General features: G+C 45.4%; 38 protein-coding genes and 1 pseudogene (1 of these 39 only partly in view). 14 read left to right on the top strand and 25 right to left on the bottom strand.

Going from position 1 to position 48,165, the window contains the following annotated elements:
- From HPS54_RS05890 to HPS54_RS05850, 9 genes and pseudogenes are all read left to right on the top strand, one after another.
- A pseudogene (locus tag HPS54_RS05890) lies at positions 1-112 on the top strand (IS982 family transposase); the annotation flags it as partial.
- Between the two features lie 129 nt (positions 113-241).
- The gene (locus HPS54_RS05885; protein ID WP_172344533.1) at positions 242-475 is read left to right on the top strand and encodes a hypothetical protein; all 234 of its coding nucleotides are present in this window, start codon (positions 242-244) and stop codon (positions 473-475) included.
- A gap of 58 nt (positions 476-533) precedes the next feature.
- Positions 534-1,199 carry a hypothetical protein gene (locus HPS54_RS05880; protein ID WP_172344532.1) on the top strand — a complete coding sequence of 222 codons (666 nt, stop codon included), beginning with the start codon at positions 534-536 and terminating at the stop codon, positions 1,197-1,199.
- Between the two features lie 62 nt (positions 1,200-1,261).
- Positions 1,262-1,852, top strand: a complete 591-nt coding sequence (locus HPS54_RS05875) for a hypothetical protein (protein WP_172344531.1) — start codon at positions 1,262-1,264, stop codon at positions 1,850-1,852.
- Positions 1,853-1,857: 5 nt separating this feature from the next.
- Positions 1,858-3,252: a sel1 repeat family protein gene (locus HPS54_RS05870; RefSeq protein WP_172344530.1), complete on the top strand. Its 1,395-nt coding sequence runs from the start codon at positions 1,858-1,860 to the stop codon at positions 3,250-3,252.
- 7 nt (positions 3,253-3,259) lie between these two features.
- Positions 3,260-4,216, top strand: coding sequence for a hypothetical protein (locus HPS54_RS05865; RefSeq protein WP_172344529.1), 957 nt, complete (start codon positions 3,260-3,262; stop codon positions 4,214-4,216).
- Between the two features lie 7 nt (positions 4,217-4,223).
- The gene (locus tag HPS54_RS05860) at positions 4,224-4,652 is read left to right on the top strand and encodes a hypothetical protein (RefSeq protein WP_172344528.1); all 429 of its coding nucleotides are present in this window, start codon (positions 4,224-4,226) and stop codon (positions 4,650-4,652) included.
- A gap of 164 nt (positions 4,653-4,816) precedes the next feature.
- Positions 4,817-5,248 carry a hypothetical protein gene (locus HPS54_RS05855; protein WP_172344527.1) on the top strand — a complete coding sequence of 144 codons (432 nt, stop codon included), beginning with the start codon at positions 4,817-4,819 and terminating at the stop codon, positions 5,246-5,248.
- A complete protein-coding gene (locus tag HPS54_RS05850; RefSeq protein ID WP_172344526.1) occupies positions 5,245-5,688 on the top strand; it encodes a hypothetical protein in 444 nt (147 codons plus the stop codon). Before HPS54_RS05855 ends, HPS54_RS05850 begins: the two co-directional genes overlap by 4 nt.
- A 234-nt stretch (positions 5,689-5,922) precedes the next feature.
- Here the strand turns inward: HPS54_RS05850 and HPS54_RS05845 are convergent, their stop codons facing one another.
- The 14 genes from HPS54_RS05845 to HPS54_RS05780 all read right to left on the bottom strand — a co-directional run bounded on the left by HPS54_RS05845 (position 5,923) and on the right by HPS54_RS05780 (position 21,655).
- Positions 5,923-6,621: an SIMPL domain-containing protein gene (locus HPS54_RS05845; RefSeq protein WP_172344542.1), complete on the bottom strand. Its 699-nt coding sequence runs from the start codon at positions 6,619-6,621 to the stop codon at positions 5,923-5,925.
- Positions 6,622-6,890: 269 nt separating this feature from the next.
- A complete protein-coding gene (locus tag HPS54_RS05840; protein ID WP_172344525.1) occupies positions 6,891-8,972 on the bottom strand; it encodes an outer membrane beta-barrel family protein in 2,082 nt (693 codons plus the stop codon).
- Positions 8,973-9,105: 133 nt separating this feature from the next.
- A complete protein-coding gene (locus HPS54_RS05835; protein WP_172344524.1) occupies positions 9,106-10,110 on the bottom strand; it encodes a hypothetical protein in 1,005 nt (334 codons plus the stop codon).
- 21 nt (positions 10,111-10,131) lie between these two features.
- A complete protein-coding gene (locus HPS54_RS05830; protein WP_172344523.1) occupies positions 10,132-10,506 on the bottom strand; it encodes a DUF5024 domain-containing protein in 375 nt (124 codons plus the stop codon).
- Positions 10,507-10,519: 13 nt separating this feature from the next.
- Positions 10,520-11,047 (bottom strand): hypothetical protein, encoded by a 528-nt coding sequence (locus HPS54_RS05825; protein WP_172344522.1) that lies wholly within the window; start codon positions 11,045-11,047, stop codon positions 10,520-10,522.
- A complete protein-coding gene (locus tag HPS54_RS05820) occupies positions 11,044-11,523 on the bottom strand; it encodes an RNA polymerase sigma factor (RefSeq protein ID WP_172344521.1) in 480 nt (159 codons plus the stop codon). Before HPS54_RS05820 ends, HPS54_RS05825 begins: the two co-directional genes overlap by 4 nt.
- A 25-nt stretch (positions 11,524-11,548) precedes the next feature.
- On the bottom strand, positions 11,549-12,532 hold the full coding sequence (locus HPS54_RS05815) for a GIN domain-containing protein (RefSeq protein WP_172344520.1): 984 nt from the start codon (positions 12,530-12,532) through the stop codon (positions 11,549-11,551).
- An 882-nt stretch (positions 12,533-13,414) separates the two neighbouring features.
- Positions 13,415-13,777, bottom strand: a complete 363-nt coding sequence (locus HPS54_RS05810; RefSeq protein WP_172344519.1) for a helix-turn-helix domain-containing protein — start codon at positions 13,775-13,777, stop codon at positions 13,415-13,417.
- 11 nt (positions 13,778-13,788) lie between these two features.
- Entirely contained in the window at positions 13,789-14,088 is a 300-nt protein-coding gene (locus HPS54_RS05805; RefSeq protein WP_172344518.1) for a type II toxin-antitoxin system HigB family toxin, read from the bottom strand.
- 419 nt (positions 14,089-14,507) lie between these two features.
- Positions 14,508-15,917 carry a chromosomal replication initiator protein DnaA gene (gene dnaA / locus HPS54_RS05800; RefSeq protein WP_172344517.1) on the bottom strand — a complete coding sequence of 470 codons (1,410 nt, stop codon included), beginning with the start codon at positions 15,915-15,917 and terminating at the stop codon, positions 14,508-14,510.
- A 549-nt stretch (positions 15,918-16,466) separates the two neighbouring features.
- A complete protein-coding gene (locus HPS54_RS05795) occupies positions 16,467-17,369 on the bottom strand; it encodes an MlaD family protein (RefSeq protein WP_172344516.1) in 903 nt (300 codons plus the stop codon).
- A 6-nt stretch (positions 17,370-17,375) separates the two neighbouring features.
- On the bottom strand, positions 17,376-18,614 hold the full coding sequence (locus HPS54_RS05790; protein ID WP_172344515.1) for an N-acetylmuramoyl-L-alanine amidase family protein: 1,239 nt from the start codon (positions 18,612-18,614) through the stop codon (positions 17,376-17,378).
- Positions 18,615-18,711: 97 nt separating this feature from the next.
- On the bottom strand, positions 18,712-19,080 hold the full coding sequence (gene folB, locus HPS54_RS05785; protein ID WP_172344514.1) for a dihydroneopterin aldolase: 369 nt from the start codon (positions 19,078-19,080) through the stop codon (positions 18,712-18,714).
- Positions 19,081-19,093: 13 nt separating this feature from the next.
- A complete protein-coding gene (locus tag HPS54_RS05780; protein ID WP_172344513.1) occupies positions 19,094-21,655 on the bottom strand; it encodes an adenosylcobalamin-dependent ribonucleoside-diphosphate reductase in 2,562 nt (853 codons plus the stop codon).
- 593 nt (positions 21,656-22,248) lie between these two features.
- Here HPS54_RS05780 and HPS54_RS05775 point away from each other — a divergent pair.
- Entirely contained in the window at positions 22,249-22,989 is a 741-nt protein-coding gene (locus HPS54_RS05775; RefSeq protein ID WP_172344512.1) for a nitroreductase family protein, read from the top strand.
- A 136-nt stretch (positions 22,990-23,125) separates the two neighbouring features.
- On the opposite strand, the gene HPS54_RS05770 is transcribed toward HPS54_RS05775, so the two are convergent.
- From HPS54_RS05770 to HPS54_RS05740, 7 genes are all read right to left on the bottom strand, one after another.
- Positions 23,126-23,311, bottom strand: a complete 186-nt coding sequence (locus HPS54_RS05770) for a hypothetical protein (protein WP_172344511.1) — start codon at positions 23,309-23,311, stop codon at positions 23,126-23,128.
- A gap of 14 nt (positions 23,312-23,325) precedes the next feature.
- Positions 23,326-25,497, bottom strand: coding sequence for a hypothetical protein (locus tag HPS54_RS05765; protein ID WP_172344510.1), 2,172 nt, complete (start codon positions 25,495-25,497; stop codon positions 23,326-23,328).
- Between the two features lie 473 nt (positions 25,498-25,970).
- A complete protein-coding gene (locus HPS54_RS05760; RefSeq protein WP_172344509.1) occupies positions 25,971-27,251 on the bottom strand; it encodes an ATP-binding protein in 1,281 nt (426 codons plus the stop codon).
- A gap of 411 nt (positions 27,252-27,662) precedes the next feature.
- Positions 27,663-29,114 (bottom strand): MFS transporter, encoded by a 1,452-nt coding sequence (locus HPS54_RS05755; RefSeq protein ID WP_172344508.1) that lies wholly within the window; start codon positions 29,112-29,114, stop codon positions 27,663-27,665.
- Positions 29,115-29,344: 230 nt separating this feature from the next.
- Positions 29,345-31,816, bottom strand: coding sequence for a bifunctional UDP-N-acetylmuramoyl-tripeptide:D-alanyl-D-alanine ligase/alanine racemase (locus HPS54_RS05750; protein ID WP_172344507.1), 2,472 nt, complete (start codon positions 31,814-31,816; stop codon positions 29,345-29,347).
- A gap of 757 nt (positions 31,817-32,573) precedes the next feature.
- Positions 32,574-33,926, bottom strand: a complete 1,353-nt coding sequence (locus HPS54_RS05745; RefSeq protein ID WP_253951947.1) for a glycoside hydrolase family 28 protein — start codon at positions 33,924-33,926, stop codon at positions 32,574-32,576.
- 49 nt (positions 33,927-33,975) lie between these two features.
- Positions 33,976-38,349 (bottom strand): hybrid sensor histidine kinase/response regulator transcription factor, encoded by a 4,374-nt coding sequence (locus HPS54_RS05740; protein ID WP_172344505.1) that lies wholly within the window; start codon positions 38,347-38,349, stop codon positions 33,976-33,978.
- A gap of 6 nt (positions 38,350-38,355) precedes the next feature.
- Between HPS54_RS05740 and HPS54_RS05735 the strand changes: the two genes are divergently transcribed.
- Entirely contained in the window at positions 38,356-38,661 is a 306-nt protein-coding gene (locus HPS54_RS05735; protein WP_172344504.1) for a hypothetical protein, read from the top strand.
- Positions 38,662-38,724: 63 nt separating this feature from the next.
- On the opposite strand, the gene clpB is transcribed toward HPS54_RS05735, so the two are convergent.
- Entirely contained in the window at positions 38,725-41,313 is a 2,589-nt protein-coding gene (gene clpB / locus HPS54_RS05730) for an ATP-dependent chaperone ClpB (protein ID WP_172344503.1), read from the bottom strand.
- A 174-nt stretch (positions 41,314-41,487) separates the two neighbouring features.
- Here clpB and tsaA point away from each other — a divergent pair, with 174 nt between their 5' ends.
- The gene (gene tsaA, locus HPS54_RS05725; protein ID WP_172344502.1) at positions 41,488-42,174 is read left to right on the top strand and encodes a tRNA (N6-threonylcarbamoyladenosine(37)-N6)-methyltransferase TrmO; all 687 of its coding nucleotides are present in this window, start codon (positions 41,488-41,490) and stop codon (positions 42,172-42,174) included.
- 100 nt (positions 42,175-42,274) lie between these two features.
- On the opposite strand, the gene HPS54_RS05720 is transcribed toward tsaA, so the two are convergent.
- Genes HPS54_RS05720 through bcp form a run of 3 tightly spaced genes read right to left on the bottom strand, consistent with a single transcriptional unit; the run spans position 42,275 to position 43,636 of the window.
- Positions 42,275-42,721 (bottom strand): PepSY-like domain-containing protein, encoded by a 447-nt coding sequence (locus tag HPS54_RS05720; RefSeq protein ID WP_253951945.1) that lies wholly within the window; start codon positions 42,719-42,721, stop codon positions 42,275-42,277.
- 52 nt (positions 42,722-42,773) lie between these two features.
- Entirely contained in the window at positions 42,774-43,184 is a 411-nt protein-coding gene (locus HPS54_RS05715; RefSeq protein ID WP_172344501.1) for a secondary thiamine-phosphate synthase enzyme YjbQ, read from the bottom strand.
- On the bottom strand, positions 43,181-43,636 hold the full coding sequence (gene bcp / locus HPS54_RS05710; protein ID WP_172344500.1) for a thioredoxin-dependent thiol peroxidase: 456 nt from the start codon (positions 43,634-43,636) through the stop codon (positions 43,181-43,183). Before bcp ends, HPS54_RS05715 begins: the two co-directional genes overlap by 4 nt.
- Before the next feature lie 280 nt (positions 43,637-43,916).
- Between bcp and HPS54_RS05705 the strand changes: the two genes are divergently transcribed.
- Positions 43,917-45,101: an iron-containing alcohol dehydrogenase gene (locus HPS54_RS05705; RefSeq protein ID WP_172344499.1), complete on the top strand. Its 1,185-nt coding sequence runs from the start codon at positions 43,917-43,919 to the stop codon at positions 45,099-45,101.
- Positions 45,102-45,534: 433 nt separating this feature from the next.
- Positions 45,535-48,165 carry the 5' portion of an alpha-2-macroglobulin family protein gene (locus HPS54_RS05700; RefSeq protein WP_172344498.1) on the top strand. It continues 2,955 nt past the right edge of the window, so 2,631 of the gene's 5,586 nt are visible here — the first part of the coding sequence; its start codon is at positions 45,535-45,537; its stop codon lies beyond the right edge, outside the window.

The following is a 48,165-nucleotide window of genomic DNA, read 5'->3' as shown; positions in this document are numbered from 1 at the left end:
GAATGGTTTGTTTGCCAGAATCATTGGCAAAATTAGTGCACTTACCATTCTGCAATACGTAAACTTCATTAACGACAAGCCCATTGGCAGAATTAAGTATGCATTAAATTAATTCCGCCAACAGGTAATAACTTGTAATACCGAATTTAGAGATGAAGTCATTAATTATGCTACAGAAACAGCCAATACGATAAAATCAGCCCAAACAAACAATTCGGACATTGAGAGTTTTCAAGACAATATGATAATAAATTTAAGAAAGCGCAATATTTCAGAAGAAGACCTTCAGATTTACAAAGATATTGCCATGAAAATAGCCCTGACATGTGATGGACTTACAAATGACGAAAAGAAAGAATATGCAGATGACATCAATATGGAAATCACAAAATCAAATATACCAGAGGAAATGAAAGAAACGGTGTCTTCTACAACAAATATTTTGATTAATAGTTCCATTTTTAATGACAACTAACTATATAATTTCAATAATACGTGTCTGCTATTGTATAAAGTCATTGTTGTTCATAACTATGATTTTTGTCGGCGGTATATCGTTGTTTCACGGCAAGGGCTATGTAGGACACATAGCCCTTGCCGTTGTGGCTTTACTATTCGTTATCCCGAGCATAACAAGCATTATAAAGGACAAGAACAAGGTATACAACGAAGACACAATATTAAATGCTATGGGTATCAGTTTTGTGGCATTACGCTACTATACCGGAGAAATAACGACATTAGTGGATATTGCCGCCATTTTCTTCTTTTATATGGATTTTATTATACACATTATATTAAGAATATCCGGACATATAAACTTTCCGATGGGCAGGACACGCAAACCGGACAGCATGATACTTATGCAAATACAGACTATTTTAACAATAATACTGATAGTCATACCACCATTGTTGACAGTAGCAAGAATATCAGTGATGAGAAATGCCATATATATGGCTGTCGTTGCATTTCCCCTATACAGATTATATTGTCTGTTTATATCCGGTAACCAAGAAAGTCAGACTATAACCACAGCTGGTATGGACTGTGCAATATTAATGCTCATATACCAAAACTCGGCGGCATTGTTCGGACAAGGATACTTATTTACCTCTGCATCTTTATCGGCTTTAATAATGACAACCGTCTGTGGAATTGATATTATAAGACACATATATGGATGGCTAAAAGATTAAAAGATTACAATGTAACTTTATTAATAATTATAATTTTAAATACTAACAAACATTTAACGACCATGAAAAGAAAACTGTTTTTATTTGCATTTGCCATTTCCATATTAGCGGCAAATGCAGAAACACCGATCGGTAACGATGCGGTCGACAAGAAAATGGATGAAATTACAAGAATTATTTCACTTGGTGCTGTGCAGAAGTCCATTTTAAGGAAGGCATATATCCAATACAGGTCTGTCTACGACTCTGCATGTTATAAAGTGACAGATATCAAGGCATCGGTGGAACTGATATACAGGACTAAAAAACAATTCCATGAGACTATGATGAAGGTCTTGACGGAAAGTCAGATAATAAGATATGTGAATGTGGCGTATGCCCCGGAGATAGAGGCAAAAACAAACTACAAAATGTCATTGCTTGAAGAAAACGGAGAATATACGGACAGTGAGTTGGAAAGCATGAGAAAAGGGATATACAGGTATCTGATGCTTGAAAAGGTTGTTTATTTCCGCGACAAATACGACTATGCCAAGCAGAAGAACAACATTAGCCGGCTAAAGAAACTGCAACCGGCAGCACTCAAGGAGAGTAACAATATTGAGAAGCAAAAGGGAATGGGTAGACTTGTATCCGGAAAAATCAAATGGTAAACATCATGAAAAAGATAATCATATTATTTTTTCTTGCTTTGGGCAGCATCGTTGCCCTTGCACAGACAAGCGGTAAGGACACGGTCAGCGCAGACAGGCTGTTGAGAAAAGCAGTACGCTACAGGATTGGAATAAACTGCGATGTCGACACTAAAAAGGCTGCGAACATATATAAGCATCTTGTGAAAAGGGGCAACACAAAGGCAATGTACGAACTGGGAAAGATGTATCTGAGCGGTGATGGTGTGGAAAAGAACTATAAGGCGGCATACGCTTTGTTCTCAAAGGCGGCACATGACGGATATGCAAGAGCTTTCGGCAAGATGGCGCTGATGCATCATAAGGGGCTTGGCAGACCTGCCAACGTAAGGAATGCTTATATGCTTTACAGAAAAGCGGCAGACGCAGGTGTCGTGCAGGGATATTACGGCGTTGGATATATGCTCTACAAAGGACTTGGAGTAAGACAGGACTATGCCAAAGCTGTGGAATATTTGAAGAAAGGCGCAGACAAGAACCACGCCGGATGCAGTTTTCTGCTCGGAACATACTATGCAGATGGATATAACGGCAGTCCCGACTACGACAAGGCTGCGGAGTTTTTCAACAAGGCATCCAAGGCAGGGCACGGCTGGACCATAGACATTACCAAACTCGGCGTGCTCGACTCGCTGAAACAGCGTTTTTCACGTTCTGCCGATCATTGGACTGACGTTAAGAATAAAATCATATCTTCAACGAAGATGAGGTCTATCGACAATAATACCGAATTGGAACCCCTTGAAGGCAAATGGATAGGACGTGTTTATACATACGACTGGTCTAAAACCAGAATTTTAAGCCAAAGAGATGTACGTATTGACTTTGAGCCTGCCGGTGATAGCGTTGCCGTGAAGTGGTATGAGAACGACTCGCTCATAACGGTCTTTTCTCCGACTAAAACGGCAAAGGGATGGAAAGAGCATTGGCTCAAGGAACACCACAGGGGGAACAAGTTTGTGATAACCGATGCAAGGTTCGAGAAAGACAGTCAACGGCTGTTTGCTTATTTCAGACAATTTAATCCGGAAAACAGCGAGTTCCGCAAGCCCGTACTTGCCGTATTGACAAAACAGGGTTGCAATGATACAGACAACAATGCCGGAGGCTTTGTGCTAAAACAGGCAGGTTTCAATTCCGGTGGAACATTGAATATGACTGTTACGGCGGATATTCCGCAGACGGTAAGCATCAGTCTGTGCTCTGTTTTCGGTACGGTTGTGAAAAATATCGGTGACGTGACATTATCAGAAGGAGACAACAGTCTCAGCTTCAATGTGCCGTTGACAAGGGGAATATATGTAGTGAAAGTGTCGGGCAATGGTTGCACACGTTCAAAAACAGTAACTTTTAAACAATAAAGAGACCATGAGACACTATATATTAAGTTTTTTTCTTATATTTGCTTTTGTCACAGTGCCGTCATATGCTTACGCCTGTTGGGACGATGACTATGATGACTATTATGGTTATGACGACGACGATGATGACTATTATGACGATTATTATTATGACTGGGGAGAGGATGATGATGACGATGGCTATGATGACGATTATGGCAACGATGGCTATGACGATGATTACGACTATGGTTACGGCAATAGCGACGAACCTATTAACGGTGGTACTCTTGTCGGAGTTGAGGTTACTCCTGATTATGACTGGGGACTTGACGAAGACTGGTGGAGGACTGATTATGGAAATGATGACTGCGGGAACGGGAATGATGATGGAGATGATTCTTCTGACGAGGTTGGTATTGGTGGCATTCATGACAACAACAACAGCACGACTGATGTCATCGTTCCGCCGTTATTGCCACGCGAAGTGCACAAGCCTGAAAGTAACGAGAAACTCTTCAACCAGGACCTACCGATAAGGTATCCAAGGCAGACATGCAACTGGAATTGTTTCACTACAACAATTGCAATATGCAATGCTTTGATGACAGGAGATTTTAATTTTGAGTCTTATGCTACATATATACAAGCTATAGAGGAATTGTTCTCTATTATGTTCAATAGGGAAATATGTGTTCGCGGAATTAATCCTTCTGAGGTGGATCGGTTTCTCACGGACGGTTGTGGGTTAATTTATGATTATATTAATGAAAGCAATATTACATCTTGTATTGATAATGGTGATCTTGTAATGGTAACAATCGGCAGCGGGAGTCATGAGATAGCAATAGTCGGATATTATGATGATGGTTACGGTATTGATGCTTACCAATGTGTTAACCCTGCAAACGGTCAATATGAGACTCATTATGGATATGAATTCAACAAAGATTTAATAATAAAGTATTATAAAAACAATAAATAACAAAGTTATGAGAACAATATTTATTTTCTTGCTATTCTTGTCCGGTATTACAGGAAGCAAGGCACAGACATTTAGTATAAACAGCCTTATCGGTACTAAATGGGCACAGATAAAAGACTATGAGGCAAATAGTAAAACAACTATAGAATTTAATGATACGGCTATGGTTGAGACTGTAACATTCTTATATGGTACGAAAAATACACATCGCTTTGTTAGACCTTACTATCTTTCAAAAGAAGTTCCGACATCGTTCGATAAAAGTTTGGTTGGTAAGACAAAAACGGGGATACATTTGGTCTTATTATACAAATTTGGTGAAATGGATTATATGACAATAAAAAAAATAACATCGGATATTCTAATGCTTCATCACAGAAAAACCAATAACATTGGAGGTTATGAACACACATTTGTGTATAAAAGAATAAAATAGCTATAAAGGATTATGTGAGTTCCGGATAATGGAATACGGAACTCACATATTGCGTTTTTCTGATTTTGGTTTACTGTCTGGGTTAATCAAAATCAGAAAACACAGATGACAGCTATAAAACTTTCTATGGACATGAATATGATAAGGACTTAACCAACAAGGCAATGAGAACAATATTTATTTTCCTGTTATTCCTGTCAAGTATTATAGGAAGCAAGGCACAGACATTCAGTATAAACAGCCTTATCGGGACTAAATGGGAACAGATAGAAGAGAATGATGCATATACTAAAACAATTATTGAATTTAATGATACGGCAATGATTGAGACTGTAAAATTCTTCGTTACAAAAAATACATGTCATGTTTCAAGACCTTACTATCTTTCAAAAGAAGTTCCGGTGTCGTTCAACAGAAACCTGGTTGGCAAGAAAACGACAGGAAGTTATTTGGTTATGTTATATAAGTTCAATAGAATGGACTATATGACAATAAAAAAAATAACATCGGATACTCTTTTGTTGTTTCACAGACAAACAAATGCTATTGGAGGCTATGCACACACATTTGTGTATAAAAGAATAAAAAGCACATGAAAAGATTTATAATTTTATTATTCGGTATTGTATCATCAATAATGATAAACGCACAAGTAGAAGTCAGCACATCACAGTTGGCAGGGATAAAGTGGAAGAGAAACTCACCACTTGCTAAAGGGGACTCTATAACAATGGTATTTACAGAGACTGAGTTTACAGACACGATTTATTACAGTCTTCTTGATAAAACGTCCTATCGTGCATTGAATTATTATATAACAGACGAACTCCCGTCATACAACACGTTCCACATGGACTATGTTGGCAAGGAACGGAAAGGGCGATATATTGTTTTATACTATCCAAAGGTAAATGATGTTGATTATTACACTGTAACATCTTTTACCGATGACGAACTGGTGCTTTTCCATAAGGCAAGACCGGAAAGCATGCCGAGCATAGATGTGTATGTCAGATATGAACGGATAAAGGAATAATGACCTTGTAATACATGGGAACTCTTATTTGACGCTTTATGTGAGTTCCCAATAATTGAATACGTTAATATCATATTGTGTTTTTCTGATTTTGGTTTACTGTCTGTGTTAATCAAAATCAGAAAAGTACAGATAACATATATAAGACTTGCTGTAGATATGACACAGCTCCTTTGACACACGACACGTCTACTTGCCCCTGTTGCAACCGTTGTCGTTAATTCCCAAATATCATCAGTCTTTCAACGAGTAAGTGACCGTTGTCACCACTCTCAGTTTCTTTATATACGGTGTGTTGGAGTCTCTGTCGGAGATAGAGAACTGTCCTTGGTCCGCAGTCATTATCTTATCCGGGCGACTGTTGCTGTTCTCTGCAAACTGTTGTGCCGTTTTCTCCGCATTGCGTATCGCTTCTTCCATCATCTTCGGCTTTATCTTCTGGAACGAAACATACTCGTATTCCACCCTGCCGGCATATCCGTCGACCACGGCAATACCCTGCCGCAACAGTTCTCCCTGCCGCGCGATGATAGAGCGAACGCGCTTGACGTTGCGCGACGTGACGGTTATCGTGGACGTAATGTTATAACGGTATTTGTGCCTGTCCGATCCATATTGCTCGGCATTGAGGTCTATCACCACCGGTGCGCCCACGCTTATTTCGCTCTCCGAGATGCCGTTCTGCCTAAGAAATGTCTTCACCTTTCCCGTTGTCTCGCTAATTCTGTCATACAACAGAGGCAGATTGTCGCCCAGTTCCTTTGTCTGTATGGGCCATGTCACTTTGTCTGCCTCAACTTCTCTTTCTGAAAGTCCCTTCACCGTCACTCTCCTGTCCTTATTTACAAAGTCGTTCATGCCGCTCTTTATACACATGCCCAGCCCTATAATGCCTATAGCAATGATAGCCGCTTCTTTCATTCTGTTCATAATAATAAGTTATTGGTTTGTACCGGTAAATTTAATACAAGTAATGACAGCATGTACATGTACACATAATTATTTATGCAATATTAACGCAAACAAACGTCACAGGTAATTATCCGGCTGTTTGCCTGATTACAATTCAATTCTTTGTAGGGCTGCACCCCGGTGCAGCCGCTCAACAGCATGCTTACAATCGGTATTTCGGCTGCACCGGGGTGCAGCCCTACGTTGATAATGAATACGTTATACATGTGACAATAACCGAATAGTTTTCGTCACAGCCTTTTCATTTCATCCTCGGCAGCCGCTTCGCCCTTATATTTGCTCTTGTGTGGTCGGAAACTGTATGAGACCGAGAGCAGGATACCGCGCCGGTCGTAGGTCTGTTTCTTGTCTACAAACACTCCGAAGGTGTTCATTGTCCAGTCGTGGCATGCTGTATTGAAGACATCCGTTGCCGACAGTTTCACTATAAGCGACTTCTTCATGAACTGTTTGCTTACCGCTACGTTCATTGTAAATGCCGTCGATCCGAAGCGGTTGGTGTGCATGTCGCCTCGCGTCTGTCCGCTGACGCCTGCCGTTATCAGGAAATTGTGCGGAAGAGATACGGCGTTGTCCGCATAATATGACAATATAGGTTTGCCGTAACGTGTGCCTGCCATGTCGAGCCATTGACGGTACATGCCAAGTGTTACACCGGGTTTCCAATGTTTTACGGTCTTGCCCCACATCAGATAAAGGCTGAATGCGGACACGTCGGTATTGACGGGATGAAGCATAAGCATGAGATTTCTCTGCGGGTGCAACTGTTTTACAAAGGCATACGTATCAGTGCTGCGTATGAAATCAGCCTGCAACATAAAGTCATAAAACGTTCCCGAAAGAAATATATGGTGCATGCGCTCGTCGCGAAGTCCCGTGTTGCCGCCTTCCACCTCGTGGCGTCCCACATAGTTCAGACTGCCTGTAAGCTGCGAATACGGCGGCTTTACCGTCGATGTCTTATAACCCAGGCTTATCTGCGAACGGTTGTTTATCCGGTATCCGAGCGAGATGTCGGGCGTAACGACATTATCCCTGCGGCTTATGCCGTTGTCGCGGACACCGTTCTTGCAGAAGATGTAGTCCGTAAACTCATACCGCGCGCCCACAGACAGTGACAGTCTGCCTGCCGTTCTGCTCCATTGGGCAAACAGGGCGGCAGCTGTCTGCCGTGCATCGCTTGTATATGATGGTATGTATTGCGCTATTTCGGCGTTCAACATTTCATAGTCGAGGGCTGAATGAGTGTACGACGATTGTGCACCTGCCGTGAAACTGCCCTTGAACAGTGCGAAATCCACATACAATCTGCCTGCCCACAGCGTGTTTCTTCTGTTCTCCGACGAGCCTACGGCGGCTGTCACCGAATGCGGATATGCCGTGCAGACATACGAAGACGATGACGAACGCCTGAAGTTTCCGTCAAAATGCAGATGATATTTACCGCCGAAGGTATTGTCGAAGTATGCCGACACAAGATGATTTACCGCCGATGTGCGGCGGTTTATGTGCCTGTCTTCATCATTCTCGCCGTCCATCCATTCCGTTCCGTCGTTTGCCTGATTGCCGTGTTCGGGGGTTATGCGGTAATATGCGCCGAACGACAGGGTTTTTCCCGAATGGTTAAACCCCGCCTTTGCCGTGCATACGTTTGTCGTATGACCGTTGTTTTGCGTGCTTCCTATCCGTACCGGCTTGTTCTCATGCAGGAAACTGTTTACCGTACTGCCCTTTATAAGATTTGCGGAGTGGTTGAAAGATAACGAAAGAAACACTTCTTCCGCTCCCGAGTGATATCCCGTGGCGACATGTTCCACGCCGTTCCAACGCCGTTTTCTCTCCGCCTCTGCCTCTGCAGTGGCAGACAAACCCTTTATAAACCTTTTCTTCGTTACGATCTTCAGCACTGCTCCGACGTTGCTTTCGTACAAAGCACCCGGAGCCATAAGCAGCTCTACCCGTTTCATGTCTTCTGATCTGAGCTGCCGAAGCTCGTCTTCATCGTGCAAAGGTCGCCCGTCTATGAATATTTTCACATTGCTTCTGCCCGTAATCTCCACGCTTTTGTCATTTACGGTTATCATGGGCAGCTGTGCAAGAACGTCGAGAGCATTGCCGGCATCTCTCAGTACAGAACCGGCAATCGTAGACACAAGCGTGCTTCCTTCCGGTCGTGTAACAGGCATCTCGGATGTTATCACCACTTCGGGCAGCTGTCTTGCGGCAGAGTCGGCAGGCTGTACGTCCTGCGCCGTCAATGTAACGGTAATCGGAAAGGCTGCGACAAGCAGCATTATGGTTCTCTTTTTCATACAGTAACTTTTTCCTGCAAAGTTACTGACAAATACAACGAAAGTCCAAATCGGCGTTCTGACATGCCGTTTTGTAAATGCTTATGTGCCAATACGTTGGATTAAGCACAACAAAGAAAATATGACACGAGGGTTAACGTTGGTAAAAAACAGCCTCAAACTCGTCGGCATGAGGCAGCGCCCTTGCCTTTATCCTGCTTTTTATACGCGATTTGCGCTTGTAAACCACCTCTATCGTCTTGCCGAGCAGCAGGCTTATCGTGCGGTTCGACATGCCGCAGGCAAGATATACGGTCATACGGTAGTCCTCGGGGGCAATGTCGGGATATTCCTCCTTAAGCTTTTCCAGCAGATTGTCACGGCAACTGTTTACGGTGTTCTCCATTTCGGCAAACATATCCTTGTCGTCCTGCAGCGAACTTATCTCAACTTTCACCTTTTCTGTTATAGCCTTGCGCTCCGTTTTCGTGCCCTGCGACTCGTAGTATGTGTCACACAGGCTGTCGATAAGGGCAAAGCGCCTCTTCAACAGTCCGTGCAGTGTGTTTTCCATCTGCAATATATTCGAGCGGCTGTCATGCAGAACGCATTTCAGCCCTGAGGCTTCTGCAATGAGCATCTCGCTGTGCGCCCTCTCAAGTCGCAGTCTGTAGCGCAGCCATGCTATGATGCCCACAGCCGTAATCACGGCTATAAGCCCGATAAGTGCGTATTGTTCTTTCCGCGCGCGCTCCTTGAAGAGATAGAACTCTTTTTCTTTCTGCATGTAAAGAGCCGTGACAAGCATGTCGCCGTCCTGCCTGCCCGAACATACGGCATGTCTCAGTGCCCTTGCCCTTTGCAGTTCGTTGTTGCAACCGTGGTTGCCGTAATAGTCGAGCGCGATGTTTATAATCGTGTCCGTAGGGGCGCAAAGCCTGTTTGCCGCCATTGCCTCGCTGTAAAGCAATGCCCACCGTGCCATTGTGGCACTGTCGCGAAACTCGGATATGTCCATTGCATTGAGCTTTTCGAACGCCTCGGTAGGACTCCCTTTCATGATATGCTGCACCTCGTCAAGCTCTTTCGCCTGACGGGAGCCGCCGACGGAGCATCCTACGACTACAAATGTCATGACTATGTAAAGCAGATTGCGCATTGTTCCTTGGCTGTTGCCCGTCTATTTTATTATTATGGTAACGCTGCCGTCCCTGTTTCTCCTGTATTCAAGCATGTATATGCGGGTTTTGTGCCTGTTGCCGGTGATAAGCATGTACGAGTTAGAGTCGTTGTTGCTGTTCACTATATACTGCCCGGTGCCGCTTTCGCTCTCAAAAGCCGACCTGAACTTGGGTACGTCATTGTTTGTGATGCTCAGCATCTTCACCACTTTCTTCACCTTGCGCGTTGCAGGGTCTCTTTCTACAACCGACGTAAAGCTGGTGTTGCCTGTGCTTGAACACGTCTCGACCAGTGCGTCGATTTTGTTTTGTGCCGTCATGGCGGCGCTGTTGCATAAAAGCAATGATATAAAAACAAATAATCTGTTCTTCATGCCGGTAATAATTTTACTCATTCAACAATCGGTATATGCGCTCACGTTCATTGTTATCGGGAATGTTGCCGAGCACATTCGCCTCAGCTTTCCTTATCGTGGCATCCATGTCCGCCCGTCTTTCTATTGCCGAGGCTGTACAAAGGGTCTTTTCTATGTCGCCCTTTATCTCGCTAAGGTCGTCTATGCGCTCGCCGTTCACTATGATATAGCTGCCGCCGTATATCCTTGTGAGATGCCTTTCATGGCTTATGTCTTTTATCAGGAAAAAGCCGAAGGCGGCAACGGCGGCTGCCATGACGCCGACAACGGCGCGCCCGGTTCTTGCCATGAGCGGCTTTTTCCTTACGGATGTGTCGGTGTCGGGAATGCCCGTCGAACGGAAAGAGCAGAACAGTTCGCGATATTGCACGAACTCCGCCGACACATTGTCCGACCCGAAATACTCGTAAAGCGCCTGTTCCTCTGCTATGGAGGTTGCCCCGTCAAAGAATTTCTCTATCAAAGTCCTTATCATCATGTCGTTCATATCACTCTTCATACTTTGTCTCCTTTCATGAATTTATCTCTTACCGCCTGCCTTGCACGGCTCAGCACCTTCCTTATGTTCACTTCGCTCATACCTGTGATGTCTGCAATCTCCCTCATTTCCATGCCCTGCATGTGCCTCAGCCTCAGGATAACCTGCTGTGTGTCGGGCAGACGGTCCACTATCTCCATCATACGTGCCATGCGCACGGTGTCGGCATCGCCTTGTACAGGTTCTTCAATGCACATGTTCTCTATGCTGCAGTGCTGTCTGTGCCTGCGCAGGTGGTCTATACAGGCATTGCGTATGAGCACCGTTGCCAGCGGACCGGCAGGCTTCTTCAGTGCAGGGCACATGCTCCACATCTTGAGCATGGTATCCTGTACTATGTCTTCCGCCACGTCGGTGTTGCCTACATACCGCATGGCGGACGCCATTGCCGTGTTTCTTATCTTCGCGGCTTCTGCCTTAAACTCGTCCGCTGTCATATATCATCACGTTTCAGGCAGACTGTCAGAAGTTGTTCAGCTTACGGGTGTCTATCTCGTATATGCCGTTTCCCGTCACAACTGTCTTGTCGGCGGTGCCGGATATGCTCAGGTTGCACTGTCCGTTGTTGCCTGCGGTCAGTTTTTCGCAGTCTACGCTCAGACTTATACGTCCTATTCCCGTGTTCTTCACGTTCATCTCTTCTCCATTGAACGTGGTCGTGATGTCTGCCTGTCCGCTGTTTGACAGTTTGAAAGATACGCCTTCCACGGTGGCATTGCAGTCCAATACTCCTATATTTGACACTTCCATGCCCGAAGAGTTTATTTTTCCGCTCATTTTCTGCTGCCCTTTGTTGGTCACGACAAGCCTGCCGCACCTCATTTTGTCCGCCGAAGTCTCCAGTATACCGGTGTTGTCCAGCCTTACACTTGCGGCATCTATGTCTGCAAACATCATGTTTTCGCTTTGCCCGGTGTTGTTTACGGCGAATGTTCCGCTGCACTTAAGCTGTCCGAACACGGCGTTTATATATCCCGAGTTTTCTATCGTCAGGTTGTCGGTCTTTATATCTCCTGTGTTTATTTTCAGCATCCCCCTGTTCTTTATGCTTGTTATCTTTGGTGCATATATGACATATTCCGAGTTGCTGTCGCATATCCGAGGATGTTTTTTCAACATCAGCACACCGTTGTCAACACTCACTTCCGCCTCTCTCCGTGCATAAGCGTTTCCGCGTATCTCCACCCGGCATGTGCTTCCCTGCCGCAATGTGATACGGGCGGAGCCGGTGTTGTATATCGCATTGAACTCTTTCACCGGGATAAGTCTTGTACCTTGCTCCTCGTCATGCTTGTTCACAAACGTTATTGTCGTTTGAGGCTTTCCACCGTATATATATGTAACGGTTCTTTTATTACCTGTTCCGACTTTATTTGTGCCGGAACACGACGGCGCGACAAGCAGCATGAGCATAGCCGCCGACAGTATAAAGCATCTTTTTTCCATATCAATGAGTGTTTATGTCTTCATCTTTCTATACGCAAAGATAATGTTTTTGTGACACAACGGCAAGACATTTTTTTATTGGCGGCGGCATTTCCGCCCCTGCATGCGGATATGTATGCCCTAAAGCACAGTGTCACCGAAAACGCCGTTATGCTTTCTTTCTGTCTTTTTATATCCCCTTATTTTGGCGGTACTTGCAAAATAAAAATCGTTTTGCCGTAAATATGCCGTGTATTTGTGTGCAACCGTAATATGCTGTGTGTCAGTTTGATATGTAGGGTGTGGAACAAATGTGCAACAAAATGTGGCGTTTCCAATGCGTAAGTATGCCACTTTGGGGTCGTAAGGCATATCTTTTAGGGTGCAAAATGCCGCATTTCGCACCCTAAAATGCGCTGTTTTACACCCTAAAATGGCATACTTTGCACCTTAATTGCACCATTGTCATGGTGCAAAGAGCGCCTCCGGAGTGTTTTTAACATCTAGAATGAGAAAAAAGAGTGACGGTTTTTGTTTTACAGATTGTCGGTATTTATACGCTAAGACCTTACAATCTGTCATTAGAAGATGCGGTGCAAAATAAGGAAATCATAATATATCCTATTCAATGTAGGGACATTTTTCTTGTAAATGTCCGCACGCATCGAAGAGGCGTTCATGTCTGAATTTAAAGTTTTCAATACAAATGCCTTGTTGTTCCCTCTGTTTTATCCCGTATTGATGTAAAGAACGCCACTGTAAAACCGACAGACATATACAAGACGTGTTGTTGAACGAAGTGAAAAAATATGTCCCTACTCGTGGATGATTGCTTATTTTGACACACCCTTCGGGGTGGTTTGTAATATAAAAGGGAATACGAATTCGTCGAATTCACATTAATTAGAACCCCAACATTGCGGCTGGAGGTATATTCAGCACCTGACATAGTAATCTCGCAATTTTGAGTGTAGGCTCTGAACGACCGGAAATATAATCATTCACACGCGATGGACTTATTCCAATCTCACCGGCAAGTTGCTTTTGACTCATTCCTTTCTCTTCAAGAGATACTTCTATCAATTCCGCAACAGTAGGCTTTTCTATCGGATAATGTTCTTTTTCGTATGTTATCACAATGTCGGACATAACAGTGAGTTCCACCGCATTCTTATCGTTAGAAGGCGTATTGTCATCAACCAATGGCAACAGTTCTTCCACTCTCGCCAAAGCAAATTCATACTGTTCTTTCGTAACTTTATTCATACTTCTATCTCTTAAATGGTTGAACAATCTATCTTATCGTAATCTTTATGAGTACCCACCCAACGGATAAATATGTAACCTATCGTAAACTTGACAACTACCACAAGCCGATAATTGTTGCCTCTGATATTGAATACATAGTGTTGGTTACCTACATAATCAACAGAAAGGAAATCCACTTTAATGTCTGACAGGTTCTTCCATTCAGCTTTTTCCGCTATATCATACCAACGTTCTAGGGCAATACGTGAATCTTCATAACCTTTCGTCTCGTAGAACTCTTTCAATTTCTTATGTGATACAATTCTCATATCTCTTTTATTTGATACAAAAGTATAAATTAATTTTGAATTATAGAACTTTTCCAATAAATATATTCTACAATATAGAATTTAACAATAAGCGCAAAACTAAATAGACTCCGCTCAATAGTACGATAAGAACATAAAGCAATAAATTACTCATTTCAATATATCCGCCATGCTTTTCGTACCATAATCAGTGTGCGAAGAGTGCTTCCGTTATTCCGCGTTGATGCAAAAACGCTTCTGTAAGGCTTACGGACATATACAAGGATATGTCCCTACCGATGGGAAGCCGGCTTAAAGTCATTGTCTGTTATTCCGAACTAACGTATAAAAAGAAACCACAACAAACGGTGACGGTGTGGCAAAATAAAAAGACAAAGGGATGACTTCTGCCATTTTCCTTTGTCTTATTGCTCTTCAATCTATCTCTTAAGTTTGAACGAATTCTCTATGCTCGTTATCTCATCGCTGAACGAAACATCAACTTTAATTCTCTTTTCCACCTGCGAACAGCTGTGTATCACGGTGGAATGATCCCTGCCGCCGACCAGCTTGCCTATTCTCGACGCCGGCATGTTGGTGTATTTCTGTGCAAGATACATCGACACCTGGCGTGCCACGACATATTCGTGCTTGCGGCTTCTGCCTGTGACCGAGGTGGTGGACACGTTGAAATGCACGCACACCTTGTCCATTATGTCGTCCATGGTCAGCGGTGTATCGTCTATTTTCACGGCACGTTTTATCACGCGCTCCGCCAGTTTCATGTCTATGTTGCTGTTATAGACAATCGAATATGCCATGAGTGAGTTTATTACTCCTTCCAGATCGCGCACGCTTCCGTTGGCTGTCTGTGCGATAAATCTCACTACCTCTGCCGGAATGCTAAGCCCGTCGCGCTTTATCTTACAGTTCAGGATGTCCTCACACAACTGTACGTTGGGCTTTTCCAGCTCTGCTATCAGTCCGCAACTGAAGCGTGTGAGCAGGCGTTCGTTCATTCCTTTCAGATCAACCGGCGGACGGTCGCATGCCAGTATGATGCGTTTGCCGTTAAGAAAAAGGTGGTTGAATATATGGAAGAACGTGTCCTGTGTCTTCGTTGCCGACACCCACTCCTGTATGTCATCTACTATCAGCATGTCTATTGTCTGATAGAAGTTGATGAAATCGTTCGTGGTGTTGTTGAGAACCGCATTGGTGTATTGCACCTGAAACAGTCTTGCGCTTACATAAAGCACCCGTTTCTGCGGATAGAGTTCCTTTGTCCTTACGCCGATGGCATTGATAAGGTGGGTCTTTCCGCATCCTGACGGACCGTAGATGAACATCGGGTTGAACTGTGTGGTGTTGGGATGTTCAGCAATGGACAATCCTACAGAGCGCGGAAGCTTGTTGCTGGCACCTTCTATATAGTTGGCAAAGGTGTTGCGCGTGTTCAGTTGCGAGTCTATCTGCTGCGGTCTTGCGGCGTCGAGCACCGTCGGCGACTGGTTGCCGCGTGTCTTCTGCCGTGTCTTTTCTATGTCAGCCTTCGGCTCACCTTCTATCACCTGCGTGATATTATGGGTCTTGTCCGTCACAACACGGTATGTAAGACGTATCCCGTCACCGAAAGTATGTCTGAGAACCTTGCCCAAAAGGTCAACATAGTTCTCTTCCAAGTACTCGTATACAAACGGACTTGGAACCTGAACCAATAAAGTACGTGTCGACTCGTTGAACGATTCGAACGCTATTGGTCTGAACCACGTGTTGAACTGTTGTTCCGAGACATTCTCCTTTATCAACAAAAGGCTTTTGTCCCAGAGCATTTTAGGATTGTTACTCATTTAAAGACTAAGCTGATTTATAAAAAACGGTGCTTGTTTATTCCGCGTTTGCAAATTTCGCAAAAATAATCGGAATATGCAAACTGTGCCATATCGCCGTATTTATGCCGTTTTACGTAAAACGCTTTATGTGTATAAATTAAGTGTTATCAGCACCATTCTTAAAAGGAATAGCCGTTAAATGTAGATAAACACTTGTAAAACAAGCCGTTAATTAAAAAGTCATAAAAAGCGACACTGTGTGCATGCTTTGTTGCACCAACATCATAAAAGGCATATAAATAAACGGTTTACGGGAATACACAGCCTGCAAAAGCAAAAGAAACGATATTTAGATTGATTTTATATAAATAGGCAAGCGGTGCTATATATTATATCGGGGTAGGGAAGGAGGGGGCATACGGCTATGCCCAAATAAATAACAACCCGTTTGTAGGGACATATTCTTGTATTTGTCCGCCTGTAACAGCCTTAAAATCAGTGAATATATAACGGACAAATACAAGAATATGTCCCTACAAACGGGTGAAAACTTTTTGACACATCCATCTATTTATCCTTTTTCCCGAACACAGAGAAGTGTACATAGCGCTTGGGATGGTTGCGCAGGTCTATCATCAGCGAATCGGCATCGCGCATGGTGGCGTTCAGATTGTTATACAATGACGGGTCGCGCATGAGCAATCCGAGCGAACCTTCGTTGCTGTTAAGTCTTGAAGTGAACTCCTCTACATTTGAAAGTGTGGCGTCTACCTTTGCCATTGTGCCCTCTACATCGACCGTATTCAGACGGGCGGTAAGCTTTTCCGTGTTGTCAAGAACGTTGTCGGCACGTTTCATCATGCCCGGAACACTTCTGTTCAGTCCGGACATCAGCGTGTTGAGTTCTTTTGTTGTGGTGGTAAGGTTGCCCGTTATGGTCTCGACGTTGTGCAGAGACTGCTGCAGGGCAGGGTCGGAGAGAAGCATATTGAGACTTCCCATTATGGAGTCGAGCTTGGGCAACATCTTCTCTATGGCAGGTATCATGTCCTTCATCTGTCCGAGAGCGCCGTCGTTGATACCGCCCTTTATCACTCCTCCCGGCATTACCCGCTCGCGCGGATTGTTTGCAAGCAGCAGGTTTACCTTTACGTTGCCCATCATGTCGCTCTCTATCTCGGCACTGCTGCCTGCGGGAATTCTGAGGTTCTTGTCAAGAACCACTTCCACCATTATGTCTTTGTTGGCGTTGTAGTCGTATTTTATGCCCTTTACGGTTCCCACTTTATAACCGTCGGCATAGATGGGACTCGATGAACTCAGTCCGCTGATATTGCTGAATGATATGTAATAAATACTGTCCGTTGATATGAGACTGAGACCTTTCAGGAAACTCATGCCGAAGAACAGCACCACAAGTCCGGCGATTGCCACGAGGGCAATCCTAACTTCTTTTGTAAAAAACTTCATAAGCAACTATTTTCTGTTTGACTTAAATTCTCTTATTGCCTCCGCCACGTTCATTTTCCGACCGTTTTTGAAAGCTATTATAAATGCCTCGGGGAACTTGTCGAGCAGTGTCTTGCGCAGACGATATATCTCATTGTAGTCTTCCGAAGCTCCGCATGTATACTTGACATAGTTTCCTTCCTTATAGTAACAGACATCACTGCATCCTTTAAGCAGCGGACTTCCGGTCTTCAACACTTTGTCTGCGGCAAGTATCTGCACTTTGAAAACAGGTTTGTCCTTTGCCTGTACATCATTCTTTGCTTCCGTTGATGCACTTTCGTCAGCCTTGCCGCCATTGCTTTCGGCTGCAGTATTGGGTTCGGTAACGGCATTTCCCGGAGTTTCCGTTACGGTGTTCTCCGTCTTTCTGTTCTTTGTCTCTGCCGCCTTTACCTCCGTTTCGGTTCTCGGTGACGGTTCGAAAGGCACTGTAAAGCTGCCGCCTTTGGCATTTCTGTATTTCACAAAGGCAAGATAGATGCCGCGTGCAAGGTCGTCTATGCTCTTCTCCTTGTTCAGGAACTGCTCCTCATCGGGTGTTGATATAAAACCAAGCTCTATAAGACATGCCGGCATGGATGTTTCGCGCAGCACAAGAAAGACATCCTGTTTTACGCCCTTGTTAGCCCTGCCCGTCGTGGCACAGATGTTTCCTTGCACCAGTTTGGCAAGCTCGACACTCTCTGCCATGTTCTTGTCGTGCATGAATTCGAACATTATTGCACTCTCGGGGGAGTTGGGGTCGTAGCCCTCGTAGTGCTGCTTATAGTCTTTCTCTATCATGATGACTGCATTCTCACGCTGTGCGGCACTCAGTTTCTCGCCGGCACGGCGCATACCCATGGTATATGTCTCTATGCCTCGTGCTATGCGCCCCTTGGGAAGAGAATTGGTATGTATGGAGATAAAGATGTCCGCCTTGTTCTTGTTGGCTATATTTGCCCGCTCATGCAGTGGGACAAACACGTCGGTCTTGCGAGTATATACCACTTTCACGTCAGGACAATAGCGCTCTACATACCTGCCGAAAGCAAGTGCGACTTTGAGATTTATGTTCTTCTCGAGCGAGAAAGCACCGCGTGCGCCTGCGTCGTGACCGCCGTGACCGGCGTCTATCACAAGCGTGAAGCCTTTTCCGGCGGCGAAAGCCACCGTAGAAAGCAGCATGAAAGCAACGAATATGGATAAGATTTTCTTAAACATGTGTCCTTTGTCTCCTTATAAATACTTTTATCTCCCTCGGTCTCCTGTTTATATATCCCTGTTAACTCTCTTTATTTCCCTATATGCCACTGCCTCATCATCTCCTGATACACAGTTCTATTCCGGCACATCCGGCATCTGCCCCCATGGGAGGATTGGTCTTCGACAGGGTTATATCCACTGTTTCCGCTTTCGGCATGGCGCAGAGAATGCTCTTGCCTATCCGTCCCGCCACGTGTTCGAGCAGTGCCGACGGCTGTTGCATCTCACGCTTTACCGTTTCATATATCTCTGCATAGTTCAGCGTGTCTGCCACATCGTCGCTCTCGACGGCACGACCGGCGCGGAAACCCACGCGCAGACTGACCGTAAATTCGCCTCCCGTGACACGTTCCTGCGGCATCACACCGTGACGGGCATAGAACTTCATGTTCTTTATGAACACACTGCTGCCAACAATCTCCATTGTCTTCGATGTTTTATCCGCAACGAGACGAACCGCAGTTCTTACAGATAAGGCATCCTTCTTGATATACCAATGCCTCCTGACCGCACACCGGGCACTTCTGTCCCTTTGCCTCCGTACCGTCAACTATGTATTTCTTCAATGCACGTTCCACACCTATCTTCCATGTATTGATACTCTCGCTCTTAAGTTGCAGGGAACCTACAAGCTTTATGACATGGGCTATAGGCATGCGGTAACGCAGCACGCCGGATATCAGTTTGGCATAGTTCCAGTATTCTGGGTTGAATTTCTCGCTCAGTCCTTCTACCGTAGTCTTGTATCCGCGTTTGTTCTCGAATTGGAAGTCATAACGGTGCGAGCCGTCTTCATTGGTCTGTTTTATGATCTTTCCCTTTGTTATGGTCTTTGGCAGCACAATGCCTTCCTCATCGTCCTGCAAGCCGGTGAATATTTCGTAGGGATATCCGTCGAGCAGTCCTACGAAAGCCACCCACTTTTCTTTGTTGTTCTGGAAACGCACGACATCACACTCCAATGTCTGGGGACGTACTTCCGTAACCTGCGGATGACTGCACGGGGGCAACTGTGTGCCGCCACTCTTGTCGCCGCCTTTCTTTTTCTTGTCTACGGCAATCATCACTCCCGAGCGCGAACCGTCACGATATACCGTACAGCCTTTGCAGCCCGACTTCCATGCTTCTACGTACAGACGGTTTACAAGAGCCTCGTCGACATTGTTGGGAAGGTTTATAGTCACGCTTATGCTGTGGTCCACCCACTTTTGTATTGCGCCCTGCATGCGCACCTTCATCAGCCAGTCCACATCGTTGGCGGTAGCTTTATAATAAGGTGAGCGTGCTATAAGCTCGTCTATCTCTTCCTGTGTGTAACGCTTTGCCGTGTCTATGCCGTTGACTTTCATCCACTCTATGAACTTGTTGTGGTATACGATATACTCCTCGAACGAGTCTCCCGTTTCGTCAACAAAGTCCACATGCACGTCGGTATCGTTGGGATTAACCTTACGGCGACGCTTGTATACGGGTAGGAACACCGGTTCTATTCCGCTTGTTGTCTGCGTCATAAGACTTGTTGTGCCTGTCGGGGCAATGGTAAGACAGGCTATGTTGCGCCGTCCGTATTTCACCATGTCGGCATACAACTGCGGGTCGGCTTCCTTTATTCTGTTTATGAACGGATTTGCAGCTTCGCGTCCGGCATCGAATATCTCGAACGCTCCACGCTCTTTTGCCATATCAACAGACGAGCGATATGCGGCAAGTGCAAGCGTGCGGTGTACCTCTACAGAGAATGCCGTTGCCTCTTCCGTGCCATATCGCAGTCCCATCGCCGCAATCATGTCGCCCTCGGCTGTGATACCGACGCCGGTACGGCGTCCCATTCCGCTCTTGCGTTTTATCTTTTCCCACAGATGATACTCGGTACCCTTCACCTCGTCGCTCTGCGGGTCGCGCTTTATCTTCTCCATTATAAGGTCTATCTTCTCCAGTTCCATGTCCACAATGTCGTCCATTATGCGCTGTGCCATGGCAACATGCTTGCGGAACAGGTCGAAATCAAAGCGTGCCTTGTCCGTAAACGGATTTTCAACATAAGAATAAAGGTTTATGGACAGCAGACGGCACGAGTCGTAAGGACAAAGAGGTATCTCGCCGCATGGGTTGGTAGATACGGTCTTGAAGCCCAGATCTGCATAACAGTCGGGGATGCTTTCGCGTGTTATCGTATCCCAGAACAGCACTCCCGGCTCTGCACTTTTCCAAGCATTGTGCACAATCTTCGCCCACAACTTGCTTGCATCAACTGTGCATTTCATCTTGGGATTGTCACTTTCTACGGGGAACTGTTGCGTATATTCCTTGCCTTCCGTGGCACACCGCATGAAGTCATCGTCTATTTTCACAGACACATTGGCACCGGTAATCTTGCCTTCGGTCATCTTTGCATCGATAAAGGCTTCGCTGTCTGGATGCTTAATGCTTACGGAGAGCATCAGTGCACCGCGCCGTCCGTCTTGTGCGACCTCGCGTGTGGAGTTGCTGTATCTTTCCATGAAAGGTACCAAACCTGTGGATGTCAGTGCGGAATTGTTCACGGGAGAGCCTTTCGGACGCAGATGAGACAGGTCGTGTCCCACGCCTCCGCGACGCTTCATCAGCTGTACCTGCTCCTCGTCCACGCGCAATATGGCACCGTATGAGTCGGCATCGCCGTCAAGTCCCACAACAAAGCAGTTGGACAACGATGCCACCTGGTGGTTGTTGCCTATACCTGTCATCGGACTTCCGGCAGGTACTATATATTTAAAGTGGTCAAGAAGCCCGAAAACTTCTTCGGCACTCATCGGGTTCTTATATTTATTCTCTATACGCACCACCTCATCTGTAATCCTGTGGTGCATATCCTCAGGCGATTTTTCGTATATATTGCCGAAACTGTCCTTAAGGGCATATTTATTTACCCATACCCTTGCTGCCAGTTCATCACCGTTAAAGTATTCAAGCGAGGCACCGTAAGCCTCATCATAAGAATAAGTTTTATTATTTTCCATTATAGTAGTGTATAATCAATGTTGCAAAACTACGAACATTTTTTGATAAAAGAAAACACTTTTGTGATTATTTGCTAATAAAAAAATGAAGCATTGTTTTCCGAAACGGATAACTTTTCAATATTTCAATACTACAGATTTTCTTTTTTTCGAAATTCTCGCCTTATTAATATGTTGTACAATATACGGATTCGGGATAAGAAAACGAATAAAACCATTGTCTGTTATTCCGGATTTATGTATACAATAGAATATTCCGTTCATCCTGATGCCGATGTTTTCATGGTATACTCTATTGTGCAAAGACTTGTCTCTTTCCGATTTTATATGTATTTTTGTCATCGGATTATGTAATAAGTAGATGTTTGAAATTAATTATTATTATATTGTATGTTATTTTGGTGCTGTTTTTTCATGTCCGAAGAGTGAGTGTAGCGGGCTACACGACCGATGAGACATGGGAAAATAGCACCAAAAGAACGTGCAAGATAATGATAAAGTAAATACAGCGCCAACTGATTATAATATATACGTTTAATTTTGAACATTTACTTAAGACTATATCAGGCATTAAAAACAAAACATTATTGATTATGAAATCCATAGAAACAAGAAGAAGTATAAGAAAGTATTCATCGCGCGAAGTTACGGATGAACAGCTCGACAGACTGCTTGAACTTGCCGCACGTACACAGACAATGGGCAATCTCCAACTGTATAGCGTTGTCGTTACACGAGACATCAAGATGAAAGAGCGGCTTGCCCCGGCTCATTTTAATCAGCCAATGGTTACTTCTGCCCCCGTGGTGCTGACGGTCTGTGCCGACTTCAACCGTACAACCGTGTGGGCAAATAACCGTAAGGCGACGCCCGGATATGACAATTTCCTGTCGTTTGTCAATGCTGCCACTGATGCGTTGCTGTATACACAGACTTTCTGTAACCTTGCAGAGGAAGAGGGACTGGGGTATTGTTTCCTCGGAACGACGGTATATTGTCCGCAAATCATCATAGACACCCTTAAACTTCCCAAACTTGTAATGCCTGTGGCAACGATAACTCTCGGCTGGCCCGATGAGAATCCGCCGCAAAGCGACCGTCTTCCTCTTGCTTCGTTCGTACACAACGAGACATACAGTGATTACACAGCGGCAGATATAGACCGTTTCTATGCCGCAAAAGAGGCGCTGCCGGAGAACAGGAACTTTGTTGAAATAAACAACAAAGAGACGCTTGCACAAGTGTTCACCGACTGCCGCTATACCAAGAACGACAATGAGCACATGTCCGAAACACTTATGGACGCACTGAAGAAACAGGGATTTATTAAATAAGAGGGAGATAGAGGGAGATAAGGGAATATAGAGGAAGATAAAGAGGAGACAGAAGAATATAAAGGGATATAAAAGACAACACCGCCGGCAGCATTCGCTGTCGACGGTGTTAAATTTATTGTTTATAGATTAGTAATTACCATTCACCGTTTTCTTCGGTATCATCTTCCCAAAGATTAAAGCTATAGTCTTTTGTCTCCATGGCTTCTGTTTCATCTTCTGTGATATCCAGTTCGTCATCTTGTGGATTTGATGCAGCGATAAATTGTTCCGTAGATATCCTTAGAAGCATTGTCTGTGGTGTGATATATTGTCTTTTCATGATTGTATTAAGGTTTACTTGTTTATTATTTTCTTTCCGTTACTGATAACTATTCCTTTCGTGTTTCTGTTCACGCGCTGACCGTTAAGATTGTATACAGGGGCATTGTCGTCAACATCAGCCGTTGTAATTCCGTCTATGTCTGTTGTTCCTCCGCCAAATTCAATGCTCAATGCCTTTGTTTCAGCTGCAGAACCAAGCTCTATATATGCCTTGTTTGCAACAAGTGTTGCACCTATATACTTTTTGAACTGATTACCGTTAAGCACATAAATAGCCTTATCCGTAGGTGTTGCCGTTTCTTTCAATACAGGTTGGAAATCGTTCTGTTCAATAACAGGTTCTTCACCTCCAAAAGCAAAAGTCACAGTTCCGCCATTCTCGCCCTTAAGCAGCACTCCCTGACCGGCAGGAATTACGGTTCCAAGTTCTTTAAGCACAGCCTTGCTTGTTTCTTTGTTTACCGTACATGTATATGCCACAGCGCCTTCTACAGTCACAGTGTTGGCATTGCTGTATGTATTGTAACCATAGCTGTTGAGTGTGATTGAAACAGGTGCAGGTTTATTTACAACGATTTCACCGAAACCGCCGTCACCGCCATCTTGGTTCGATACAATTGCAATCATGCAAGGAGAAGAAGAACCGCATTCTATGTTAATCCCGGCTCCTGCCGAATATTTAGGTGCTTCTGTTACACCGGATATTTCCTTTCCGTTTACATAGACTTTTATTTTGCGTGCATTGCTAATTCCGGTTGCTGTCTTTAACGTTACGTCATTACAAGCATCTACGAAGAAATAAAGTCGGTTTCTACCGTCAATAATACGACTTAAATCAGATGGAGTGTTTTTATCATGGTTCTTTGAGAATTTCCAACCTCTGTTTGTTTCTGCATCAAATGAGTACCCTGTTTTAATCCAGTCTGTCTCTGTTCCGTCAAATACACGACCAAGTCCAGTATATGGCGATACCGGTTCCAATATTATTGTGTATTCGGCTGTCGTACCGTCTTCCGCTGTAATAGTAAGCGTATTATCGTTTACCGTTGCCGTAGCCTTGTCTGAGACAGTTGCGTTCAGTGTCGGAACTTCTGTTCCCTCCATATAATAGGCTTCTATGGTGTTTCCCTTTATAAATCCGTCAAATCCATTACTGAACATAGCCTGTTTCAGCTCTTTCTCGTTGCTGCCTTTTGCAACCGTAAAGTTCACGGTGTAAGACATTACAGTAGTACCGTCTTCTGCTGTTACATTGACAGTGGCTGTTCCGGGAAGTGTCGTTGCCTGAATTACACTAACAGTTGCCACACTACTTGTAGCTTCAGCAGTTATTGTCGGTATGTCCGTTGTACCGAATGGAAGTTCTATATCGTATGACAACGTTTCGGCATTAAATCCGTTAATTGGTTCGTTGTTTACATTGAGAGATTTCAGTGTGGCATCATTCGATTTAACGCTTTTGTCTCTTCCCACTTTTATTGTATATGTGTCTCCACCTATAACAGCCGTGGCAATAAAGAAGTCGGCATCTTCTGTCATTTCAGCTGTTATATTTTCAGTCTCATTTGAATTGTCAGAATATGTCTTTGTATTTGTAAATATGACAGTTGGTGCCGTTTGATATATAGCCTGGTCCAAAGTAAGGTTCTTTGTTTCAATTAATGTTGTTAAGTCTTCAGGACTTATTTGAACTCCGTTTATTGTAACGGTTGTCACGACTTCCGATGTAATATCTTTTTGAGGATAGTCAACTTTTATAAAAAGTATTCCAGTCTCACCACTTCCTCTTGAGATAGAATGTGAACCTACAGGAACATTTGTTAATGTATATACACCAACTTTATTTGTAATATCATCTACACGGTTATTTGTTGCTAAATTATCAGTGTCAAATTTTGGAACCTTCTCTGAATATTTAGAAAGTGACTGTACAATCATTACAGTTGCTTCTTTTGTTGTTGTAAAACTTACATTTCCTTTAGAATCCAATTTATATCCTTTTGTATAAGCTCTACCTTCATAAGTACCAGTATAATTTTTATTAAAATTCCCAGAATTACTTATTGTAAAGAATGGAGATTCTTGAATTGCTTCCCCATCAAGAATTACAGAAAAACTGTTCTGTCCCCACACCGTTCCGACGGCACACACCATCAGCATTAATAAAGTAAATAGTTTTTTCATGTCGTTTATTAGTTTTAAGTATTACATTTATAGTAGTCATGTCTTTCTTTTTATAGCCACAAAGAGGAGGCATTCATGTTTTTCAGTTAGCCGGATGCGCTGATTGTTGTTAATAAAAGGTGAAGCTAAAGTAATACAATTGTATTAAATTAAGAAATCGGGGGGTAATTTAATCTTATTTAATAAAACGGTATAATGCTTTAATAAATATTCAATATTGACATGTTATATAAGTACATATATTATTAATAAGTACAATAAAAAATAATGTCTGCTCAACACAAAAACTATACATGAAACATTAATTGCATTTAATCATTCTCAGAGCAAGTAGGATTGCTCCCCGAAGCACCTGAGATTAAGGAACAGACTTTCCAAATAATATGGATTGGGATACTTCGGAGAGAAATCTTGCAGAGTGTTAGCTTATATCAAGTTGACGTTAAATCAATTTATGACAGACATTACAAGCACTATCTTGCTAACAACCATTCTATTGCCGAAATGACATTTATTTCCATGTCTGAAATTTTCTCTTTTCTTGTTTCCGAACAGGCTATTAAAGTCAATTTCTTACATCCTGTCTTTCGCGATGCGTCAACAAGTGCACTAAGTTCTCTTGACAATGTCTTGGGGGTACCGATATCGTATGAGACTTGTATTAGTTCCATCACATTTCCTCTTTCAGCAATGACAAAGTCCACTTCTTTTAATCGGGAAACCGGGCGATAATAAAAAACATCCCTGCATAACGGCATGTTACGCCTTTGAAGTTCAAGCAATACAGCGTTTTCCAGTCTCCATCCTAAATTCTCCGTTGCGAGAAGATTTGGTCTGAACGTGAGCATTCCCGTATCAACAATGTATGTTTTATTGCTCCTCAGGCGTTCGCTGCTTTTATAAGAGAACTTTGTCAATGGGACAATCAAAAAAGCCTGAGCCAGAAAGTCAATATAATTTCGTATTGTCTTGTCTGAACCTATCTTCAAAGTTTCAACAAGTTCTTTCATATTTATTATTTGCCCTACGTTATTGATAAGGTGGTTGGCTAATGTCTTAAGAGCATTGGCGTTTCGAATATGAAAGCGCGGCATGATGTCCTTGGTTATAATGGCATCTATCAGACTACCTACATATCCTTGTTTATCTGGCAAAGATGCTATTTCAGGAAAACCACCTTCTATCAGATATTCATCAAGAGTGTTTTTCAACAAAGCCATATTCTTTGTCGTTGGAATATCAGTTTCTATTTCTTTTGCAACACAATAGTCTCTGAAAGAAAACGGGAAGAGCCTTATTTCATTATAGCGTCCGGTAAGATGAGTTGCCAGTTCTGAACTTAAAAGTCTGGCATTAGACCCCGTTATAACAATGTGCAAGCCTTGGCGGAGCAATCTGTTGATAAAAAGATGCCAACCGTTTACATTTTGTATTTCATCAAAGAAAATGTGTTTCACATCATTGCCATATACACGATAGATAGCTTCAAGAACAAAGTTTAAGTCCTCCACCATAAGATTAGCCATACGGTCGTCGTCAAAGTTGACATAACCGTAAACTACACCTGCATTGCGCAGAGTCATGTGACAAAGTGTTGATTTACCACTTCGTCTGACACCAATAACAACTTGTGCCTGTTTTGTATTCAAAGAGATTTGGTTTACCTCATTGCGGTATACAAAATCTTCATTTGTCATAAGAGAAAGTTCTTCTCGCTGATCAAGAATTGTCTTGTATATAACATTGGAATCCATAACTGTTTATGATAAGAGAGATAGCGCAAAGATAATTAAAACTCCGATAAATTGCAAAAATAGAGCATATAAACTCCGATAAATTGCAGATTTTTACACTTTAAACTCCGATAAATTGCAAAAAACAAGTGTGCGAACTCCGGTAAATTGCAGAAATCATGGTAAAGACAATCAATACATCCTTACCTTTGTTGGTATTCCATTGTAAAACTCTGTTACTAACAATCTTAGAATCAAAGGCTTGTACAACGGACTTTTACAAGAAAAAGTCTTTACATCCTCGTGCGAGCAAATACATGCATATATTCTTATGGAGAAAACGAATAGAGAATGACGTGATTTAAAAATAAAGAAAGGAGTGTACCCAAACGTCGGTACACTCCTTATCTTTTATATTATTGTGAATAATGATTATTCGACAACGATAGGCTTGTATTTCGGTACGAGAACCTTCATGATGCACCATGCCAGCAGATAAGCAACAGCACAGATGCAGAACACAATCATATAGCCGGCGGGCTTGCCGTCGAAACCGAGGAAAGTGAATGCTGCGTCCTGCTCTTCTGCAAACGTAAAGAGCTGACCGGAACCCTTGTTGATAAGGAATGATCCAACACCGCCTGCCATACCGCCGATACCTGTAACGGTTGCAATGGCGCTCTTTGGGAACATATCACCTACAGTAGAGAATATGTTTGCCGACCAAGCCTGGTGACCTGCACCAACAAGACCGATGATAACTGCGGGCCACCATGCCGAATACTCACCCAACGGCTGTGCCAACACACATACCAGTGGGATGAATGCTATAAGCATCATTGCCAGCATACGACCTGCGTACGGATTCATACCCTTCTTGTCAACGAAGTATGTTGGCAACTTGCAGATATAAATGGAAAGGAATGTTACGATTGCATACAATGTCATAATCAGCAACATACCTGTGCCTGAAGAAGCCTTGTAACCATACACATCCTGGAAATAGCCCGGAGCCCAGAACAGGAAGAACCACCACACACCGTCGGTGAAGAACTTACCCACGATGAATGCCCATGTCTGTTTGTATCCGAAACACTGGAGGAAAGGTATCTGCTTCTCTTCTTTTGCGTCGTCTTTCTTGATATCCTCGGCCTCATCGTCCTGATGAATATACAGCAACTCTGCTTTGTTCACCTTCGAAGACTTCTCGGGTTTGTCGTACCACTTAACGAAGAAGCCCATCCAGATAAAGCCCAAAGCACCGATGATTATAAATGCCATTTCCCAACCGAATGCCTTTGCCAATGGCGGAATCATCAACGGAGCTGCCAATGCGCCTACAGAAGCGCCGGCATTGAATATTGATGTAGCGTATGCACGGTCTTTCTTTGGGAAATACTCTGCCGTAACCTTAATGGCGGCGGGGAAGTTTCCTGCTTCACCAAGACCAAGTATCGCGCGGCAAACGAGGAAAAGCCATACTCCGGTTGAAGCCACTGCCAGCGCTGCCGAAGAACCGTCTTCAAGGGCACGCATTGCATCGAGGCTGTCCAAACCGTGGATATATTGTGTGGCAATAGCTGTACCGGCATGTATACAGGCTCCGAAGCTCCACACTCCGATAGCCCAGAGATATCCTTTTTTTGTTCCCATCCAATCTACGAACTTACCTGCAAACAACATGCAGATAGCATAGAAAATCGAGAAATAAGCAGTGATGTTACCATAGTCTTCATCCGTCCAGTGGAAATCAGGATAGATAAACTCCTTTGCTGTCAGCGACAGCACCTGACGGTCAAGATAGTTGACTGTTGTCGCAACGAACAACAAGCCGCAAATCCACCAACGCCAGTTTGTCATTTTTGTAGTTTGTACAGGATTCATTTTCTTTTATTTAAGGTTTTATTATTAATAAATCTTTGCAAAGATACACAAAATTATTTATATAACGCTCTTTTTAATTAAGAGTTAAGATTTAAGAATTAAGAATTGGCTGGCGCAATGTGGTCTTTTTCTAAATAAAGTTCTATAGGACTTATAAGTCTTATAGGGCTTATAGGACTTATAAATACTGAAAACACCGCGCCGGCAAATTCTTAATTCATAATTCTTAATTAATAAAAGTACACCCTCTTCACTCTCTCGCTCACACCCGTCAGTACTTCGTAAGGTATGGTGTCGAGTATGTCCGAAAGAACGGTTACAGGTAGATTGTCGCCGAAAATCTCCACGGTGTCGCCTTCATGACAATCGATATCCGTAACGTCTATCATGGCAACGTCCATGCAGATGTTTCCCACATATGGTGCGCGCTTGCCGTTTACGAGACAGTAACCGTGCCCGCGTCCGAGATGACGGTTCAGCCCGTCGGCATATCCTATGGGTATCGCCGCAATGACACTGTCGCGTGTCAATATGCCGCGACGGCTGTAGCCCACGGTCTCGTCTTTCGGAACATTGCGCAGTTGCAGGATTGTTGTCTTCAGCGTGCACACATTATTTATAATGGAGTTGTCGCGGCTGTCTATACCATACAGCCCCAATCCGAGACGGCACATGTCAAGCTGCCTTTCAGGGAAATGCTCTATGCCGGCGGAATTGTCGATATGACGTAAAATCTTATGTGTAAATGCTTCCTGCAACTTGCGGCTTGCCTTGTCGAAGCGCTCGAACTGCATGGCGGAGAATGTGTCAAAGTCGTCGCTGTCCGAACCTACAAAATGCGAGAACACCGAGCGCGGTATTATGGCATTCTGACCTTTCAGCCTTTTTATAAGCCTGTCGATGTCCGTCTCGGGGTTAAAGCCCAGACGGTGCATGCCCGTATCCAATTTTATATGTACGGGATATCCTGTTATGCCCTCCTTGCCGGCTGCGGCTATAAGGGCATCGAGCAGACGGAAACTGTAGACTTCCGGTTCAAGGTCGTAGTCGAACATGGTCTTGAATGCCGTCATTTCCGGATTCATAATCATGATGTTCGCCGTTATACCTGCCTTGCGCAGCGTCACACCTTCGTCTGCCACTGCCACGGCAAGATAGTCTACACGGTGGTTCTGCAATGTTTTTGCTACTTCCACCGCACCGCTTCCGTAGGCATTCGCCTTAACCATGCACACAATCTTTGTGTCCGGTTTGAGGAACGAGCGGAAGTGGTTGAGATTGTTCACCACGGCATCGAGGTTAACCTCGAGTATTGTCTCGTGCACCTTCTGCTCCAACAGTTCCGTAAGGCGGTCGAAACAGAAGCAACGTGCGCCTTTAAGCAATATAACCTCATCGCGCAGTGAGCGGAAAACATCGCTTGCCACAAACGTGTCGGTGTCGGAAAAGAAATGTTTCTCGTTTATGTCTATCCTGTCGGCATATGCCGTTATGTCCGTTCCGATGCCGATAAGCTTCTCCACCCCGCGCTTTCGTGCAAGACCGGACACCTCTGTATAGAGTTCCGCCCCGTTCTTGCCGCTCTGACAGATGTCGCTGAGTATCAGCGTGCGACGGCGTCCGGCATGGTCGGGACGGCGGTTCATGAAGTCAAGCGCGATGTCGAGAGAGTTGATGTCAGAGTTATACGAGTCGTTTATAAGCGTGCATCCGTGCCTGCCTTCCTTCACTTCCAGTCGCATTGCCACCGGCTCTATTGCCGCCATACGTGTTGCCAGCGTGTCGTGACTCAGTCCGATGTGCAGTGCCACGGCGGCGCACGTTATTGAGTTCTCTACCGACGCCTCGTCTATGAACGGCAGTTCGTATCGTGCCTCTATACCTTTATATATATAGGTGACGGTTGTTGTGGTGCCTGTCTTTGATATATTCTTGACATAAAGAGCCGCCCGGGGGTCGGTTGCAGACCATGCCACGCGCCTGCCCCTGTATCCGCTCGCCTCAACACAGCGGGCAATGACATGGTTGTCGGCAGGATATACAATCACTTTTGAATCGCGGAACAGTTTAAGCTTCTCGTTGCATTTGTCTTCAAGCGTATTGAAATTCTCCTGATGTGCATCGCCTATGTTCGTTATAACGCCTATCGTGGGTTGTATGATGTCGTGCAGTGCCGACATTTCTCCCGGCTCGCTTATACCCGCCTCGAATATGCCTATCTGCGTGTGCTCGTGCATAAGCCACACCGACAGCGGCACACCTACCTGCGAGTTGTAGCTGCGCGGACTTCGCGTCACTACGAACGATGGCGACAGCAACTGGTACAGCCATTCCTTAACCACCGTCTTTCCGTTGCTTCCCGTGATGCCTATCACCGGAATGCCGAACTCGTCGCGATGTCTTTCGGCGAGCCTCTGCAACGCTTCTATGGGGCGTACAACCTTAAGGAAATTTGTTCCCGGAAACAGAGCGGCACCGTCTTCGGGCACTTTTTCTACAACAAAGTTGCGTACCCCGCGGCGATAAAGCTCCGGTATGTATCTGTGCCCGTCGTTGCGTTCCGTCCTTATGGCAAAAAACAGAGTCTCTTCCGGAAAACAAAGCGAGCGGCTGTCGGTGAGCAGCCAGCCGATGTTTGCATCGGTGTTGCCTATACGGCGTGCTCCTATAAGTGTTGTTACCTTTTCAACTGTATATTTCATCTGAGTATTTATAGTTAACTTGCATTTAGTTTCATCGACTAAATGCCGATATACTTACTTTGAATGCAAAGGTAATGCTTTTGTATGAAGAATGATAAACGAAGAATAAAGATTTTTCGTTCATCATATCGTCATATTGTCAACCCGCATGTCTTTTTGGGGTTATGTATTTTAATGTTAGTTCGACGATTTTGTTTTCCTTGTTATATTACAAAACCACCTCCGAAAGGTGTATGAGAGCTTAAAACATGCTGTACGGATTTCTGCGGCATATGAGATGTAAATGTAACGCATATGAGATAGAAACGTAACGCATATGAGATTTAAATCTATCGCATATGAGATACAAATCTGTGGCATATAGTAGAGAAATCTGTGGCATATAGTAGAGAAATCTGTGGCATATAGTAGAGAAATCTGTGGCATATAGTAGAGAAATCTGTAGCATATAGTAGAGAAATCTGTGGCATATAGTAGAGAAATCTGTGGCATATAGTAGAGAAATCTGTAGCATATAGTAGAGAAATCTGTAGCATATAGTACAGAAACCTGTGGCATATAGTAGAGAGATCTGTAGCATATAGTAGAGAGATCTGTAGCATATAGTACAGAAATCTGTAACGCTTGTTTAAGGATGCCATGCTATGTCCTTGCATATCGAATGCAAGTCCGGCGGTGATAAAAACGCCTGAATCACATTATTTTATACAGCCAAACTTCTACAATATGGATGATTAAATATATGATACGACAGTCATTACAATCCCAGATTGTCCTTTGGCGAGGCCTGTGTCGGTATTCCGGCTTTGCCGCCTAAGTGGCAATTATCCATTACTGCATTTTCCGTATTGTCTATACTTACGGCATTTTCTACTTTGTCAATGTTCACATTGCGGAAAGTAACATTGCGTATGGGCTTGGTTTCAGTGCCTTGGAGCACAATGCCGGCAGCCCTGGCACGGCGGCAACGCAAGTTTTCAACATAAATGTTTTCTATGGCAGAGTAGTTCTTGCTGCCGTTCCCCTCGCCGGCATACATGCTTGTTACATAAAAAAGGTCTTCAACCTCATCGAACTCGCAGTTGCGGATGTATATGTCGCGGACAAAACCTCCGCGGTCGGGATTGGTCTTGACGTATATTCCACGTTTGCAATATCCGGCAAACGTGCAGTCTTCCACGAATATATTTTGTATTCCGGCAGACATCTCGCTGCCCATTACCACGGCATGAAGTCCCTTGAAGCAGCAGTTGCGTATTATTATGTTCTCTGCGGGGACAAGCAGACGCCAACCGTCGTTGTCGCGTCCGCTCTTTATCGCCACATTGTCATCGCCGTTGTTAAAGGAAATGTCTTCGATGAGAATATTGCGTGATGCTTCCGGGTCAATCCCGTCGTTGTTGACAAGCTTTGCGTCATAGCGCAGTCCGCGGCATATTATATTCTCGCTTTTGAGCAGATGTATGCACCAAAACGGAGAGTTGGTGATAAAGACACCGCTTATTGTGATATTGCGGCAGTTGAAAAACTGTATCAGTTGTGGACGTAGGTAATGTCCCTCGCCGAAGTTCCTTTCGTTTACAGGAACTTCCTTGTGGTTATATTCACGGCTCAACGACTGTGATGTCTTCTGTCTTGCTCTCCACGTGGCAAAAGTTTTTGCCGCGTTGCCGTCTATGGTGCCGTTGCCGACGATAGAGATGTTTGTAAGTCCGTATCCGTAAATCATCGGGCTGTAGTTCTGAAGCAGGGTTCCTTCCCATGATGTCCTGACCGTTGGCAGGTAATGGCGCGGATCGGACGAGAACTTAAGTACAGCACCTTCTTGCAGTTCGAGGCAGACATTGCTCACGAACTGTATCGGACCGTTGATGATATAAGTTCCGGAGGGAACGATGATGTGTGCTCCTCCTTTTCTCTCTGCCGTCCGCATGGCTTTGTCAAACGCCGGCTTGCAGTCTTTGATGCCGTTTCCTTTGGCGCCGGCTTGCAGTATGTTTATCTTATACGACGGCATTCTCGCCCCTGTTATACATTTCAGTATAGAGTCGCGCCTTGCCTCCGGATATCTGTTTACGGCAAATGCTTCGATACATAGGACAGATATCATGATGAGAGCTGTAATTCTTTTCATACCGTTCATACTGTTGTGTGTGTGGTTATTTGTTTTTACTCTCCGTTTTTTCCTTTCTATATTCTTTCGGCGTCATTCCGTATTTCTTTCTGAAACACTTTCCGAAGTATCCCGCATCGTGGAAACCCACGGAATAGGCAATCTCCGTGATGTTGTTGTCCGTTGTTTCGATAAGTCCCGCTGCCTTTGACAGACGCACTTCTTTTACCAAATTCACCGGAGCAAGCCCTGTCTGACTCTTCAGCTTCTTGAAGAATGCCGATCGGCTCAGTCCTATTGTTTCGGCAATGGTATCAATGTTGAAGTCGTTTGCATTGAGGTTCTGTTCGATTATTTCGTGTATTTTATGCACAAACTCGACATCCTTCTTTACCAGATGCTGTTCATACTCATCTTTGCTGACGCTCTGTTTGTTTTCAACCGTATTGTGAACAACCATTTTTCGTTGGAAGATGCGCTGTTCCTCAAGCAGCTGATGTATGCGCGCCATGAGATACTCGCTGCTGAACGGTTTGGTGATGTAGGCATTTGCTCCGGCTGTTATTGCATGGGTCTTGGTGTCATCATTATGTTTGGCGGTGAGAATTATCACGGGTATATGGCTTATTATAAAGTCATGGCGCACGCGGCTCAGCAGTTCCATGCCGTCGATGCCGGGCATCATAAGGTCGGTTATTATCACGTCCGGATGATACTGGTATATCTTTTTCAGTCCGTCTTCCCCGTTGTGAGCCACGAAAACGTTGTATTTCCTTTTCAGTTGCAGTTGCAGCATGTGGCACAGGTCGATATTGTCTTCTATCAACAGTAGGGTAGGGGCATCATCGTTTATTTCTTCTTTTTTGTCGCTTACATGTTCTGCCAATCCCGGTGCCTGTACGATATTGTTTTCAGCCGTGCTGTCGTCGAAGTACACTTCCGTGTCTTCATTGCCGAAATGTTCTTTGTCTGTCGGCATTTCTACAATGAATGCAACACCGCTTTCAAGGTTCTCCGCCCATATTCTGCCGTGGTGCATGTTTACATATTCTTTCGACAGCGACAGTCCGATGCCGGTTCCTGCATGTGTTGTGTCGTCGCTTATCTTGTTGTCTGCCTGAGAGAACCGCTCGAAGATTTTTACCAACTGTGACTCAGGTATTCCTACACCGTTGTCTTCCACCCTTATCCGGCATGTGCCGTTATCGTGTGCTTCCAGTGCCACGCATATGGTGCCGCCTTCTTGAGTATATTTGAAAGCGTTGTTTATCAGGTTGTTGACAACAATGCCTATCTTTTCGGCGTCGCACCACATCTTGACATGTTCCTTGGGCAGTTCCAGGTTGAATGCAATGTCACGTTCGACAGCCAGCATACGATATTCGTTGCGGAACATGCTGAGCATCTCGTTGATGTCTACCAGTGAAATGTGCAGTTTCATCTTGCCGTTCTGTACCTTGCGGAAGTCCAGTATCTGGTTTACAAGCTGCAACATCTTGTCTGCGTTTCTGTCTATCAGGGACAGATACTCTTTGCCCGCCTCGCTCAAAGATTCGGTATTCTTAAGTTCTTCAATCGGACTCTTAATCAGTGTCAACGGTGTACGCAACTCATGACTTACGTTCGTAAAGAAACGTGTCTTCAGCTCGGCAAGACGGTCGTTGATGTAAACCTCGTTGCGCATGCGTATCATGTAGAGTACAAGATGCGCCACACCATAGAGTATGAAAACTGTGATTATGGCATATATAAGATATGCCCACCATGTTGCCCACCATGGCGGAAGGATTGTTATCTCCAACACACGTTCGGGAGAGTTGTCGCCTGTTGCCTTTACGCGGAACTTGTAATTCCCGGGCGGAATATTGGCGTATGATGCAATACGGTTGTTGCCGTTGTTATGCCACTGCTCCTCATATCCGTCGAGAATGTAAGAGTATGATATCTGGCTGTTGTCCGTATAGTTGGGCGTGGCAAACTCTATAGAAAACATCGACTGGTTGTGTTTCAATACAATCTTTTCGGCATATCTCATCGAACCTTCGTGTATAGGCGGATTAAACTCGCTGAGTGCCATGTTCTGCACCTTGAAGTCTACGATGAACGTGTTATAGCGCTTGTTGTTTTCTTTCTCCACGTTTGCAGGGTTGAACATTATCAGTCCCTGTCTGCATCCTATCAGTATGTTTCCGCCGTTGAGGCATATCGATGTGTTGTCTTCAATGTTTACATCCGGAAATCCCGAGAACCTGTCATAACTACGTGCAAACATCGAACCGCGCTTTATGCTCGACAGCCCTTTCTCCGTACATATCCATAAGCATCTGTGACGATCTTCCACCATCGCCGACACCACATCGCCGCCTTGAAGTCCCGGCAGGTTGTATGATTTGACCACGGGGCGTTTCCTTGCGTTGTCATAGCTTTCAATCTTATTCAGTCCGCTTCCGAATATCCCCATCCAGATATCGCCGTTCATGTCTTTGTACAATGAGAATATATCATTGTCGGCAAGGCGTGTGTCCTGCTGTTCTCTATAGGTCTCAAATTTTATATCCTTTACATTGCCGAATGTCCCGGGTAGCGACATCAGTCCGTCTGTCGTACCCACCCATAACCGTCCGTGTTTGTCTTCGGCAATGGCACGTGTGTTAAGGTAAAGATCATAACGCGGATAATTCTTCAGTCCGTTGTTCTTGTTTATGAACACTGTGTTGCCACTTCTTTGATCAATGAGATTCAGTCCGCCGCCGAACGTACATACCCATATACGTTGCTTGCTGTCCTGATATGTGTAATAAACACGGTTGTTGCTTATTGATGTCTTGTCGCTGTTGCTGTGTGTGTATCTTGTTATTCTCATGCCCTGCGGCGCCATGGCATCCGGTGTAGCCTTTATAAGACCCGCTCCTTTTGTGGACAGCCACAGATTTCCGTTTCTGTCTTCCATGATGTGATACACATTACCGATGTCTCCTTTGAAACTTTTCTTGACATTACCGGTGGCTACATCCACGCAGAATAGCTCGTTGTTGCGGGTGCCTATCCATAAATCACCGTTGCGCGACTGGTATAGTGCACGCACGCCTTTGCTTTCGGTGCTTATGTCTGTCGGTACTATAAGTTTCTGGAAAATAAACTTGAAGTTATATTGAGGAAAGTAGACCTTGTATGCACCGTTTGTGGTGGACGACAGCCACAGGTGCCCGTCGCTGTCAAGATCGATGTCAAAGAACTTCGGTTCCAGCACATAACCTCCAAATTCATTGTACTTGCTGATGTCTTCCATCGAGTATGTACTGTGGTTATACCTCCAAACAGAACCGTTGCGGAGCAGAATGAACAATCCGTTCTCTCCCGTGTCGCAAAACTTCATTTCGTCGAACAGACTGTCTTTGGGCATAGTGAATTGTTGTGAGTTGTGCGTTTCGGGGTCAAATCTCACCAGTGTTCCATGTCTCAACCGCAACCATAAATTCTGTTTCTTGTCCACATATGACGTCGTTGCATTGGCTGCTGTTGGCAGTACAGGCTTCAGACCGTTCTGTTTTGTGAAAGAATACAATCCGGTGGATGATGATACGAATACTTGTCCGTTCATCGGAATGATGCACGAAACGCTTGAACGCATGTCGGGAAACGAGTAATGTTCCGTCTTCCCGTTATAAATGTTTACGATGTAAATGTCGCCTTTTGCTGTACCTATGCACATATATTGTCCGAAGTGAGCAAAACTCGACACCTCTGTATTGTTAGGAATATTGGCAAGTAACGGTCGATTGTTCCTCTTGCTAATGGCGTCTATCTTAAGGTCGGTACCTATCCAGTATACACGGTTTGCCGTTTCGCCTATGATGTTTCGTATCAGTTTCATATTCGAGTGCACAATGTCACGGCTTGCATCATATATTTTCGTAATGGTCGCATTGCCGTTTTTGTCCGTTGAGCCTTCGTATATGTTCTTGTTACGGGTCAGTATCAGTATGTGCCCGTTGTCCATACGTTTTATCTTCAGCACCTGTACATTCTGGGACAGTCCTTTAAGTTCGTTATAGAGATTATGATAACTCTCCGTTGTTTTGTTGAACATGTAAAGATGACTGTCTGCGTTGCGTATCCAGATATTGTTCTTGTTGTCCTCCACCATGTTCAGCACTTTGCGCGGCGGAATGTCCGATGTCCTGTTCTGTCTTGTTACGAAAGGCATGAACTCAGCCCCGTCAAACGAACACAGCCCGTGCCATGTTCCGAACCATACAAAACCGTCTTTGTCTTTTATTGAAGAATATACCGTGTTGTTTGGCAATCCTTGTTCCATTGTATAGTGTTCGACAATCATTTTCGAATGTGCCGATGATGTCAATGATATGATTGAAAAGAACAGTATTGCTGTTAGTGTTTTTCCGATATTGTGTCGCATAGACTTATGTTATTTTTTTTATATGTGGGCAAAGATAATGCAAGCCGAACGCAATCAAGCTTGCTTGAAATTGCTGAGGCGCCGCTTATCTTATGCAAAGATAATGCAATCCGAATGCAATCAAGCTTGCTTGAAATTGCTGAGGCGCCGCTTATTTTATGCAAAGATAATGCAAGCCGAATGCAATCAAGCTTGTTTGAAATTGCTGAGGCGATGCTTGTCTTATGCAAAGATACTACAAAAAAGTGGAATACGGAAAAACAAGGCATGGATTTGATTTACAGGTATTTCAATCATGCAGCCATATACTAAAGGCGACGTGCATTCCGTATACCGTTGCACGTCGCCTTTGTTGTTCTATCGAATGTTCTGATATCAGTTTCCGAATGTCAGATTTCCGTTCTTCTCGTCTATTATTATAGGCTTTTCTCTCGACACCTCGCCGGCGAGTATGCGGCGCGACAGGTCGTTGAGCACATGGTTCTGTATCGCCCTCTTTACCGGGCGTGCTCCGAACTCCGGGTCGAACCCGGCTTCTGCCAGCAGGTTTATGGCGCCGTCGGTTACTTCTATGCTCAGTCCCTGCTGTTCCAGCATCTTCTTCAGAGCATTTATTTGCAGCCTTACAACGTCCGCAATCTCATCTTTCGTCAGTGGCAGGAACATTATTGTCTCGTCTATACGGTTGAGAAATTCCGGTCGTATGGTCTGCTTCATCATGTTGAATACCGTTTTCCGAAGACTTTCCAGTTGTTCGTCTGTCAGCTTCCCACCGTTCTTTTCTATCTCCTCACGTATCATTGAGCTGCCAAGGTTGGAGGTCATGATGATGATTGTATTCTTAAAGTTTACCGTCCGCCCCTTGTTGTCGGTCAGTCTTCCGTCGTCGAGAACCTGCAACAGAATGTTGAAAATATCCGGATGCGCCTTCTCTATCTCGTCAAACAGCACCACGGAGTAGGGTTTACGGCGTACAGCCTCCGTCAGTTGTCCTCCCTCATCGTAGCCCACATATCCCGGAGGCGCACCTATCAGACGGCTCACGCTGAACTTTTCCTGATATTCGCTCATGTCGATACGCGTCATCATCGTCTCGTCGTTGAACAGATATTCGGCAAGCGCTTTTGCCAGTTCCGTCTTTCCGACACCCGTCGTTCCGAGGAATATGAACGAGGCTATCGGACGTTTGGGGTCTTGAAGTCCTGCTCTTGACCTTCTCACGGCATCGCTCACGGCGCGTATTGCCTCTTCCTGTCCTATCACGCGGCGGTGTAGTTCCTCTTCGAGATGCAGAAGTTTCTCGCGTTCACTCTGCAACATTCTGGTTACAGGTATGCCTGTCCAGCGGCTCACCACCTCAGCAATATCCTCGGCGGTTACCTCTTCGCGTACCATACCTTCACCTCCCTGTGCGTTTTTCAGCTGTTCCTGAATGTTTTGTATGTCGTCCTCGAGAGTTTTCAGCTTGCTGTATCTTATCTCTGCAACGCGTTCGTAGTTTCCTTCGCGCTCGGCTCTTTCTGCTTCAAAGCGCAAGTCTTCCATCTGTTGCTTGTCCTGCTGTATCCTGTTGACAAGAGCCCGCTCGCTTTCCCATTTGGCACGGAGCTGCCTTTCGCTATCTTTCAGTTCGGCAATGTCCTTGTCAAGGATTGCGATTTTAGGCAAGTCGTTCTCACGCTTTATCGCTTCACGCTCTATTTCGAGCTGTTTCAGACGCCGCGTAATCTCATCCAGCTCCTCCGGAACAGAGTCGTGCTCCATTCTCAGTTTTGCCGCAGCCTCGTCCATAAGGTCTATCGCCTTGTCCGGAAGGAAACGGTCGCTGATATATCGTTCGGACAGTTGTACCGCTGCAATGCACGCATCGTCCTGTATACGCACTTTGTGGTGGTTCTCGTAGCGCTCTTTCAGTCCGCGCAGTATTGATATGGCGCTCAACTCGTCCGGCTCTTCCACAAGTACGGTCTGGAACCTTCGCTCCAGAGCCTTGTCCTTCTCGAAGTATTTCTGATACTCGTTCAGCGTCGTCGCACCTATCGCCCTCAATTCGCCACGTGCCAGTGCCGGCTTCAATATGTTTGCCGCGTCCATGGCACCTTCGCCTCCTCCGGCGCCCACCAGCGTGTGTATCTCGTCGATGAACAATATTATGCGCCCTTCGCTCTTTGTCACCTCGTTGATGACACTTTTCAGACGCTCCTCAAATTCCCCCTTGTATTTAGCCCCGGCAACCAACGCTCCCATGTCAAGAGAGTACAGTTGCTTTTCCTTAAGATTTTCCGGCACGTCTCCGCGGACAATTCTTTCAGCCAGTCCTTCCACGATTGCCGTCTTTCCCGTTCCCGGTTCACCTATTAATATAGGGTTGTTCTTTGTGCGTCTTGACAAAATCTGTAGTACGCGGCGTATCTCGTCGTCACGACCAATCACCGGGTCGAGTTTGCCCGAGCGCGCCTGTTCCACCAGGTTCTTTGCATATTTCTCAAGCGATTGGTAGTTGTCGTCCGCCGATTGCGACTGTACCCGCTGTCCCTGCCTTAGTTCGTTTATTGCCGTGCGCATGTCCTTTTCGTTCATGCCGGCATCTTTCATTATTCTCGATGCCGTCGAATTTACTGTCAGCAGGGCAAGCATTATCGGTTCCACCGATACAAATTCGTCGCCCATTTCCTTTGAAATGTCCTGTGCGCGCATGAGTACCTTGTTCGTATCCGCACTAAGATACGGCTCGCCGCCCTGAACTCTCGGAAGGTGACTTATCTCGTTGTCGAGCAGTGTTTCAATCTTACCGGCGTTAACACCCAGTTTACTGAAGACAAAGCCGGTGATGTCTTTGGCGTTTGTCATCATGCCTTTCAGCAGGTGTATCGGTTCAATGGTCTGTTGACCTGCTATCTGCGCTGTGTTCACAGCCTCACGGATAACCTCCTGAGCCTTGATTGTAAATCTTTCAAATGTCATTATTTTCTCCTTTCTTTATATCCTGATTTTTTTTCTAAGAGCATTCAATCAAAATACATGCCTTTTGTTTTGTGCTGACAAATTGTCTGTTTGAAAAGACAAAATGTCATTGTGTCCTGTAAAACATCCCTTTTCTTCATTTCTTTTCTCGCTTATTTCCCTTATCTTTGCATCATGAAAAAGATGATAGAGCCTGTTGCCTTCTTTCGTTCGCCTTTCTCCACCAAGTTCGGAATACCACGTCAGAGCGGTATTGTGGAAGATCTTGGCGGAAGGATAGTGTTTGAACCGTCTTTCCGCAATCCCGATGCGGTGCGCGGTATGGAAGGGTTTGATTATTTGTGGCTTGTCTGGGGCTTCTCCGAAAATCCGGATACACATAACGTCACGGCACGTCCGCCGTTGCTTGGCGGCAACATGCAGATGGGCGTCTTTGCCACTCGGTCGTCCTATCGTCCTAACGGTTTGGCACTTTCGTCGGTCAGAATAGAGCGCATAGACATCGATACGCCTTGCGGACCGGTTGTGCACGTGCTCGGTGCCGACCTTATGGACGGTACTCCCATTTACGACATCAAGCCCTATCTGCCGTATGTCGATTGCCATGCCGGTGCCCGTGGCGGTTTTACCGATGCCAACCCGTGGCAGACATTGCACGTTGTCGTGCCCGAAGAATTTGCATCTTGTTTTCACACCGCCGAACTTGAAACTCTGAAAAAGGTTCTTTCCCTCGACCCGCGTCCACGGTATCACGATGATGCCTCGCGTGTTTACGGCATGCCTTATTCGGGAAAAGACATCCGTTTCACCGTCGACGGCGATGTGTTGCGCGTTGTCGGAGTTGAAGACTTGCAGCATTGACAGGAATGTTTAAGAGATAAAAACAAAGAGTGCCGGTAAATGTTGTCATCCGTATTGTTACAGACGCCATTTCCCGACACTCTCTTTTCCTTACCTGTAGTCAGTCTATTTCCGTCACTTCAAAGTTCTTGTTGAACTTGATGTCTATGTCACCGCTCAGCTCTATCTCATAACCTCTGCGGTCGCGGTCGATTTTCACAATCTTCGCATGCGGATAATGACTGCTCACATACTTTCTTATTTTAACGGGAACGATAGCAGAAGGCACTGCGTTGTACTTGCAATCGATGTCCGTCCAGTTGCCGTTCTTGTCAAATTCTATTTTCGTTCCGTTTGTAAAGACCACGTCGTAGCTTTTCTCCAGCCATTCCGTTTCCATCTTTGCCATTGCCACCTTGTTTCTTGAGAAGTGGGCTTTGATAATCTTCTGTGCCACCGGCGGCAGCTGGCTTATCCTTATCGGTGTGTCCTTGCCTGCCATTGTACAGTTGCAAAATGCGAACATGCAGCATATTGCCATAATGCCTGTTTTGATAAATCCTTTCATACTTTGTCCTTTCTTTAATGAATAGTTGATAATATATATGTGTCGTTTCAACTCATCCCATTACCGTTGCCACTATCTTGCGCGGTTCGCCGCAGTCTCTGAATTCACACAGATATATGCCTTGCCATGTGCCTAAGTTGAGCCGTCCGTTTGTTATCGGTACCGTAACGCTTACTCCCATCAGTGACGACTTGGCATGTGCCGGCATGTCGTCGCTGCCCTCGAACGTGTGCATATAATAAGGTTCGTTCTCCTTTACAAGCCGGTCCATTATGCTGTTCATGTCGCGGCGCACGTCGGGGTCGGCATTTTCGTTTATGCTCAGTGCACAACTTGTGTGCTTTACAAACAGGTTTAGAAGTCCTGTTTGCGGCAGTCTTGGAAGCCTGCGCGTGATTTCACCTGTTATGAGATGACATCCGCGCGGCACGGCATTCAGCGTAAATTCCACCTGTTCCGTCATTTCCCGTTCAGTATTTGGCTTGCATGCTCCTTCACCTTCACGTTCTTCGGATCTATGATGCGCTCCACTTTTCCCTCTTCGTCTATGACGAACGTTGTGCGGAACGTGCCCATATATGTGCGCCCGTACATCTTTTTCTCGCCCCATACGCCGAATGTCTCGACCAGAGTCTTGTCCTTGTCGGCAATGAGACGGAAGGGAAGCTCGTGCTTGTCGATGAACTTAAGATGCGATTTCTCGTCGTCCGTGCTTACGCCCACAACCTCGTAGCCTTGGCTGCGCAGCTCCGAATAGTTGTCACGCAGGTTGCATGCTTCTGTCGTACATCCCGATGTGAGGTCTTTCGGATAAAAGTACAGCACAAGTTTCTTGCCAGTATACTCGCTTGCCTTCACCTCTTTCCCGTTCTGGTCATATCCTAAAAGTTCCGGTATTTTGTCTCCTATTTCCATAACAGATAATTTTTTGTGAGGCAAAGATAATGGAAACATATTTAAAACGCCGCATGCCTTTTGATAATTTTTGCTTTTTTGATTGTCTTTAGATGAATAATCCGTATTTTTGACTTCGTATTCTACTACGTCCAATATACTTACGCTCGACAAAAAACAAATGAATTTGTTGTTTTGTTCTCGACTTATTCGTATTTTTGTAATTAGGTTGAACAAGGACAGGAGTGGTCGTATAGGAGCAGAGACTTTACTTCTTGACTTCCATAAAAAAGATAACGCAATGAAAGATTTCAGTTTTTACGCTCCCACCGAAGTGGTGTTCGGAGCAAAGTCGGAAGAGAAAATAGCAGAGTTGGTAAGGCATCATGGTGGTACAAAGGTTCTTGTGCATTATGGCGGAGAAAGTGCGCGCCGTTCGGGACTTCTCGATAAGGTGTGCGGTCAGCTCACGGCGGCAGGCATAGAGCATGTCCTGCTGGGCGGCGTGGTGCCCAATCCGCGTCTTTCCAAGGTGCACGAGGGCATAGACCTGTGTCGCCGCGAGGGCATAGACTTTATCGTTGCCGTCGGCGGAGGCTCTGTAATAGACTCGGCAAAGGCAATAGGATACGGTGTGGGATACGACGGTGACGTGTGGGACTTCTACCTGCGAAGGACCGTACCGCAGTCGTGCATGCCCATAGGTGCCGTACTTACCATACCCGCAGCCGGTAGCGAGATGAGCGACAGCAGTGTGATAACAAACGAAGACGGCAACATCAAACTCGGCTATACAAGCAACCTGTGCCGCTGTAAGTTCGCCGTGATGAACCCCGAGCGCACATATACGCTTCCGCCTTATCAGACGGCAGCCGGCGTTACGGACATCATCATGCACACGCTGGAGCGTTATTTCTCTAAAGACGACGACATGACGCTTGTGGACAGTATGGCGGAAGCGCTTATGAGAACGATGAAAGACAGTGTGTTTGCCGTGCTCGACAATCCGCACGACTATCGTAATCGTGCGCAGATAATGTGGGCTGGAAGTCTTGCACACAACGACATAACCGGTTCGAGGGCTGCCGGAGACTGGGCTACACACCAGCTCGGACATGAGCTTAGCGCTATGTTCGACGCCACGCACGGCGCAAGTCTTGCCGCCGTATGGGCGTCGTGGGCACGCTATGTGTACAAGGAGAACGTGAGCAGGTTTGTGCGCCTTGCCGTAAACGTCATGGGTGTGGACAACGACTACACGTCGCCCGAAGCTACGGCACTTGCCGGAATTGCGGCAATGGAGCGTTTTTTCCGTGCCATAGGCATGCCGGTAAGCATAAAAGAGCTTATAGTGCGCGACGTCACCGACGGCGAGATAGACGAAATGGCACGTAAGTGCAGCTGCGGGGGAACGGTCACCAAAGGCACGTTCAAGGTGCTCCATCGTGACGATATGGTTGCCATTTACCGCATGGCGCGCGGATGATATTTTGCAAAAGGACATCTTTTGCATTCCAAGAAGCCGTCTTTCACACGCTGAAAGACGGCTTTTTAGGCTCTAAAAGGGCACCTTTTAGAACCCAAAAGGTATCGTTCTGGTTTCCAGATAGTTACAAAGGCGTTGCCGAACAGGTGTTTTTCGGGTGGAAAATCATGCAGAAAGACGCCTTGCATGTATCGGTTTACATGTCGCGAAAAGAGCCGAAGCGGAAATAAAACCTAAAAAACGTCTGAAAAAGTAAATACTTTTGTTGCCTGCGATATTTTGGTTATCTTTGCATAAGATAAATTTATTATTTAAATAAGGTAATCAATGCCTCCGCAATTTCAGGCGAACTTGATTGCAATCGGCTTGCATTATCTTTAAAAAATATAAATCACTTAAGCACAGATACTACTGTTTTAATAATTCCGGAAATATGAAAAAGACACTGATTGCATTGATAATATCGCTTGCCTTTGTACCTGTGACATTACAGGCGCAGAGCTATGCCGCTATGTGGAAAGACGTGGAGACTGCAAAAAAGCAGGATTTGCCGCGCAAACAGATGACACTTATCGAGAAGATTGCAGACAAAGCGAGGGCGGAGAAGAACCACGGACAGCTGCTTGAGGCGGAACTTCGCCATTCAGCCGTGCTGCTTGATATTACGCCGGACTCGTTACAACCGATCGTGACGAAGTTTGAACGTGAAGCCGCTGAGGCGGAAAAAGAAGACAAGGTGCTGGCAGCGGTGTATTATTCGGTGCTCGGAAAGATTTACAACCGCAATAGAATGTTGGGTGAAGACCATGCGACAGTGGCGCGCGAGTACTACCGCAAGTCGCTTGCCAATCCCGATATGCTTGCTTCACACACCGTAGACAACCTCGGTTCGTTGATAGAAAAAGGTGAGGACAGCCGCTTCTTCGGCAACAACCTGTTGAGTATGCTTTGCATGGAGGCGGGTGATTATGAGACGCTTCGCAACTGGTACGCTGCAAAAGGCGACCGCAGGGCGGAGATGATGTCGGCATACCTGTTGCTTACAAACAGCGGGTATAAGCCGAGACGCGCCATGATAGCATCGCTCGACTCGCTGATTGGAATATATGCGGACCTGCCTGAGTGTGGTATTATCGCCGTGAAGCGTTGTGAAACGATGAACGAGGACAGAATGTTTTCGACGAAAGAGAGAATAGACTATATCGATTACGCTCTCGGCAAATGGGGGAAGACATACAATATGAACAATCTTGTAAACATGCGTAACGAACTTACGCAGCCCGAATTCAACATAAAGATGGAGCGTAACGTGGTTTTGCCGGGCAAGGCAAGCACACTGTGGCTTACGGAACTCCGTAATATCGGTATGTTGAAGATAAGCGTGTCGTTACTGAAGGGCGTGGACGGGACAACAAAACTTAATCCCTCACATGTCTATGACTACAATAAGCTGAAACCGATGATAGTAGCTGGCAGTCGTAAAGTTTATGAAAGGAAATTCGCAAAGCATCCCGAGTATGTGACTTTTGCCGACTCTGTCGTGATAGACGGCATGCCGTGTGGCGTTTATCTTGTTGAAGCCGTGTCCGACAATAAGAACATCGGAACGCAAAGAAGCCTTCTTTATGTTACCGATCTTTATGTCATGCAGCAGCAACTGCCGCAGAAAAAGATACGTTATGCCGTTGTCAGCGCCACGACGGGACAGCCCGTACCCGGTGCTAAACTGTGGGTCGACAGCCGTAGGGGCGGTGCAAAGGTGCTTACGTGCGGCAACGACGGTGAGACGATATATTCATACGGTGTCAACGAGCCGTATCAGCTGCGTCCGTACACGGCCACCGACAAGGCGTTTCCGAGACGAAGTGCATGGAGCAACTTTTCTTATTACCCAAACAAAACCGAACGCGACTATGTCAATATCTACACCGACAGGGCGATATATCGCCCCGGACAGACGGTACATGTTTCTGCCGTGGCGTTCAGAAACAAGCATGGCGAAGAGACATCGGCATGTGACGGCAGGCAGATGAAACTCGTTTTGAAGGATGCAAACCACAAGACGGTGAAGGAGGTGAGCGTGACAACAGATGCTTACGGTACTGTTTCTGCCGACTTCACACTTCCGGCAACGGGACTTACGGGTATGTTTTCCGTCCGGACAGACATGGGACAGGGTGCCACACGCTACTTCCGCGTGGAGGAATACAAGCGTCCTACGTTCAAGATCGAGTTCGATGAAGTGAACAAGGAATATCGTAACGGTGACACACTCGTGGTGAAAGGTCGTGCGAAGACATTCGCCGGAGTGCCCGTACAGGGTGCCAAGGTGAGCTATACTGTCGACCGCAGCAGTGCATTATGGTGGCGTTTCCTGGCAGACAGCAACGGTGACGAGCAGTTGGAAGAGGCGGAAACGGTGACGGATGACGAGGGTTTGTTTGAAATAAGGATGCCTATGCTGTTGCCCGATGATGAAGATGATGATGAAGAAGACGGCATAAGCCCTTACAAAATGCCTGCACGCTTCTATACTATTACCGCCTCGGCTGACGTGACCGATGCCGGAGGAGAGACGCAACACGGGTCGTTGGCATTGCCGCTCGGCAGCAAACCCACGTTCTTTGCTTGTGACATGCCGGAGAAAACGGAGCGTGACAGCCTTAAAACGATAAGGTTCATTCTTAAAAATGCCGTCGGCAAGGACATTGAAGGTGACATAAGATACAGTGTGGACGGCTCGGACGTTTACACGGCACAGGCAAACAAACCCGTTCCGGTGGACAATATCCGCGAGAAACTTCTTGTTTCGGGACGTCACAAGCTGACAGCCGTATGCGGTAATGATACAATTGAGAAAGAGTTTGTTGTCTTCAGCCTTGAAGACACGGTGCCGTGTGTCCAAACAGACGAGTGGTTCTACACCACGTCGAACACCTTCCCGCGTGGCGGCGGACCTGTCTATGTGCAGATAGGAACGTCTGATGAGGACGTGCATGTGCTGTATACCCTGATAACAGGCGACCGGGTGATAGACAGTAGGGTGATAAAACTGAGCAATTCG

It is taken from the genome of Xylanibacter caecicola (assembly GCF_013166515.1).
Taxonomy (GTDB): Bacteria; Bacteroidota; Bacteroidia; order Bacteroidales; family Bacteroidaceae; genus Prevotella; species Prevotella caecicola.
Note: the sequence above shows the minus strand (reverse complement) of the source record. Positions and strands in the feature narration are given on the sequence as shown.

Bases quoted from the DNA above. Each gene is read 5' to 3' on its own strand.
- HPS54_RS05885 (WP_172344533.1), top strand. From the start codon at position 242: ATGATAATAAATTTAAGAAAGCGCAATATTTCAGAAGAAGACCTTCAG.
- HPS54_RS05880 (WP_172344532.1), top strand. From the start codon at position 534: ATGATTTTTGTCGGCGGTATATCGTTGTTTCACGGCAAGGGCTATGTA.
- HPS54_RS05875 (WP_172344531.1), top strand. From the start codon at position 1,262: ATGAAAAGAAAACTGTTTTTATTTGCATTTGCCATTTCCATATTAGCG.
- HPS54_RS05870 (WP_172344530.1), top strand. From the start codon at position 1,858: ATGAAAAAGATAATCATATTATTTTTTCTTGCTTTGGGCAGCATCGTT.
- HPS54_RS05865 (WP_172344529.1), top strand. From the start codon at position 3,260: ATGAGACACTATATATTAAGTTTTTTTCTTATATTTGCTTTTGTCACA.
- HPS54_RS05860 (WP_172344528.1), top strand. From the start codon at position 4,224: ATGAGAACAATATTTATTTTCTTGCTATTCTTGTCCGGTATTACAGGA.
- HPS54_RS05855 (WP_172344527.1), top strand. From the start codon at position 4,817: ATGAGAACAATATTTATTTTCCTGTTATTCCTGTCAAGTATTATAGGA.
- HPS54_RS05850 (WP_172344526.1), top strand. From the start codon at position 5,245: ATGAAAAGATTTATAATTTTATTATTCGGTATTGTATCATCAATAATG.
- HPS54_RS05840 (WP_172344525.1), bottom strand. From the start codon at position 8,972: ATGAAAAAGAGAACCATAATGCTGCTTGTCGCAGCCTTTCCGATTACC.
- HPS54_RS05835 (WP_172344524.1), bottom strand. From the start codon at position 10,110: ATGCGCAATCTGCTTTACATAGTCATGACATTTGTAGTCGTAGGATGC.
- HPS54_RS05830 (WP_172344523.1), bottom strand. From the start codon at position 10,506: ATGAAGAACAGATTATTTGTTTTTATATCATTGCTTTTATGCAACAGC.
- HPS54_RS05825 (WP_172344522.1), bottom strand. From the start codon at position 11,047: ATGAAGAGTGATATGAACGACATGATGATAAGGACTTTGATAGAGAAA.
- HPS54_RS05820 (WP_172344521.1), bottom strand. From the start codon at position 11,523: ATGACAGCGGACGAGTTTAAGGCAGAAGCCGCGAAGATAAGAAACACG.
- HPS54_RS05815 (WP_172344520.1), bottom strand. From the start codon at position 12,532: ATGGAAAAAAGATGCTTTATACTGTCGGCGGCTATGCTCATGCTGCTT.
- HPS54_RS05810 (WP_172344519.1), bottom strand. From the start codon at position 13,777: ATGAATAAAGTTACGAAAGAACAGTATGAATTTGCTTTGGCGAGAGTG.
- HPS54_RS05805 (WP_172344518.1), bottom strand. From the start codon at position 14,088: ATGAGAATTGTATCACATAAGAAATTGAAAGAGTTCTACGAGACGAAA.
- dnaA (WP_172344517.1), bottom strand. From the start codon at position 15,917: ATGAGTAACAATCCTAAAATGCTCTGGGACAAAAGCCTTTTGTTGATA.
- HPS54_RS05795 (WP_172344516.1), bottom strand. From the start codon at position 17,369: ATGAAGTTTTTTACAAAAGAAGTTAGGATTGCCCTCGTGGCAATCGCC.
- HPS54_RS05790 (WP_172344515.1), bottom strand. From the start codon at position 18,614: ATGTTTAAGAAAATCTTATCCATATTCGTTGCTTTCATGCTGCTTTCT.
- folB (WP_172344514.1), bottom strand. From the start codon at position 19,080: ATGGAGATTGTTGGCAGCAGTGTGTTCATAAAGAACATGAAGTTCTAT.
- HPS54_RS05780 (WP_172344513.1), bottom strand. From the start codon at position 21,655: ATGGAAAATAATAAAACTTATTCTTATGATGAGGCTTACGGTGCCTCG.
- HPS54_RS05775 (WP_172344512.1), top strand. From the start codon at position 22,249: ATGAAATCCATAGAAACAAGAAGAAGTATAAGAAAGTATTCATCGCGC.
- HPS54_RS05770 (WP_172344511.1), bottom strand. From the start codon at position 23,311: ATGAAAAGACAATATATCACACCACAGACAATGCTTCTAAGGATATCT.
- HPS54_RS05765 (WP_172344510.1), bottom strand. From the start codon at position 25,497: ATGAAAAAACTATTTACTTTATTAATGCTGATGGTGTGTGCCGTCGGA.
- HPS54_RS05760 (WP_172344509.1), bottom strand. From the start codon at position 27,251: ATGGATTCCAATGTTATATACAAGACAATTCTTGATCAGCGAGAAGAA.
- HPS54_RS05755 (WP_172344508.1), bottom strand. From the start codon at position 29,114: ATGAATCCTGTACAAACTACAAAAATGACAAACTGGCGTTGGTGGATT.
- HPS54_RS05750 (WP_172344507.1), bottom strand. From the start codon at position 31,816: ATGAAATATACAGTTGAAAAGGTAACAACACTTATAGGAGCACGCCGT.
- HPS54_RS05745 (WP_253951947.1), bottom strand. From the start codon at position 33,926: ATGATATCTGTCCTATGTATCGAAGCATTTGCCGTAAACAGATATCCG.
- HPS54_RS05740 (WP_172344505.1), bottom strand. From the start codon at position 38,349: ATGCGACACAATATCGGAAAAACACTAACAGCAATACTGTTCTTTTCA.
- HPS54_RS05735 (WP_172344504.1), top strand. From the start codon at position 38,356: ATGTTATTTTTTTTATATGTGGGCAAAGATAATGCAAGCCGAACGCAA.
- clpB (WP_172344503.1), bottom strand. From the start codon at position 41,313: ATGACATTTGAAAGATTTACAATCAAGGCTCAGGAGGTTATCCGTGAG.
- tsaA (WP_172344502.1), top strand. From the start codon at position 41,488: ATGAAAAAGATGATAGAGCCTGTTGCCTTCTTTCGTTCGCCTTTCTCC.
- HPS54_RS05720 (WP_253951945.1), bottom strand. From the start codon at position 42,721: ATGAAAGGATTTATCAAAACAGGCATTATGGCAATATGCTGCATGTTC.
- HPS54_RS05715 (WP_172344501.1), bottom strand. From the start codon at position 43,184: ATGACGGAACAGGTGGAATTTACGCTGAATGCCGTGCCGCGCGGATGT.
- bcp (WP_172344500.1), bottom strand. From the start codon at position 43,636: ATGGAAATAGGAGACAAAATACCGGAACTTTTAGGATATGACCAGAAC.
- HPS54_RS05705 (WP_172344499.1), top strand. From the start codon at position 43,917: ATGAAAGATTTCAGTTTTTACGCTCCCACCGAAGTGGTGTTCGGAGCA.